The organism is Micromonospora sp. NPDC005171, from assembly GCF_040608575.1.
Classification (GTDB): Bacteria; Actinomycetota; Actinomycetes; order Mycobacteriales; family Micromonosporaceae; genus Micromonospora.
On the sequence record NZ_JBEXIM010000023.1, the window covers coordinates 1 to 55,275 of the forward strand.

Genomic DNA, 55,275 nt, shown 5'->3' on the forward strand with positions numbered 1-55,275 from the left:
CGCACGGGGTGCGGGCGGCGCCGGGACAGCTGGGGGGTTGGTCAGAAGAAGCGGCGGCGCTTGGCCTTCTGCGGACGGATCAGGTCCGCACCCTTTGTCAGCAACCGGGTCGCCCCGGAGGGACCACGCCGGGCCTCCAGGGTGTGGCTGAGCCGGCGGGCACCGGCAGCGGCCACCGGCACCGCGACCGCCATCACCGCCCACTGGGCAATGCGCTTCTGGATCATGTGGGTTCACCTCCGTCAGTGGCTTCTGACGACTCTGATACCCAGAGTGACGTGCGGGTAAGCGCGTCGGCTCAGATAATCGGGGCGACCGGGTTGGGCAGCGCGCCACCGAAGCGTCGGTCCCGCTGGGCGTACAACTCGCACGCGTACCAGAGGTGGCGACGGTCGAAGTCGGGCCAGAGCGTGTCCAGGAAGACCAATTCGGCGTACGCGGTCTGCCAGAGCAGAAAGTTGGAGATCCGCTCCTCCCCGGAGGGGCGCAGGAACAGATCCACCTCCGGGATCTCCGGGTGGTAGAGGTATTTCGCCACGGTCTTCTCGGTGACCTTCGCCGGATCCAGCCGGCCGGCCGCCACGTCCCGTGCGATCGCGGCGGCGGCGTCACCGATCTCGGCCTGCCCGCCGTAGTTGACGCAGAACTGCAGGGTCAACGTCGAGTTGTCGCGGGACATCTCCTCGGCGGTCTGCAACTCGGAGATGACGCTCTTCCACAGCCGACCGGGCCGGCCCGACCACACCACCCGTACGCCGAGGTCGACCAGCTGGTCACGGCGGCGACGGATGACGTCCCGGTTGAACCCCATCAGGAACCGGACCTCGTCGGGCGAGCGCCGCCAGTTCTCGGTGGAGAACGCGTACGCCGACAGGTACGGGATGCCCATCTCGATGGCGCCCTCGATGGTGTCGAAGAGGCTGTGCTCCCCCGCCTCGTGCCCCTTGGTGCGGGGCAGCCCTCGGTCCTTGGCCCAGCGGCCGTTGCCGTCCATCACCACCGCCACGTGCCTCGGCACCGCCTCGGTGGGCAGCGCCGGCGGCCGGGCCCCGGACGGGTGTGGCACCGGCGGGGTCGGCTCGCGCCGGCCGGCCTTCTTCGATCGGATCACTCGGTCACTCCCTGTTCGCGCCGTCCGCCCCGGCCTCGACGTCGCCACGTGGCCGGAGCACCACGGCCCCGGTGCCTTCCGGCGGCGGGGCCGTCCCGGCCGCCGAGGGACCCCGGTCGACCAGCGGCAGCGAGCGTAGCGCGCGCTCCAGGTGCCACTGAAGGTGAGCCGCGACCAGCCCACTGCACTCCCGACGTACGGCGGCGTCGGTGGCGTCGGCGATCACCCAGTCGCCGGTGGTCAGCGCGGACATCAGATCGATGGTGGCCGGCGCGGGATGGGCCGCCCCGGGTGGCCGACAATCCGGGCAGACCGCGCCGCCGGCGGGCACGGAGAACGCCCGGTGCCGCCCGGGCGTGCCGCAGACCGCGCAGGCGACCAGCGCCGGCGCCCAGCCGGCCAGGGACATCCCGCGCAGCAGGTACGCGTCGAGCACCAGGGTGGTGGCGTGCTCGCCCCGGGACAGCGCCTTCAGCGCGCCGATGGTGAGCTGGAACAGCCGCAGCGACGGCTCCCGCTCCACCGGGGTCAGCCGCTCGGCGGTCTCGGCGATCGCGCTGGCCGCCGTGTAGCGCGGATAGTCACCCAGGAACCGTTTGCCGTACAGGTCGATGCCCTCGACCTGGCTGACGGTGTGCAGTGAGCTGCCGTGGTTGCCCTTCGGGTCACCGGCGAGTTGGAGGTCGACGTGGCCGAACGGCTCCAGCCGGGCGCCGAACTTGCTGGTGGTGCGGCGGATCCCTCGGGCCACCGCGCGCAGCCGGCCGTGCCGGCGGGTGAGCAGGGTGATGATCCGGTCGGACTCGCCGAGTTTCTGCACACGCAGCACCACCGCGTCGTCGCGATAGAGCTGTCGGCGGTACCCGGCCATCGGGCCATTCTCCCTCGGGGTGTGAAATCAGGGTTGGTTCGGGGTGCAAGCGCGGTTGAACCCCGATGCGGCCGACTCGTGCGCGGCCGTAGCGTGCTGGTCATGGCACTGCAGCTGACCACCACCCCGCGCCGTCGTCGCGTCGCCGCGCCCGTCGCACTCGGGCTCGCCACCACCCTCATCGTGCTCGCCGGGTGCGACAACCTGTCGTTCCGCCGGCTCGATTACGACAACACCGAGGCGGTCCGGATCACCACGGTCCGGCTCTCCGGGGGCTCTGGCGACGTGGTGGTCCGCGGCACCGGCCCGGCATCTGAGGTACGGATCAAGCGGGTGGTGCGCTACCAGGGCGGTGAACCGGACAATGCCCGGTACGAGATCAAGGGCAGCGAGTTGGTGCTGGACACCGACTGTGGCTCGCGGTGCAGCATCTCCTACGAGGTGACGGTGCCGGAGGGTGTGGCGGTGCAGGGCGAGACCAGCTCCGGCAACGTCGAGCTGAGCCGGGTCGGCACGGTGGAGCTGCAGGTGAGCTCGGGCGACGTGCGGGTCTCCGGCGCGTCGGGCGCGGTCGGGGTGGAGGCCCGCTCCGGCAACATCGAGGTGAGCGAGGCCGCCGCGGCGGTACGGCTGCGCGCCTCGTCGGGAGACATCACCGCCCGCCGGCTGGGTGGCGATGTCGACGCCGAGGCCAGCTCGGGCAATGTCAACGTGGAGCTGGACAAGCCCGCCTCGGCCCGGGTCCACGCCTCCAGCGGTGACGTCACGCTGGTGGTGCCGGCCGGCAGCTACCGGGTCCGGTCCAACGCCGACTCCGGCGACGAGACCATCACCGTCGCCGACAACCCGGCGGCGTCCCTGGTGCTCGACGGTTCGGCCGACAGCGGCAACCTCACGATCAGCGAGCGTTGATCTCGGTGCTGGCCGCCTCCCCGGCCGTCCGCTGCGCCGGCACCACCGCTCGCCTGACGGTCGTCCCGGCACCGTCCGCCGCTTCGCCACCCGGCCGGACCGCCGGGTCGGCTGGCCGCGTCGAGCCGCCGGGGATCAGCTCCGGGTGGCGGCGGGCGGCGACGTCCTCGACCCAGCCGACGGCCAGGGTGACCAGCCCGACCAGGGCGAAGACCAGCAGCACCCGGATGGCCAGGCCCACCGGGTCCTGGTGGGACCAGCCCACCACGTCGACAAGCGGAGTGAGCGCCACCACGAACGGCATGTGCCAGAGATAGACGGTGAGCGCCCGCCGGTTGAGCATTGTCACCACCCGGTCGGCCAGTCGGCTGCGGCTCAGCCAGGCCACCCCGGCCGGCGCCCGGCCCAGCACGATCAGGATGAACGCGGCCGACCAGAGGGCGTTGCCCAGGTGGTTGTCGTTCAGGTCGTACCCGCGCGGGCCGGGATGCCCGACGATCCAGGCGCCGCCGCCCACGGCGAGGACGAGGGCCACCGGGTACAGCAGCCGGCCGGGAAGTCGGCGCAGCATCCCGGCGTGGTGGGCGAAGCCGAGCAGCCAGGCGCCGAAGTAGAGCCCGAACTCGCGCAGCACCGGCGGTGCCGGGTAGATCCCCACCTCGATCGCCACCAGCAGGAGGTACGGGGCGAGCAGGGTCGGCAGCGGGGCCCGCCGGAACAGCCAGAACGCGACAGGCGAGGCGAACACGAACCACAGGTAGTCGCGCAGGTACCAGATGACGCTCAGCGCCAGCGCGCCCCAGTGGTTGGCCGGCGGGTCGGCGACCGGGAACAGCCACAGCAACACCCGAGGGCTCACCGTCAGCCCGGTGAACAGCATGGCCGGCACGAAGACCACCGCGAGCACCCACAGCGACGGCAGCAGCCGACGCAGCCGACGCCCGACCGCCGCCGGCCCGGAGCGGGTCAGCGACGCGGCCATCAGCGACCCCGCCAGCGCGAACATCACCGACATGGCAGGGAAGACGAGGGTGAGGGTCGCCCACCCGGTGACGTGGTAGACGACAACTCGAACGATGGCCAGGGCACGGAGGAGATCGAGATACCGGTTGCGCATCAGCCTGCATCTGGGTCGGGGACGCCGGGCGTAACTCCCCTACCCTGCGCGGTGCCCGCGCGAAACGGTCACCACCCCGACCAAACGTGAGCCTTTCCACCCATCTGACCGAGGACGATCAGAGGTTCGCGAGGCATCGGCCGTGCGGCAGCGCACCGACCGCCTGCGGCTGACCGGCGCTCCGACCGCCTCCGTCGAGGTGGCCCACCACGCAGCCGGCGCCTGCCCGTACCGTGTAGACGATGGCGTTCCGGGGTGCGGGATCCGCCGGCCCGGCGGGTCGTAGGACGATGTCGGTGAAGCCGGCGGCGGTGAGCGCCCGGCTGCTGAACGTCCACGTCCGTCCGGTCATCCTTGCGGGGCGGCCCACGGCTCGAGCACGACCCGCGCGCGGTGAGTGGATCAGAAACCCAGCTTGCGCAGCTGCTTCGGGTCGCGCTGCCAGTCCTTCGCGACCCGCACGTGCAGGTCGAGGTAGACCCGACCGCCGAGCAGCTCCTCGATCTGCTTCCGGGCGGTGGTGCCGACCTCCTTGAGCCGGCTCGCCTTGTGCCCGAGCACGATGGCCTTCTGGCTGGGCCGCTCCACGTAAAGGTCGGCGTAGATCTTCATGACCTGACCCTCGGGGATCATCTCCTCCACCACCACGGCGATGGAGTGCGGCAGCTCGTCGCGGACCCCCTCCAGGGCGGCCTCCCGGATCAGCTCGGCGACGAGAACCTGCTCGGGATCGTCGGTGAGCATGTCGTCCGGGTAGAGCTGCGGCGACGGCGGCAGATATTTGGTCATCACGTCGACCAGGGTGTCCACCTGGTGCCCGGACACCGCGCTCACCGGCACGATCTCGGCGAACTCCCCCATCTGGCTCACCGCGAGCAACTGCTCCGCCAGGCGGCGCTTGTCCACCAGGTCGGTCTTGGTGACCACCGCCAGCACTGTCGCCTTCAGCTCGGCCAGCTCGCCGGTGATGAACCGGTCACCGCGCCCCACCGGCTCGTCCGCCGGGATGCACAGGCCGATCACGTCGACCTCCGTCCAGGTGGACCGGACCAGGTCGTTGAGGCGCTCGCCGAGCAGCGTACGGGGGCGGTGCAGACCCGGCGTGTCGACGAGGACCAGCTGCGACTCCGGTCGGTGCAGCACGGCCCGGATGACGTGCCGGGTGGTCTGCGGCTTGTTCGACGTGATGGCGATCTTGGTGCCGACGATGGCGTTGGTCAGCGTCGACTTGCCGGCGTTGGGTCGACCGACGAAGCAGCCGAACCCGGCCCGGTACGGTCGCGCCTGCGGATCCTGCACCGGGCTCACTCGGTCACCGTGCCGAGGACCGTGCCGTCCGGAGCGGCCAGGTGGACCGGTGCGTCCGCAGCGAGGTCGCGTACCGCCGCGTGCCCGGCACCGTCCAGCGTCGACGCCTCGGTCACCACCACCGCCGCCTCCAGCCGACTCGCCCCGGCCGCCACCGCCGAAGCGACAGCCAACTGCAACGCGGTGAGCGTCAGCGACGGCAGCGCGACACTGGCCGCCGCGTACGTCCGGCCGTCCTGGTCGCGAACCGCGGCGCCCTCCACGGCGCCGACCCGCGCGCGAGCTCCCCGGGCCAGGACGACGAGCTTGCCGTCCTCGGCGCTCAGCGCGCCCGACGCGGTGGGGGTGGGCCGGGCGGCAGGCGCGGCGGGTGTGTCAGGCATCGGCGGGTTGCCTCTCGTCGTCTCGATAGTTGTCCGTGTCGTCCCCGGGGCCGGCGTTCTCGCCACGCCCCGCGGTGTCCTGCTCGTGGCCCGGCTCCACCCGGCTGACCAGGACGGTGTCGATCCGGTTGCGCCGGCCGGTGGTGCCCTCGGCGACCAGACGGAGACCGGCGACCTCGGCCTCGGCACCCGGGATCGGCACCCGCCCCAGCGACTGGGCGAGCAGACCGCCGACCGTCTCCACCTCGTCGGTGGGTAGGTCGGTGTCGAACATCTCGCCGAGATTCTCCACCGGCAGGCGAGCGGTCACCCGCACCGAGGAGTCCCCGAGACGTTCGACGGGCGGGCGCTCGACATCGTACTCGTCGGTGATCTCACCGACGATCTCCTCCAGGATGTCCTCGATGGTGACCAGACCGCCGGTGCCGCCGTACTCGTCGACCACGATGACCAGGTGGTTGCGGGCCGCCTGCATCTCGGACAGCAGGTCGTCGACCGGCTTGGACTCCGGTACGAAGGTCGCCGGGCGCATCAGCTCGGCCACCGGCAACTGCTCGGCCCTCGGGTCCCCGCCGCGGGAACGCCGGATCAGGTCCTTGAGGTAGAGCACACCCAACACGTCGTCGACGCTCTCGCCGATCACCGGGATGCGGGAGAAGCCGGAGCGCAGGAAGAGCACGAGCGCCTGCGCGAGCGTCTTGCCCTCCTCGATCCACACCATCTCGGTACGCGGCACCATCACCTCACGGGCGATGGTGTCACCGAGCGCGAACACGGAGTGGATCATCTGGCGCTCGCCGTGCTCGACCACGCCGCGCTGCTCGGCCAGGTCGACCAGCTCCCGCAGCTCCACCTGGGTGGCGAACGGGCCCTCCCGGAAGCCGCGCCCCGGGGTGACCGCGTTGCCGATCAGGATCAGCAACGACGCGAGCGGGTTGAGTGCCCGGCCCAGCCAGCGCACCAGCGGCGCCACCGCACGGCCAACGGCGTAGGCGTGCTGCCGGCCGATGGTGCGCGGGGCGACGCCCACCACCACGAAGCTGACCACTGTCATCGCTCCGGCGGTCACCAGCGCGGCCCGCCAGCCGGCGCCGAAGCTGTCCACCGCGACGAGCGCCACCAGCGTGGTAGCGGTCAGCTCGGCGAGCAGCCGCAACAGCAGGAGCAGATTGAGGTGCCGGACGACGTCGCCGGCGACGACCTGGAGGGTACGGGCGCCGCGCACGCCGTCGCGGGCCAGCTCGGCGGCTCGGGCCGGTGAGACCGCGGCGAGGGCCGCCTCGGTCATCGCGATCAGGCCGGCCAACACCACCAGGCCGGCCGCGAAGACGATCAGCTGGAAGTCGGGAAGGCCGGCGGTGGCGCCGGCCGCGAGTAACGGAGGAGTGGACATCACTGGGTGCGGGTCGACCGCCAGCTCGCCAGCAGTCGAGCCTGGAGTGCGAACATCTCCCGCTCCTCCTCCGGCTCGGCGTGATCGTAACCGAGCAGGTGCAGCACCCCGTGCACGGTGAGCAGGTGCAACTCGTCGGCCGGCGCGTGCCCGGCGGTCGCCGCCTGTTTGGCCGCCACCTCCGGGCAGAGCACGATGTCGCCGAGCAGGGCGGGCTCGCCGCCGGCCGGTGCGGACTCACCAGGGCCGTGGTCGACGCTGCCCTCGTCCATGGGGAAGGCGAGCACGTCGGTCGGGCCGTCGCCACCCATCCAGCGGTGGTTCAGCTCGGTCATGTAGTCGATGTCGACCAGCAGCACGGAGAGCTCGGCGAGGGGGTTGACCCCCATCTCGTCGAGGGCGTGCCGGGCGACGGCGAGCACGGCGTCGGTGTCGACGTCGACACCGGACTCGTTGGCGATCTCGATGGACAACTGCTTTCCTCTGCTTTAGCGGCGGCGGCCGGCCCGGCCGCCCTGGGCGGGTCGCCCAGGCACGGCGTGAACGCCCTGCGCCTGCTGGTTCTCCCGCTCGGCGTCCCAGCGGGCGTACGCGTCGACGATCTCCCCGACCAGCTGGTGGCGGACCACGTCGGAGCTGGACAGCTGGGAGAAGTGCACGTCATCGACGTTTTCCAGGATCTCCCGAACCACCCGCAGGCCGCTGCTCGTCCCGCCGGGAAGGTCCACCTGGGTGATGTCACCGGTCACGACGATCTTGGAGTTGAAGCCGAGCCGGGTGAGGAACATCTTCATCTGCTCGGGCGTCGTGTTCTGCGCCTCGTCCAGGATGATGAACGCGTCGTTGAGCGTCCGACCCCGCATGTAGGCCAGCGGGGCGACCTCGATCGTGCCGGCGGCCATCAGCTTCGGGATCGTCTCCGGGTCGAGCATGTCGTGCAGCGCGTCGTAGAGCGGGCGCAGGTACGGGTCGATCTTCTCGTTGAGCGTGCCGGGCAGGAAGCCCAGTCGCTCGCCCGCCTCGACCGCCGGCCGGGTGAGGATGATCCGGTTGACCTGCTTGGCCTGCAACGCCTGGACGGCCTTCGCCATCGCCAGGTAGGTCTTTCCGGTGCCGGCGGGGCCGATGCCGAAGACGATGGTGTGGGTGTCGATCGCGTCGACGTACCGCTTCTGCCCGAGCGTCTTGGGGCGGATGGTGCGCCCGCGCCGGGAGAGGATGTTGAGTGTCAGGACCTCGGCGGGCCGCTCGGCGCTGCCCTGCTCGAGCATGCCGACGGTACGCCGGACGGCGTCAGTGGTCAGGGTCTCGCCTTTCTCGATGAGTTCGAGTAGCTCGCTGAAGACCCGCTCGGCGAGAGCGTTGTCCGCGGGGTCACCGGTGATGGTGATCTCGTTGCCGCGAACGTGCACGTCACTGTTGACCGAGCGTTCGACGAGTCTGAGGATCTCGTCGCCTGCGCCGAGCAGATTGACCATGATCTTCGGATCGGGCACGGTGATCCTGGTCTGCACCCGGGGCGGGCCGGGAGGTGGGGTGCCGGTCATAGGTTGGGCCGAAGGGCCCTGCGCACCTGCTCTCGATCTCGGCGCCGGCCTGCTGGCCTGGCGTGCGGACGTTACACCCATCGTATCGGTTCAACGCGGGCCGCATCGCGCCCATTTCCGCTGGCCGCGATCAACTCCCGGCCCGGAAGTCGTACCTGTCGAAGGTCTCCTGGTTCCGGGTGAACCGGTACGTCGCCCAGTGCATCCGGACCACCGCGCCGGCCTCGTCCCGGGTCAGCCGGAGCAGCTCACCGGCCTCCCGTCCGGAGACCACCCGGAACACGTCCGGTTGGTCCGCCAGCGGGGTGAAGATCGCCGGTGGTCGTCCGGCCGGGTCACCGACCCCGCGCGCCTGCAAGGCGCCGTCATGCCAGGAGAAGACGTACTCGGAGCCCTCGCCCCACCACCGGCCGAGCGCACCACGCAGGGCCGCCGGCGCGGGTGGGCCGGGTCGCCACGGCACGATCTCGGCCGGGTCCTGCTCGACCGCCGCCGCGAGCAGCCGGTGCGACAGATCGAACAGTTCGCTCGCCGTGCCGGACGAGCCGAGCACCGCGGCGCCCATCGCGCCAGGCGTGCCGTCGCCGCCACGGCGGCCGTACACCCCGGCGAGGAAACCGGGCATGGCCCCGTCGTGCCCCACGTGCACCACCCGCTCCCCCTGCGGGATCAGGATCAGCCCGAGCCCGAAGCCGGCGCCCCAGAGCGTCTCGTCGGTGGTGGTCAGCGGCCAGCGCATCTCGTCCAGGGTGCCCGGGGCGAGGACCGCGCCGGCCGGGTCCAGCGCCGCCGGGTCGGCCAGGAACGCCGCCCAGCGGGCCATGTCGGTGGCGGTGCTCCAGAGCTGGGCGGCCGGGCCGACCGCGCCGAAGTCGGTCGACGGTTCCGGGTGCGCCTCGTCGGAGTACGCGTCGACCAGGAACCCGATGGCCGCCGTCGGCCGTGGGGTCACAGTGGTGTCGCTCAGCCCCAGCGGCGTCAGGATCCGCTCGGTGAGCGCCTGCGCCCAGCTTCCGCCCCGGAGCCGGGCGACGAGTTGGCCGAGCACGGCCAGGCCCAGGTTGGAGTAGTGGAACCGACGGCCGGTCGGCAGCACCCGCTCGGCCCGGTCCAGCTCGGCGACCAGTTGGTCGTCGTCCGGCGCGCGCAGGCTGTCCCAGACGTCGCCGAACGGCTCACGTTGCAGGCCACCGGTGTGCGACAGCAACCGGCGTACGGTCAGGTCGCCGTGCGCCGGGAGGTCCAGGTGCCGGCCCACCGGGTCGTCCAGGTCCAGCAGCCCGTCGTCGCGGCACTGGAGGACCAGCACCGCGGTGAACGTCTTGGTGACCGAGCCGATCCGGAACTGGGTGCCCGGCCCCAGCGGGCTGTCGGTGCCGGTCTCGCCGACGGTGCAGCTCCAGAGCGGCCGGTCGGCCCGGTGCAGCGCCGCCGACACCGCCGGCACCCGGGCCTCGGCCTGCACCCGCCGCACCAACCGGTCCAGGTGCTCAGTGCCGCGACCGTCGGGACCGCGCTCGCTCACGCCGTCGCTGCGCTCGCTCACGCCAGGTTCCGGGCGAGCATCGGGCCGAGCGGCGCACCACCGAGCAGGTGCGCGTGCGCGTGGAACACCTCCTGCCCGCCGTACGCGCCGGTGTTGAACATCAGCCGGAAACCGTCGCCGAGCAGGCCCTCGTCCTCGGCCACGGCGGCGGACGTCGCCAGCACGTCGGCGGCCAGCGCCGGGTCGCCCTGGGCGAGCGTCGCGACGTCGGCGTAGTGCTCCTTCGGAATGACCAGGACGTGCACCGGCGCCTTCGGGTCGATGTCGCGGAAGGCGAGGGTGGTGTCGGTCTCCCGGACCACGGTGGCCGGGATCTCCCCGGCGACGATGCGGCAGAACAGGCAGTCGGATCCCATCGGGGCAGTGTAAGGACTAACGGGTCGGGGATGCTCCGGCGCAGCATGCGCCGCCGGCCCTGTTCGCACGGAAGGTACGGCTGAGGCAGGATGGCCGGCATGACGGATCGGGCGGTACTCGTGACCGGGGCCTCGCGCGGGATCGGCCGCGCGGTGGCGACGGCGTTCGCGGCCGACGGCGACCGGGTGGCCATCCACCACCGCGACTCCGCCGACGCGGCCGAGCAGCTACGCGCGCAACTGCCGGGCGCCGGGCACGTGGTGGTCCGCGCCGACCTCACCGACCCGGACGCGGTCCGGGTCATGGTGGACCGGGCCGCCGAGCTGCTCGGCGGGCTGGACGTGCTGGTCAACAACGCCGGGACGTACGGCGACCGCGACGACCCGCACCCGATCTTCGGCGCCTCGTACGACCAGTGGCAGCAGCGCTGGCAACAGGTGCTGGAGACCAACCTGACCGGCGCCGGCAACGTCATCTGGTGCGCCGCCCAGCACATGCGTGAACGCGGCGGGCGAATCGTCAACGTCTCGTCCCGGGGCGCGTTCCGCGGCGAGCCGCACCAGCCGGCGTACGGCGCCAGCAAGGCGGGGCTGAACGCGCTGGGCCAGTCCCTCGCCGTGGCGCTCGCGCCGTACGGCATCGCTGTCGCCACCGTCGCGCCGGGCTTCGTGGCGACCGACATGGTCACCGAGTACCTGCGCGGTGAGGAGGGCGCGGCGATCCGGGCGCAGAGCCCGTTCGACCGGGTGGGCAGACCGGAGGAGATCGCCGCCGCCGTGCACTGGCTGGCCTCGCCGCAGGCCGAGTGGGCCTCCGGCACGATCGTCGACCTCAACGGCGCCTCCTACCTGCGCAGCTGAGGTCGACGCCGCCGGCAGATCACCCGGCCGGGGAGGTGGTTGGCGGTTCGCGGGCGGGTAAGTCCCACCGACATGGCCGACTCCGCGCTGCTGGACCTCACCGCCGACTACCGGGTGGCCGACGGCCACGACGACGACCCTGTGCTGCTCCGCCCCGACGGCACCCCCGTCGACACCTGGCGCGAGGACTACCCGTACGACGAGCGGCTGGACCGCGACGAGTACGACCGCGACAAGCGGCTGCTCCAGATCGAGCTGCTGAAACTCCAGGACTGGATCAAGGAGTCCGGCGAGCGTCTGGTGATCCTCTTCGAGGGCCGGGACGCGGCCGGCAAGGGCGGCACCATCAAACGTTTCATGGAGCACCTCAACCCGCGTGGCGCGTCAGTGGTGGCGCTCGCCAAGCCGGACCAGCGGGAAGCCGCCCAGTGGTACTTCCAGCGGTGGTTGGCACACCTGCCGGCGGCCGGTGAGATCGTGCTGTTCGACCGTTCCTGGTACAACCGGGCCGGTGTGGAGCGGGTGATGGGCTTCTGCAGCCGCAAGGAATACCTGGAGTTCCTGCGGCAGGCCCCAGAGCTGGAACGGATGCTGGTGCGCTCGGGCATCCGGCTGGTCAAGTTCTGGTTCTCCGTCTCCCAGAACGAGCAGCGCACCCGGTTCGCGATCCGCCAGGTGGACCCGGTCCGGCAGTGGAAGCTGTCCCCGATGGACATCGCCTCGCTCGACCGGTGGGACGAGTACACCGAGGCCAAGGAGGCGATGTTCTTCTGGACCGACACGGCCGACGCGCCGTGGACGGTGGTGAAGAGCAACGACAAGAAGCGGGCCCGCCTCGAGGCGATGCGGCACGTGCTGCACCGCTTCGACTACACCGGCAAGGACCCCGAGGTGGTCGGCACACCGGACCCGCAGATCATCGGGCCGGCCGGGCTGGACCTGGGGCCGGAGGAAGAGGTGGTGCCGGTGTTTCCCCGCCCCTGAACGAGCCCGCCGCCCAGGGTCACCAACGGCCGAGGCGGGTGGCGAGCACGCTGAGGGCCGCCACCCCGGCGGTGGAGGTGCGCAGCACAGCCGGCCCGAGGCGTACGGGTCGCCCGCCGGCCTCGGCGAAGGCGGTCAGCTCGGCCGGGGCGATGCCACCCTCCGGGCCGACCACCAGCACGATCTCACCGGCGGTCGGCAGCTCGGCCGTGGTGAGCCGGTCCTCGGCCTCCTCGTGCAGCACGAACCCGGAGGCGGCACCGGCGATCCGACGGGCCACCGTGGCGGTGGACTCGTCCGGCGCGCCGGCCACCACCGGCAGCCACGGCCGGCGGGCCTGCTTGGCCGCCTCCCGGGCGGTGGCCACCCACTTCTCCCGGGCGCGTACGCCCCGGTCGCCGCGCCACTGGGTCACCGAGCGCGATGCCGCCCAGGGCACGATCTCGTCCACCCCGACCTCGGTCATCGCCTGCACGGCCAGCTCGCCCCGGTCGCCCTTGGCGATGCCCTGCACTGTCACCAGACGGGGTACCGGCGCGTCCGCGTACCCCCTTGAGGTGACGGTGACCTCCAAGCTGCCCCGGCCGACGGCAGTGACCACGGCGGCGGCCGTGCCACCCCGGCCGTCGGCGAGCAGCAGTTCCTCGCCGACGCGCAGTCGTTGCACGGTGGCGGCGTGGTGCCCCTCGGGGCCGTCCAGGGTCAGCGCGTCGCTGGCGGGCAGCGCCTCGACCAGGAACAGCGGTGCGGACACCTCAGGCGTGCCCGTTGAACGCGTCGCGCATCCGGGAGAAGAAGCCGCCCTGCTTGGATAACTCGGCGACCTCCTCACCACGGGTCTTGGCGAAGTCGCGCAGCATCTTCTCCTGGTCCGGGTCGAGCTTGGTCGGCGTCCGCACGTCGAGGTGCACGTAGAGGTCGCCTCGGCCGGTGCCGCGCAGGTGCGGCACGCCCCGGGCGCGCAGTCGCAGCGTGCTGGCGGGCTGGGTGCCGGCCTTGACGTCGACGGTCTCCTCGCTGTCCAGCGTCTTGATGGTCAGCCGGGTGCCCAGCGCCGCCGCCGTCATCGGCACGGTGACCCGGCAGTGCAGGTCGTCGCCCTTGCGGGAGTACACGTCGTGGGGGCGCTCGTGGATCTCCACGTAGAGGTCACCGGCGGTGCCGCCACCGGGGCCGACCTCGCCCTGCTGGGCCAGCCGGATCCGCATGCCGTCCTCGACGCCGGCCGGGATCTTGACGGTCAGCGAGCGGCGGGTCCGCACCCGGCCGTCGCCGGCGCAGGTGGGGCAGGGGTGCGGGATGGTGGTGCCGTAGCCCTGGCACACGGTGCACGGCCGGGCGGAGACCACCTGGCCGAGGAAGGTGCGCTGCACCGACTGCACCTCGCCCCGACCGCCGCACGCCTCGCAGGTCGCCAGGTGCGTGCCGGCCGCCGTGCCGGCGCCCGAGCAGGTGGTGCAGAGCACCGCGGTGTCGACGGTGATCGGGGCCTCGACGCCGAACGCCGTCTCGTGCAGGTCGAGTTCGAGTCGCAGGATCGCGTCGGCGCCCGGTCGGGTACGCGGCCGTGGGCCACGGGCACCACCGCCCGCACCGCCGAAGAACGCGTCCATGATGTCCTGGAAACCGACGAACGGGCCGGCGCCTCCGGGGCCGCCCGGGCCTCCGGCGCCGCCGCCACCCGGGGCGAGCGGGTCGCCACCCAGGTCGACGATCTGCCGCTTCCGGTCGTCCGAGAGGACCTCGTACGCGGCGTTGATGTCCTTGAACTTCTCCTGAGCCTCCGGGTCCGGATTGACGTCCGGGTGGAACTGGCGCGCCAGCTTGCGGTAGGCGCGCTTGATCTCGTCATCGGAGGCTTCCCGGCTCACACCGAGAATGCCGTAGTAGTCCCTGGCCACTGCGTTCCGTGTCCTCATGTTCGTCTCGCGTTGCGCCGGTCGGCGGCCGCAGCCGGCCGCATCGGCCCTGACCAATCAGTTCTGGGCCAGCAACTCGCCCACGTAGCGTGCCACGGCGCGCACCGTGGCGATGTTGCCGGGGTAGTCCATCCGGGTGGGCCCCAGCACCCCCAGGCCGCCCACGATCGTGGTGCCCGGGCCGTACCCGGTGCTGACCACCGAGGCGGCGCGCAGGTTGTCGAACTCGTTCTCGTCGCCGATCAGCACCCGGGTCGTGCTCGGCTCGGTCTCACCGATGAGCTTGAGCAGCACGACCTCCTCTTCCAGAGCTTCGAGGATCGGCCGCAGGGAGCCCTGGAAGTCGAGCAGGCCGCCCCGGGTGAGGTTCGCGGTGCCGGCCAACGCGATCCGTTCCTCGTGCCGCTCGACGAGCGTCTCCAGCAGGACTGTGGCGAGCGTGGTCATGGTCGGACGCAGCCCGGTCGGCGCCTCCTCGACCAGCGCCTGCACCAGCGGTGGCGTCTCGGACAGCCGGGCGTTGGCGAGCTTCTCGTTGATCAGTCGGCGCAGGTCGGTGACGTCGTCGGCCGGCACCGGCCCGGGCAGCTCCACGAGCCGCTGCTCCACCCGCCCGGTGTCCGCGATCATGACGAGCATCAGCCGGGTGGTGGAGATCGGCACCAGTTCCAGGTGCCGCACCGAGGAGCGGGCCAGGCTCGGGTACTGCACGACGGCGACCTGGCGGGTCAGCTGGGCGAGCAGTCGAACCGTGCGGTGCACCACGTCGTCGAGGTCGACAGCGCCGACCAGGAAGCGCTCGATGGCCCGGCGCTCGGCCGGGCTGAGCGGCTTGACCCGGGACAACCGGTCGACGAAGAGGCGGTAGCCACGGTCGGTGGGCACCCGGCCGGCACTGGTGTGCGGCTGCCGGATGTAGCCCTCCTCCTCGAGCACGGCCATGTCGTTGCGGACCGTGGCCGGGGAGACCCCGAGCTGGTGCCGTTCGACCAGCGCCTTGCTGCCGACCGGCTCCTGGGTGGAGACGTAGTCCTCGACGATGGCGCGGAGCACGGCGAGTTTCCGGTCGTCGAGACCCATCCTCCGCACCTCCTGTCGCACGTTGGCCACCGGCACCCTGGGCCGGTCGGGCCGTCCTGGCACTCGACTGTAGCGAGTGCCAGTCTACGTCGGCGGGCCCGCCGACGCGATGATCAACGGCCACCCGTCGGTGCGGCCCGCGCCACCCCGCTGGGCCGTTCGGCCCGCACTGCCCGGCGGTGTCGCTCTGGTGCGGCGTTGCCAACGGCCCCTACCGTGACATCCATGACTGAACCTCCCCGCCCTCCCGGATCGGGCGACCCCGGCAACTACCCGCCGGAGCCCACCTCCCCGGGCCCGTCCCCGTCGGCCGAGCCGCCCACCGCACCACTGTCCGGGGCTCCCGGCCCGGCCGGCTATCCCCCGGCCGGTGGCTATCCGCCGCCCACCGGTGACCAACCGCCGTCAGGTGGCTACCCTCCGGCAGGCGGCTACCCTCTGCCCGGGGGCTATCCCCCACCCGGCGGCTACCCGCCCGGCGGCTACCCGTCCGGCGGGGCCTACGGCGGCCCCGGCGGCGGCTACGCCAACAACGAGGACAAGACCTGGGCGCTTGTCGCGCACTTCGGCGGCGCCCTCGGCGCGCTGGTCAGCTTCGGTCCGCTGGGCTTCGTCGCCCCGCTCATCGCCTATCTGGCCCGCGGCCAGCAGTCGCCGACCGTCCGGGCACACGCGCTGGCCGCCCTGAACTTCCAGATCCTCTGGTCGATCATCGCGTTTGTGCTGCTCTTCGTGAGCTGGTGCCTGCTCTTCCTGCCCAGCATCGCCGTCGTGGTGATCCAGATTCTGTTCGGGATCATCGCCGGCATGAAGGCCAACGAGGGCACCCCGTACCGCTACCCGATGACAGCGAACTTCATCAAGTGACCCGGGCCGGCCGCTCTCCCGGCCGGTCCGGAGCTCCGCTGCCCTCGTCCCGGGGCAGCGGGCCACTCAGGGCAGCAGGTCGCGGACGACAGCGTCGGCGAGTAGCCGCCCGCGCAGGGTGAGCACCGCCTGGCCGGCGGCGTACTCGTCGGCGGCCAGCAGGCCGCCGGCCAGCGCCCGCTCGGCGCCGGCCCGCCCGGTGGCGTCGAGCACCGCCAGCGGGAGACCGCTGGCCAGCCGCAGCCGCAGCATCACGTCCTCCATGTGCGCCTCGTCGACGGTGAGCACCTCCCGGGCCAGGCCGGGAGACGCGCCGGCGGCCAACCGCTGGGCGTACGCCGAGGGGTGCTTCACGTTCCACCAGCGCACCCCGCCGACGTGGCTGTGCGCCCCGGGCCCCAGCCCCCACCAGTCCGCGCCGGTCCAGTAGAGCAGGTTGTGCCGGCAGCGGGCCTCCTCGGTGCGGGCCCAGTTGGAGACCTCGTACCAGGAGAGCCCGGCCGCGTCGAGCGCGGCCTCCGCGGCCAGGTAGCGGTCCGCGGCCACGTCGTCACTGGGGTACGCCAGCTCGCCGCGCTTCATCCGGGCGGCGAGCCGGGTGCCGTCCTCGACGATCAGGGCGTACGCGCTGACGTGGTCCACCCCGGCGGCGACGACCTGCTCCAGCGAGGCCGCGAAGTCCTCGGCCCGCTCCCCCGGGGTGCCGTAGATCAGGTCCAGGTTGACGTGCTCGAATCCGGCGTCGCGCGCCTCCAGGGCGGCGGCGGTGGCCCGGCCCGCGCTGTGTTTGCGGTCCAGGATCGCCAGCACCCCCGGGGAGGCGGACTGCATGCCCAGCGAGATCCGGGTGTAGCCGGCGGCCCGCAGCAGCTTCAACGATTCCGGGGTGACCGACTCGGGGTTGGCCTCGGTGGTCACCTCGGCGTCGGCGGCCATCCCCCAGGTGCTGTCGATGCCGTCGAGGATGCGGGCCAGGTCGTCGGCGGGGAGCAGGGTGGGCGTGCCGCCGCCGACGAAGACGGTGTCGACCCGGGGCGGCGGGTTGTCGCCGAGCACCCGGGCGGCGAGCGTCAGCTCGGCCAGGACGGTGTCGGCGTACCCCTCGCGGCTGGCGCCGCCGCCCAGTTCGGCAGCCGTGTAGGTGTTGAAGTCGCAGTAGCCGCAGCGGCTGGCGCAGAACGGCACGTGGACGTACACGCCGAAGCCGCGCCGACCGACCGCCGCGGTGGCGGAGGCGGGCAACGATCCGTCGACGGGGACGGTCTCACCATCTGGAAGGACGCCGGGCATGGCCACTAGTGTGCCCGGCATGACCTCTCCCGACGTCCTCGTGCGGGTCGCCACGGCCCGTGGGGTGACCACCCTCACCCTGGACAGCCCATCCAACCGCAACGCGCTCTCCACCGGCCTGATGACCCAACTGCTGGCCGGGCTGGCGGACGCGGTCGCCGACGAGGCGGTCCGGGTGATCGTGCTCGACCACACCGGCCCGGTCTTCTGCTCGGGTGCGGACCTGAAGGAGACGGCCGCGGCGTACGCCAGCGGGACCGTGCCGGCCGGCATGCTGGGTGACGTGCTCGCGGCGCTCTGGGAGTGCCCCAAGCCGGTGCTGGCCCGGGTGGCCGGTCCGGCGCGAGCCGGCGGGCTGGGCCTGATCGCCGCCGCCGACCTTGCGGTCTGCGCCGACGAGGCGACGTTCGCGTTCACCGAGGTCCGCATCGGGGTGATCCCGGCGGTGATCTCGGCGACCGTCCTGCCCCGGTTGCACCCCCGTGCCGCCGCCGAGCTGTACCTGACGGGGGACACCTTCGACGGGCGGCGGGCCGCCGAGATCGGCCTGGTCACGGCCTCGGTCCCGGCGGACGGGCTGGACGACGCGGTGCGCGGCTACTGCGACTCGCTGGTGCGCGGCGCGCCCGGGGCGCTGGCCGGCGCGAAGGAGCTGCTGCGCCGGCCGGGCACCGCCGAGCTGCGCGCCGACCTGGCCCGACTCTCCGCCCTCTCGACCGGCTATTTCCTCTCCGACGAGGGGCGTGAGGGGGTCATGGCCTTCCGGGAGAAGCGATTGAGTCGATGGGTGGCCGCGCTGGACGGTGGTTCCGCTGATCATGCCGGGTAGGCCCGGGGTATCGGCCGGTGACGAGTGGTCGCCGGGGCGCCGCCCGTGGTGGGGGCGCCCCGGTCTCCGGTCGGGTCACCAGGCGGTCGCGCCGCCGTCGACCGGGTAGTTCGCCCCGGTGATGTACGACGCCCGGTCGGAGGCGAGGAAGACCACCAGCTCGACGACCTCCTCGGGGCGCGCGAAGCGCTTGAGCAGCGTCTTGGCGGTGATCGCGTCGCGGGCCTCCTGGTTGTCACCGAGGTCGCGTTCGCTGGCCGGGGTGAGGGTGGGCCCGGGGCTGACCGCCACCGCGCGGATCCCGTGGGGCGCGCCTTCGAGCGCGAGCTGTCGCGTCATGCCGATGATGCCGGCGTTCGCGGCGGTGTGACCGACCATCGGCGGGACGTGGCCGCCGATCATCCCGGCCATCGAGGCGGCGCTGATGATGACTCCGCCACCGCGCCGGACCAGGTGCGGCCAGGCGAACTTCGACACGAAGTACGGAATGTCGAGTTCTCCGGTGATGGTGTAGCGCCAGTCCTGCACGGAGAAGTCGGGCATCGGGCCGAAGCGGAGCGCCGCGGCGTTGTTGTAGACCACGTCGAGCCCGCCGTAGGCGGCGGCAGCGTCGTCGACGAGCTTGCGTACCTGCTCGGGGTCGGTGAGGTCGACCGGCGCGATGCCGGTCATCTCGCCGCCGGCGCGGCGGACGAGTTCGACAGTCTCGTCGTTACCGGCGACCTGGAGGTCGGCCCCGACGACCTTCGCGCCCTCGCGGGCGAAGGTCAGTGCCGCGAAGCGACCAAGTCCCCCGCCGGTGCCGGTGATCAGCACGACCTTGCCATCGAGCGTTCCCATGGAACTCCTCCTCGTTCGGTGACCAACGCGTCCGGCTGTGCGGCGGTAGGTCGGATTGACATGTCAACCGACTCAAGTCCTTGACCGGTCAATCGCTTCCCGAAATGGCTTACCCGGTGACGGGCACGACAGCCCCCGCACCGAGGCGGGGTGGCGCGACGACGCGGCAGGTGAGATCGCGACCAGAGCGGGAACGTCGCCAAGCGGTACGCGGCAGCGGAGCCGGCCCCGAACCGGTCGCAGCAGCCCAGGCCGGGACCGAACCGCTCGGACGACCCGGAGGGGGCCTGCGGGGACGTACGCTTGGCAGACTGTCGATCTGGGGGTGTGGGTGCGAACTCGGGCAACCGTGGCGGGTGGAGTGGTGCTCATCCTCGTCGCCGTGATCGCGATCTGGCTCGTCGTACGGCAGGTCGGCGACAACCTCACGTTGCCGCTGATGGCACGCAAGTGCACGGTGCAGGCCGACGGACGGGTCGCGCTGGACGCCGACCAGATGGCAAACGCGGCGACCATCGCGGCGATCGGCGCGAAGCGTGGGATGCCCGAGCGGGCCGTCGTGGTCGCGCTCGCCACCGCGTACCAGGAGTCCGGGCTGCGCAACCTCGCCGACGGCGACCGCGACTCGGTCGGCCTGTTCCAGCAGCGACCGAGCCAGGGCTGGGGCACCCCGGCGCAGATCCGCGACCCGCGTTACGCGGCCAACCGGTTCTACGCGGCCCTCAAGAAGGTGCGCGGCTGGGAGAAGATGCGCGTCACCGACGCCGCCCAACGGGTGCAGCGCTCGGCGTTCCCCGAGGCGTACCAGAAGTGGGCCGACGACTCCGAGGTGCTCAGCCGCGCCCTGCTCGGCGACGCCAGCGGAGCGGTCGCCTGCACGGTGGGGCGCACCCCGGCGATGCACGGCGCGGCGGCAGCCGCCCAACTGACCCGCAACCTGGTGCTGGACTGGGGGCTGAAGGGCACCGACCCGACCGACCCGACCGGGTTGGCGGTGACTCCGGGCGACCAACGTGACGGCTGGCGGTACGCGCACTGGCTGGTGTCGCACGCCCAGGACCACGGGGTGAAGCGGGTCCGCTTCGGCGAACTGGAATGGACCGCCCGCGACGGCTCATGGGGCCGGGTGGACGGCCGGCAGAGTTCCGCCGGTCAGGTGGTGGCCGAGGTGTTCAACGAGGGTTGACCGACCCGGATCTCTTAACCGGCAGTCACCGCACAATCGGGCAACCTGCGTCAAATCGCGCTATTGGTCGCCCAGATCTCACTCTGTGCGTTTCCTCCGCTGCGTGGGGTCCCATTGCGGCCAAATACCGCACCGCGCCCTCCCCGCCGCCCGGACCACCGCGTTACGATCGGCGGCCTGTGCCAGAAAAGGTTTCACCTCATGGGGAGGGGTACGACGCGGTGTTCGATTACGGCGACCGGACCGGTTACGAACCGATCAGCGACACTGACCGCAAGGAGTTCCACGAGCAGGGCTTCCTCCTGCTGCGCAACGTCCTGACGGAGGACCACCGGGCGGCGCTGGAGGCGGCGGTCGACCGCGTCTACGCGGAGGAGCAGGCGAAGGGCACCACCAAGAAGGACGGCACCCTGCACCTGCTGGGCTTCCTGGAGCGCGACGAGCTCTTCGGTGAGCTGCTGACCCACCCGATCGCCTTCCCGTACATGTGGGGGCTGGCCGGCTGGAACATCTACACCCACCACAACCACCTGGACGTCACCCCGCCGGCCGCCGAGCCGGAGAAGCCGTACTGGGGTTGGCACCAGGACGGGTACCGGCAGAACTCCGACCCGGAGACGATGGACCCGAACCTGCCTCGGCCGATGTTCTCGCTGAAGGTCGCGTACGTGCTGTCGGATCTCTCCGAGACCGGCCGCGGCGCCACCAAGGTCATCCCGGGTAGCCACCTGAAGAACTCGCTGCCCCGGCCCGCCGACCTCACAGTGCAGAACCCCGACCCGGAGGGCACGGTGGAGATCACCGCCAACCCGGGCGACGCGTTCATCTTCGACCGCCGGCAGTGGCACTCGCGGTCGACGAACCTCTCGACCATCACCCGCAAGATGCTCTTCGTCGGCTACACCTACCGGTGGATCCGCCCGCTGGACGAGCTGCACCCCGACGTGAACGGCGAGTGGTACCGCAACCGCACCCCCGTGCAGCGCCAGCTGATCGGTGAGGGCACCCACACCGCCAACTACTGGGGCATCAACTGGGACGGGTACGTCGACGACGAGATCCCGCTGCGCAAGGAGCTCAAGGAGCGCGGTCTGCTCGACCGCAACATCCCCTGGCTGCGCTGATCCCCCGCTCGTAGGACGGCCCCCTGCCGACGCTCAGCGTTGACAGGGGGCCGTTCCACGTCCGCTCCCCCAGCGAGTGCGTTCCGGGCCACCGGTCGCTGTGGGGTCGGTAGCGTGGCGGGTGCGCAGGTCGGGGCGCGGCGCCCCCGCCCAGGGCGCGGGGTGGCACAGGAGGCAGCGCAGTGACGTCCGCCCCGCTCCCCCGGATCCTCCGCCGCCGCGGCGAGCCGGAATACCCGACGTTCCTGGAACTCTTCTTCGACCTGGTCTACATCTTCATGTTCTCCCGGCTCGCTGCCAGCCTGGCCGAGAACCTCACCGTTCGAGGCGCGGCGCAGACCGCCGTCCTGCTGCTGGCCGCCTGGTGGGTCTGGGTGCTGACCGCGTGGCTCACCGACCTGTTCAACCCCCGACTGCCGATCATCCAGGCAACCACTCTGCTGGTCATGCTCGGCACCTTGCTGATGGCGATCGCGACGCCGTACGCCTTCGGTCGGTACGGATGGCTCTTCGTCGCGGCCTACTTCGGCATTCACCTGGTCCGCGACGCCGTCCTGATCCCCGGCACCCGGGTGAACCGCCCGATCCAGGCCAGGAGCATCCGGGTGTTCTTCTGGTTCGGCATCACAGTGACGCCCTGGGTGGCCGGGGTGTTCGTGGACGGGACGGCCCGACTGGTGCTCTGGTCGCTCGCGGTGGCGGTCGACCTCGGCTCCGCCCGGGTCGGCTGGCCGACACCGGGGCTGGGGCGTACCGAGCTCGCCAGCCAGATCTTCACCGGGGTGCACCTCTCCGAGCGGCATCGGGCGATCTTCATCGTCGCGCTCGGCGAACTGATCCTGAGCACCGGCACGGGGCTGGCCGGCAGCGGGTTCACCGCCGGCGCGGTGGCCACCGGCGCGGTCGCGTTCGTGAGCGCGGTCCTGCTGTTCGCGCTCTACTTCCAGCGGGTCCAGCGGATCCTGGCCCCACCGAGCGTCGCCACCGTGGAACGGGTCCGTTCCGGCACCTCCACCTCGTACAGCCATCTGGTCATGGTGGCCGGAGTGGTGCTGATCTCGACCAGCACCTCGCTGGTCATCGACCGGCCGTTCGGCCACGCCCCGGCCGAGCTGATGATCGCCACCCTCGGCGGGCCGGTCCTGTTCCTGCTCGGCAGCGTCCTGTTCGATGCCGTGGTGACCGGCCGGACCCTGTGGTCCCGGGTGCTGGCGATCGTGGTGCTGTGTGCCCTGATGGCACCCGCCACACTCCTGCTTCCGCCCCTGGCCGCCCTGATGCTGGCGAACCTGGTCCTGCTGATCACCCTGGTCGGGGAAGGGCTGGCGGCGCGCAGCCGCCCGGTCGGGGCCGCCGCGCCATCGCGATGAAGGGCCGTCCGCGACCGCCGGAGTCACCGCAGCATCGGCGGTGCCGGCGTGCGCGTGTGTCGCCGGGTGCTCACCAGGTTCGCCGCGGCGATCAGGAGCAGCACCGTCATGGCGAGCAGGGCGACCAGCACCGGCGGCAGCAGGGGCGTGGCCGGTGCCACGCCCGCCAGCAGCACCAGCCCGGCCGACCGGGACCGCGAGATCCGCCCGAACACTGTGAAGTCGAGGACGCCCCGACCGACCAGGTACAACGCGGGTCCACCGAGGATCACCGCGGCCCACGAGGGCGGGGTTTCGCCCAACGGTCGGCCCACCACGAGCCGGCTGGTGACCGCCGCGCCGACGATTCCAGCCACCATGATCAGATGGGTTACCGCGGCGGACTGGGTGAGCAGCGCCGGGTCGGACGACCGGGCGATCGCCTCGGTCAGCAGCTCACCGGCGCGGTAGATGTAGATCCGCCACATCAACACGATGGTGGTGAACACCACGAGCAGTGCCCAGGCTCGCTCCCACGTGTACTCGCCCACGCTGAAGGTCGTTCCGGTCACGAAGATCGAGACACCGAGCGCGACGATGACGAACTGCCGGTAACGCTCGGCCACCCGCGCGCCGACCAGCGGCCAGTCGCGCGGTCGTGAGCGGCCGATCCCGGGCACCGGCCAGCCCAACGCGGCCGCGCCATACTCAACGACGACAGCGAGCGCCCAGATCGCCAACTGCCCCGAACCGCCGACGAGCGCCCCACCGATCCAGCCGATGCCCGCGACGGCCTCCCAGATCAGGATCCGGATGCTGCGACGCGGCGGTCTCCGGTGCGAGACGACCAGGATGTAGTAGGCCGCGGTACTGAGGTGGATGACCACGTACGTGGTGGCAAAGAACAGCCGGCGATCGCCGTACGCGTCGGCCGCGAGCGCGGCCAACAGCAGGCTGGCCGCCGCCACCCAGACGAACTGCCCCTGCCCGGCCGGGCGGGTCAGGTCGACGCTGTCCGCCGTCCACACGGTCAGCGCCCAGATCATCGTGAACGCGAGCAGTAGCACCAGCGTCTCGGAGAAGCCGGTCCAGGTCAGGTTGTCGGCCAGCACCGTCGCCAAGGTGACCAGCGCGAAGATGTAGACGAGGTCGAAGAAGAGCTCCAGGAACGCCGGACGCTCCAGGACCGGATCGGGTGACGCCGCCACGGCACCGCCGTCCGTCGCCATCGACATCGCGCTCCACCCGGTCCCCGCCACACACCCTCGGTGGGGACAATACGGGCAAGTCCCGCGCCGGGCCCGTCATCGGGTGTTCTTCCCGGCCGAATCCCGTCCCGACCCGGTCACCGCCACCGTGCGCCTCAGCGCCGTGAGCACGGCGGCGCACCTGGCATGCCCGTCGGTGCTCCGGACGGCGTCGCGGCGGGTGCCGTCCGCGGCCGGTCAGCCCTGGGCGGCGAGGCGTCGTCGGGCCTTGTCCCGGATCGACTCGGGCAGGTCCTCGGCGTCGAGCAGGCGCGGCAACAACTCCGGTTCCAGGCTTGTCGCCCGGAACACCTCGCCGATCGTCACCCCGTGCGCCGGCCGGTCCACCACCTCGACCGGGTCGCCCGCACCGACCTCCCCCTCGCGCAGCACCCGCAGATAGGCCCCGGGCGACGCCCGGACGGTGAACCGCTTGATCAGATCCGGTACGCCCCAGAACCCGGCGAAGGTGGTGCACGGCGTCCGGGGCTTGGTCACCTGGAGCAGGGCGGAACCGACCTGCCACTGCTCGCCGATCACCGCACCCGTGACGTCGATCGCGTAGGTGGTCAGGTTCTCGCCGAAGCCGCCGGGCGGTATGGCGCGGCCCAGTTCGGCCACCCACCAGGCGGCGTCCTCCTCCGCGTAGGCGTAGACCGCCTGGTCAGGACCACCGTGATGGGCACGCTCGCCGATGAAGTCGCCAGCCAGGCCGCCGGCGAGCACCGACACCGGGCCGTCGACCGGCCGCTTGTCGATGCCGCTGCGACCGCTCGCGTCGCCGGCCCACCCGGCCTCGGTCACGATGCCGAGGTTCACCGCTGCCACTCTGCCCGTCATGACCGCCAGCCTAGTGGCGGGCGGGGCTCAGCCCTTGACGGCGCCGGCGACCAGGCCGGAGACCATCCGCCGCTGGACCAGCAGGAAGAAGATGATGACCGGCAGTGTGAACAGGGTGGACGCGGCCATCACCGGCCCCCAGTTGGTGTCGTCCCGACCGAAGAAGAAGGTCATCGCCACCGGCAGGGTGTAGCTGCCCTGGTCGTTGATGAACGTCAACGCGAAGATGAGCTCGTTCCACGCCGTGATGAAGGAGAAGATGCTGGTGGCCACCAGGCCGGGCGCGACCAGTGGGAAGAGCACCCGGCGGAAGGTCTGGGCCCGGCTGGCCCCGTCGATCGCCGCCGCCTCCTCCAACTCCTTCGGCACCGCCGCGACGAACCCGCGCAGCATCCAGACCGCGAACGGCAGCGAGAAACCGAGGTACGTGAGGATCAGGCTGGGCAGGGTGTTGTACAGACCCAACCGCTGGATCATCAGGAACAGCGGGATGACCAACGCCTCCAGCGGGATCATCTGCACCACCAGCAGCATGATCAGGAAACTGGTCCGCAGCCGGAACCGGAACCGGGCCACCGCTGTCGCGGCGAGCAACGCCACCAGGCCGCTGAGCACCACAGTGGAGACGGCGACCAACGCGCTGTTGAGGAAGAAGTCGAAGAAGCTGACGCCGGGGATCAGGTTGCCGGTCAGGATCTCCCGGTAGTGCGCCAACGTCGGATGGGTCGGCACCGGCTGCGGAGTGGCCGAGAAGATCTCGTTGCTCGGCTTCAGCGAGGTGGAGATCATCCAGTAGACCGGGAACGCCGCGAAGAGCGCGACGAGCAGCCCGGCCGCGTTGAGGGCGACCTTCTTCACGACTCGTCCTCCTGCCTGAGCACCATCCGTACGTAGAAGCCGGTGACCACGAGGAGGATCAGCGTGAGGATCACCGCGATGGCCGCGCCGAGCCCGTACTTCGGCGGCGGAGAGAAGGCTTCGGCGTACGAGTAGATGGCGAGCATGAACGTCGGCCGGTCCTGGGTGCCGCCGGCCAGCACGAACTGCTGGGTGAAGACCTTGAAGTCCCAGATCGTGGAGAGCACGATCAGGATCCCGAACACCGGGCGCAGCAACGGGAAGGTGATCTTCCAGAAGACCCGCCACGGGCTGGCGCCATCCACCCGGGCCGCCTCGTGCAGCTCACTCGGCACGCTCTTGAGACCGGCCAGCACACTCACCGCGATGAACGGGAACGAGTGCCAGACCACCACCAGGGTGAGGATGGCGAAGAAGAGCAGCGGCGAGTTGAACCAGCCGTAGCCGGTCCAGTCGCTGCGCCCGAACAGGCTGTTCGAGAGCCCGTCCGGTAACGCGTTGAACAGCCACGTGACCAGGCCGCTCGTGTCGTCGAAGATCCATTTCCAGACGATGGTGCCGGTCAGCGCCGGCGTGGCCCAGGCGAGCATCACGCAGCTGGCCACGAACGTCGCCATCTTGCGGCCGAGCCGGTTGAGCAGCAACCCCACCAGGGTGCCGAGCACCATGGTGAGCAGCACGTTCGCCGCGGCGAACAGGACCGTGTTGCGCAGCACGGTCAGGAAGAACGGGTCGGAGAGGATGTCGGCGTAGTTGCCGAGCCCCACCCACGGCCACTCCCGATCGCCGCGCAACTGCCGGACGCTGTTCAGCCGGTAGAAGGACATCACCACCACCTGGCCGAGCGGCCAGAGCAGCAGCACCCCGATGATCAGCAGGGCGGGCAGGAGGAGCAGGTAGGGCAGGCGGTCCACCCGGCGACGCCGCCGCGCGGGGGTCTCCCGCGCGGCGGCCGTCTCCGGCACCTCGGTCAGCGTGGTCACTTGGCGTTGAGGATGCTTTCCATCTCACCGGCCGCATCGGCGGTAGCCTTCTCGACCGTCTTCTGACCCTTCATGACCGAGCTGTTCATCGCCTGGGTCACCGTCTTCGTCCGGCTGACCTCCACCCACTTCGGGGTGAGCGGCGTGAGCTTGGTGTTCTGCATGGTGGTGGCGAACGACGCCATCACCTTGTCGTTCGCGTACGCGCCACCGGAGACCAGGTCCTGGTAGACCGGGAAGAAGCCGAGGCTGCTGGCGAAGCTCTGCGCGTTCTTCTTGTTCAGCAGCACGGTCAGGTAGTCCCAGGCCAGGTCCTGCCGCTCGCTGTCCTTCCAGATCGCCACGTCCGAACCGCCCGCGAAACCGGGCGCCGCCTTGCCGTCCGGGCCGGGGATCGGGAACGTACCCCAGACCTTCTCGATCTCGGGGTTGTCCTTCTTGATGGCACCCTGCTGCCAGCTACCGGCGAAGGCCATCGCGGCCTTGCCGGTGGCGAACTGGGTACGCGCGTCGATCTCGTTCCAACCCGCCGCCGCCGGCGGGGCGACCTTGTGCACGGTCACCAGGTCGGTCCAGAACTTGACGGCCCGCTGCGCCTCCGGCGTGGTGTAGCCGGACTTCCAGGTGCCGCCCTGGTTGCTGGCGATCTCGCCGCCCGCGCCCCAGAGGAAGGAGTAGAAGGGCAGCTCGGAGTTGCCGGGCAGCGCGATGCCGTAGGTGCCCTTCTTCTTCGCCTGCACGGCCTTGGCCACCGTGACCAGCTCGTCCCAGGTCTTCGGGGGCTGCACGCCGGCCTCGGCGAACCAGTCGGTGCGGTAGTAGATCGCGCGCACACCCGCGTACCACGGCACGCCGTACTGCTTACCGTCGAGCTGCGCGTTGCGTACCAGGTCGGGCAGCAGATCCTTGCCGTCGGCCCAGCCGCCCATCCGTCCACTCACGTCGGCGAGCGCCTCCTGGGCGGCCCAACCCTGAGTCTCGGTGTTGCCCAGCTCGGTGATGTCCGGCCCCTCACCGCCGGCGAGCGCAGCCTGGAACTTCTTCGGCGCCTCCAGCCAGGGGATGTACTGCACGACCACGTCGGTGTCGGGGTGCTTCTGGCGGAACTCGGCCTCGACCCCGTCGAGGAAGGAGTTCTGCGCGTCCCCGCCCTCACCCATCATCCAGACCGTGAGCTTGCTGTCGTCAGCCGCGTCGTCGCCGGAGCCTCCACAGCCGGTCAGCACCATCGCGGCCGAGGCCACCATGGCGGTGACCGGGGCCAGCCGCTTCCACCTGTTCACGCCACTTCTCCCCTCGCGCCGCCTGGAACTAACCTTCTCCGCCGCACCCTAGTACGGAGAATTCCTTTACGACAGTGGGCGGGACCGGCCTAAGCGTGGCGACCGTACCGCAGCGGCCCGACGACCGGCACTCCAACATCCGGCCAAAGTGGGGCCTTCCAGCACGAAAGAGCGCCCGGCTCTCGGCCGGGCGCCCTTTTCCAGTCGTGCTGTCCTAGCGGTGGTGCTGTGTCTCCAGACGATGCCGGGTCGTTATCGGGTGATGCTGCGGCGGCGACCCACACCGGCCACCAGCGCGACCGCGATCGCGGCCACCACGACCTGCACCAGCAGCTCGCCCCAGTCGATACCGCTCGTCTCGGTCGCGATGCCGATGGCCCGCGCCAGGACGGTGCCCAGCAGCGCGGCGCCGACACCGATGAGCAGGTGCAGCCAGATCGGCATGTTCTGCCGGCCCGGGACGACCAGGCGGCCGAGCGCGCCGACGATGAGACCAACAACGATCGCAGTGATGATGCCCCACACGGTGAGCTCCACGGCCACCCTCCTTCAAGAATGTCTGACACACGGTGCGTGTGCTTCCTGTCGTGACCGTTAATTGCCCTACCCACCCAAAATCCAAACCGACTTTGCTCACCAAACGATCACGACTTGGCCGACAAGAACACGTACCACCGCAGCCCAACCGGGCCGCTGCACCGCCGGACCGCCGGCTCACCGGGCCGCTGCACCGCCAGGCCACCGGCTCACCGGGCCGCTCGACCGCGGGCCGCCGACGCCGCCGACGCCGCCGACGCCGCCGAGGCCATGATCAACACGAGGTCATTGAATCCGCGGTATCAAACCCACCGGGACACCGCGACTTCACCAAAGCCGAGTCGATCACCGCGATCCAGCCCGCCAGAGACGCCCGACTGCGCGGCAGAGACGTCCGACAGTGTCCCGGAGAGGCGGGCAGGACCCTGAAGACGTCCGGCCGGACAGCAAAGAGCCGCCGCACGGCAAAACACCGGCCGGCACGGCGAACACCGGCCGGCACGGCGAACACCGGCCGGACGGCGAAGACACCGGCCGGACGGCGAAGACACCGGCGGGGGCGTCGAAGACGTCGGACGGGACGCGGCGACGGCCGTCGCGGTGGGCAGAACGCCGATGGGCGCCCGACCTGTCGGTCGGGCGCCCATCGGAGGTGTCGCGGTGGTACGGGTTGGTGCTGTGGTGTTACCGGGTGACCCGGCGGCGGCCACCAACACCGGCCACCAGCGCGACCGCGATCGCGGCCACCACGACCTGCACCAGCAGCTCGCCCCAGTCGATACCGCTCGTCTCGGTCGCGATGCCGATGGCCCGCGCCAGGACGGTGCCCAGCAGCGCGGCGCCGATACCGATGAGCATGTGCAGCCAGATCGGCATGTTCTGCCGGCCCGGGACGACCAGGCGGCCGAGCGCGCCGACGATGAGACCAACAACGATCGCAGTGATGATGCCCCACACGGTGAGCTCCACGGTCGCCCTCCTTCAAAGAATGTCTGTCACACGAGGTGTGTGCTTCCTGTCGTGACGGCTAAATGCCCGACCCACCGAAAGCCCAAACCGACTCACCTCAATCAACGACGTCAGTCGTCGATGTTTTCGGAGGTGCGTCGGTTGACGGGTGAGTACGTCCACACAGGTAGGAGCACACTTCGCCGATCCGCCAGCCCCACGGCAGCGAGAAAAAATTTCCCGCACGCCACTGTCACACTCGCCGGACCCGCGCGCTCGGCCGGCAGTCAGCGGGCCCATCAGCCCCGACGGGTACAGGGTGGGCGAGGCGGATCGGGCCGAGCCACGCCATCCGGGCCCGCGCCACTCCTCGTTGCGCAAGATGTCCGAGCCCGCAGGTGACCGGGCGAGCACGAAAGGTGACCGGAAGAGCCCGCAGATGAAGGGACGAGCACGGATAGGTGACCGGACGAGCACGGATCAGCCACTACCGCGCGGTTCCAGGGCGATCAGGCACCAGGGCCCGCGAGGCAGGCGAGACGTCCGGAAACGCGACGCGCCCGGGTGCGGGTGGCACCCGGGCGCGTACGACGTCGGGAACTACTTCTTGCCGGCGGCCTTGCCGTCGCCGGAGTCGGAGGAGAGGGCGGCGATGAAGGCTTCCTGCGGCACCTCGACCCGGCCGACCATCTTCATCCGCTTCTTGCCTTCCTTCTGCTTCTCCAGCAGCTTGCGCTTTCGGCTGATGTCGCCGCCGTAGCACTTGGCGAGAACGTCCTTGCGGATCGCCCGGATAGTTTCCCGGGCGATGACCCGGCTGCCGATGGCCGCCTGGATCGGCACCTCGAACTGCTGGCGCGGGATCAGGGTGCGCAGCTTGGCGGCGATGGTGACGCCGTAGTTGTACGCCTTGTCCTTGTGCACGATGGCGCTGAATGCGTCCACCGGCTCGCCGTGCAGCAGGATGTCCACCTTCACCAGGTCGGACGCCTGCTCGCCGGAGGGCTCGTAGTCGAGCGAGGCGTAGCCCTTGGTGCGGCTCTTCAACTGGTCGAAGAAGTCGTAGATGATCTCCGCGAGGGGCAGCGTGTAGCGCAGCTCCACCCGGTCGGCGGAGAGGTAGTCCATGCCGAGCAGGGTGCCGCGCCGGCCCTGGCATAGCTCCATGACCGCGCCGACGTAGTCGTTGGGCGTCAGCACCGTGGCCCGGACGACCGGCTCGTACACCTCGGCGATCTTGCCGGTGGGGTATTCGCTCGGGTTGGTGACGACGATCTCCTCGCCGTCGTCCGTGATCGCCCGGTAGACGACGTTGGGCGCGGTGGAGATCAGGTCGAGGTTGTACTCGCGCTCCAGCCGCTCCCGGATGATCTCCAGGTGGAGCAGGCCGAGGAAGCCGCAGCGGAAGCCGAAGCCGAGCGCGCCGGAGGTCTCCGGCTCGTAGTCCAGGGCGGCGTCGTTGAGCTTGAGCTTGTCCAGCGCCTCGCGCAGGTTCGGGTAGTCGGACCCGTCGATCGGGTAGAGGCCGGAGTAGACCATCGGCTTCGGGTCCTTGTAGCCACCCAACGCCTCGGCGGCCGGCCGGCTGTTGATGGTGACCGTGTCACCGACCCGGGACTGCCGGACGTCCTTCACACCGGTGATCAGGTAGCCGACCTCGCCGACGCCGAGCGCCTCGGCCTTGACCATCTCGGGTGAGATGACGCCGATCTCCAGCAGCTCGTGCACCGCGCCGGTGGACATCATCTTGATCCGGTCGCGGGCGCTGATCCGGCCGTCGATGACCCGGACGTACGTGACGACGCCGCGGTAGACGTCGTACACCGAATCGAAGATCATCGCCCGGGCGGGCGCCTCGGCGTCGCCGACCGGTGGAATGAACTGCCTGACGATCTCGTCGAGCAGGTGCGGGACGCCCTCACCCGTCTTGCCGGAGACCCGGATGCAGTCGGCGGGGTCACCGCCGATCAGGTGGGCCAACTCCTCGGCGTACTTCTCCGGCTGCGCGGCCGGCAGGTCGATCTTGTTGAGCACCGGGATGATGCGCAGGTCGTTCTCGAGGGCCAGGTACAGGTTGGCCAGGGTCTGCGCCTCGATGCCCTGCGCGGCATCGACCAGCAGCACGGCGCCCTCGCAGGCGGCCAGCGACCGGGACACCTCGTAGGTGAAGTCCACGTGCCCCGGGGTGTCGATCATGTTGAGCACCGCGTGCTCGCCGGCCCGCTCACCCTCGCGGATGGTCCACGGCATGCGGACGGCCTGGCTCTTGATGGTGATGCCGCGCTCGCGCTCGATGTCCATCCGGTCCAGGTACTGCGCGCGCATCTGCCGCGGGTCGACCACGCCGGTGAGCTGCAACATCCGGTCGGCCAGGGTCGACTTCCCGTGGTCGATGTGGGCGATGATGCCGAAGTTCCGGATGCGACCGGGGTCGGTGGCACCAGGGGCGTTCGCGCCGGGATCGAGCTTCGGTGGCACAGCGGTCCGTTCTGGTCGGCTGACGTGAACAGGCCGGCGCGCCGCCGACCCCCTCTATGTTCCCACGCCGCCGGGGTACGCCCGCTGTGCGGGCGATGGATCGGCCCGAGGACCCCTCACTCCATCGGCGGCTCGACGAAGAGCGCGGCCAACCGGGGCAGCCGCCGACGCGCCTCGTCCTCGTCGTCGAAGTCCCAGAAGTCGTTGAGGTCCGGCGTCCGCACCGGGTCGCGGTCCGCCGGGAGTTCGGTCGCTGTGGCCTTGCGGTACGCGTCCCAGGGCACCGAGAGCATCTGCTCGGCGGAGAACTCCTCACCGCTGAGCGAGGCCGCCCGCACCTGGGGCAGTTCGGCCAGCGAGTCCGGTTCGGCGACGGCGCGGGCGAAGACGGCCCGACCCTGGGTCATCAGCCAGCCCCGGAAGTGTTCGAAGCCGTCGGCCGAGGCACCCCCGTTGATCAGGTACGCCGCACCCCACAGATCCGCCTTGTGCGAGGCGGCCAGCACCCGCGTCTGGTGTCGCGCGTACCCGATGATGTCGTCCGGGTCGCGCTCGGCGAGCAGCGCGACGGCCCGCGCGGCGACCGGGCCGGGCTCACCTCCGCCGCCAGCCCGCGCCTCGTCGATCAACTGCCAGAAGTCCTCGGTCCTCATGGCTTGGCAGTCTGGCAGTGTCGCCGTGCGTCGCGCACGTGCCCCGGGGCAGCATGGTGGGATGTCCTCTCCCCTGCTGCCGCCCGTGCCGTACCACGCGAGCGCCCTGCGCCCGTCGTGGCCGGCGTTGCCCGCGGCGCTGCGGGCCGCCGTCGCCGAACGGCTCGGCGCGCCGGTGGTCACCGCCCGGGTCGCGGGCGCGGGCTTCACCCGGGGGTTCGCCGCCGTGCTCGACACCGCCGACGGTGGTCGGGCCTTCGTCAAGGCCGCACCCGCCGCCGAGCAACCGCATCTGGTCGAGTGGTACGCCCGAGAGGCCGCGATCCTGGATCGGCTGCCGGTGGACCTGCCGGCGCCCCGCCCCCGGTGGACCCTCTCCACGGCCGGCTGGTTCGTGCTCTGCACCGACGCCGTCGACGGGCACACCCCACGCCTGCCCTGGGTGCCTGCCGAGTTGGAAGCGACCCTCGCCGGGTACGCGCAGGTCGCCGCCGCCCTGGCCGACCCGCCGGCCGAGCTGACTACCCTCGGTCTGCCGCGCCTGGCCGACCTGGCCCGGTCGGACATCCTCTGGTGGGAGGAGGTCGCCGCCGGCCGCGAGCCGATCCCAGCACTGCCCGCGCCGCTTCGAGGCCGGCTGCCCGAGCTGGTGGAGTTGGAGTCCCTCCTTCCCCGGTACGCCGCCGGGGCGACCGGCCTGATCCACGGGGACCTGCGGGTCGACAACGTGCTGATCGACTCGGACGGCCGCGCCTGGTTCTGCGACTGGACCTGGGTCTGCTCCGGGCCGGCCTGGTTCGACCTGGCCGGGCTGCTGCTCACCGCGTACGCCAGCGGGCTGGACGCGGACCGGCTCTTCGCCGCGCACCCGGCCACCGCCGGCGCGCCCCCGGACGCGTTGGACGCGACCCTGGCCGCGTTGGCCGGCTACTACCTCACCGGCGCCGCGGCGGCACCGCCGACGGCATCGCCGCACCTGCCAGCCCACCAGCGCTGGAGCGGCGAGCAGTCGCTCGACTGGCTGGCCCGCCGCCAGGGCTGGTGCTAACCATCACCCCGGCGGTCCGGTGCCCGGCGGTCCGGGCGGCGGGCGGTGGTCCGCCTTTGGTGATCGACTCGGGTTCCTTGATAGCGCGGTGTCAACTCGCTGCGGATACCCCGGTTTCCGTGCAGGCGAGTGGATCACTGCCGGTGGCGCCGCGACCCGTGGAGCGGCGTTTGGCAGAGCCGTTTTGGCTCGTCCCGGGCAACCTGGTAACCTGGCTCTTCGCGCAGCGATGACGCATGTTCGTCATCACGCGCAATAAGCTGACCAACCCGAGCTATCAAGACGAGGCTGTCGCGTGGCGAACATCAAGTCCCAGATCAAGCGCAACCGGCAGAACGAGAAGGCCCGGCTGCGCAACAAGTCGGTCAAGTCGTCGCTGAAGACCGCCGTCCGGAAGTTCCACGAGGCTGCCGAGGCCGGTGACGTCGAGAAGGCGACCGCGCTCATGCTCGACGCTTCGCGCAAGCTGGACAAGGCCGTCAGCAAGGGCGTGATCCACTCCAACCAGGCCGCGAACCGCAAGTCCGCGATCGCGAAGCGCGTGGTGTCACTCTCCGCCTGACGACTTCACCGTCAGACTGATTCGGAAAACCCCGGGCCCCCGGCCCGGGGTTTCCGTGTGTCCAGAGGTCGGCCATACACGGGCTGGATCACCACCGCCGTCGCCACCGGGCTGCCAGTCATCAGCACCTTCGCCCGGCACCTCACCGCAGACCTCGACGCGGTCATCGCCGGACTCACCCTGCAATGGAATTCCGGGCCCGTCGAAGGCAACGTCAACCGGATCAAGATACTCAAGCGGCAAATGTACGGCCGCGCTAACTTCGACCTGCTCAGGCCGGTGGCCAGTTCCGTAGTGCGGCGTCGGCTACTTGTTGCAGTTCCTCGCAGGTCGCGCCGCCGGCTGCCTGGACAGCGACGCCGTTCGCGATCGTCATGACGTAGCGGGCGATTTTTTCCGGATCGGCGTCGGAAGGCAGGTCGCCCTCTGCGACGGCCTGCCGGAACCGGTCGCGCAGCAGCCCTTGACCGCCGGCACGCCATGCGGCGAGGACGTCGCGGGCGACCCGCCCGGTCTCGCCGGTGGCCAGCGCGCCCTGGACGCCGAGGCAACCGGCGGGGAGTCCGGGCAGGGTGTTGGCGCGGGCGGAGCCAGCGAGGAAGGCCATGGCGACCTCGCGGGCGGTGGGTGCCCGTAGTGCATCGGCGACGTAGGCGCCGGGACCCAGTTCGTAGCGCTGCAGCGCCTTGCGGAACAGGTCCTCCTTGTTGCCGTAGGCCGCGTACAGGCTTTTGCGAGAGATGCCCATGGCCTCGGTCAGGTCGGTGAGGCTGGCCCCCTCGTAGCCCTGCGCCCAGAAGACCGCCATCGCCTTCTCAAGCGCCGCCTCGGCGTCGAACTCCCGCGGGCGGCCGATCGGTGACGTGCACACTCCCACACTCTACCACTTTGGCACCGACCGGTGCAGAACTGCTATCCTCGAATTCTGCACCGATCGGTGCAGAATTTTTTCCCAGTTGGGAGCCGCATGCTGCGGCACAGAGGAAGAGGAAGAGGAACACGATGACTGAGAGTGGTCTGCGCGACTGGTACATGCGCTACGCCGAGGCGCTCAACAACCACGAGTTCGACCGGATGGGCGAGTTCATCAATGACGAGGTGGTGCTCGGCGGCCACCCCGGTAAGCGCGAGGACGTCGTCACGGTCCTGAAGGGCATCGCCGACGCCGTCCCGGACATCCACTGGGAGGTCGACGAACTGCTCTTCGACCGCGACGGCATCGCCGTCCGAGCCATCAACACCGGCACCCCCGTGAAGGAATGGCTCGGCGTTCCGCCGTCCGGCGCCTCGTTCAAGATCGTCGAATACGCCATCTACCAGGTCAGCGACGGCCGGTTCTCGCATATGACGAACTTGCACGACTCGGCCGAGATGCTCCGGCAGCTGACTGCCTGACCGACGGGGCTCCAGCTGATCCGCGAGCCACAAAGCCCAACAGCCAGCTGGAGTACCCGCGCGGGTCTACGAGCGGGTGAGAGGGATGCACCCTCGATGAAGCCAAGGACCAACCTCGTCAAGCAGTAGATCACCACAAACGACACGTGGGGGCGCCGACGTCGGCGCCCCCACTTGATCTAATTCAAGATCACGCCTAGCGCCAACTTAGTTCCGGTCCTTAAGCTCCAGCGCTTTCAAGGACGCCGAACAATCTGGTGGTGTCGCAAATCGAGGACACGAGTTCCGCTGACGATCCTGCGGCACCGAGACTGACGTCCAGCCGGCGCCCAGAAGCGCGGAGGGCAGTCACGGAGCCGTCTTGGCTCCCTAAAATGGGCCAGAACCCGGCGCGCTCAGTCTGACGGGTTGGCCCGCCGGGGCGGTGGCACCGGGTCGGCGGCGATCACCACGCCGGGCACGCTGTGTGAGACCCACTCCACCCGGGCTCGGCCGACCACCGGTTCCATCTGCCGACGAAACCGGTCCCGTTCCTGCTCGGGCACGAGCGCGGCGGAGCGGACCACTATCGCGGCCACCATGTCGTTGAGTTTGACCATGACCGCCACCACCACCGGCAGCACCAGCACCGCCCACCAGCTGACCAACTCGGCGAGGGCGAGCAGCACCGCCAGGGCGATGGCACCCTCGAAGAAGAGGAAGCACAGCACGCCGCCGGGGTTGACGAACCGTAGGCCGAGGAGCCGGGCGTAGAGCGGCCGGTAACGCTCCTCGTCCACGCGGACGGTGGCCCACGCTGGGCGGTTCGTCCCCGTCACCTGGCGCTGCCCTGCCGGGCCGCCGCGACCGAGAAGACCGCACGCTCCAGGGCGTACGCCCGGTCGTCGGAGCCGCCCTTGACGGCCGCGTTGCACTCGGCGGCCACCTGCATGGCCCGGACCAGGCCCTCCGGCGTCCAGCCCCGTCCCTGCCGCTGCGCCCGCTCGATCTTCCAGGCGGGCATTCCGAGGCTGCTGGCGAGCTGGTACGGGCTACCCCGCCCGGCCGACGCCACCCGGGCCACCGTACGCACCCCGTCGGCCAGGGCGTCGGCGATGGGCACCGGGTCGACCCCGACGTGCAGGGCCCAACGCAGTGCCTCAAGCGCCGCCGGCACGTCGCCGACCATTGTGGCGTCCGCCACGGTGAAGCCGGTCACCTCGACCCGGCCCCGGTAGTAACGGGAGACCGTCTCGGCGCTGATCCGCCCGTCTGTGTCGGCGATCAGCTGGGAACAGGCTGCGGCCAGCTCGCGCAGGTCGTTGCCGACCGCGGCGATGAGCGCCTCGGCGGCGTCGTCGGTGCACTTTCCGCCGGCCCGGCGGATCTCGTCGCGGACGAAGGCCACCCGGTCGCGGTGCCCCTTGAGCTTGGCGGCCGGGATCACCGTCGCGCCGGCCGCCCGCAGACCGTCGGCGAACGCCTTGCCCTTGGCACCCCCCAGGTGCAGCACCAGCAGCTGGACCTCCGGGTCGGGATTCTTCGCGTACGCCAACAGCGCGGCGACCAGGTCCTTGCGGGCGTCCTGGCCGGAACGCAGGATCAGCAGCCGGCGCCCGCCGAACAGGGAGGGGCTGAGCATCTCGGCGATCTCGCCGACGGTGAGCGCGCTGGCCTGGTATTCGCGGACGTCCACCTCGGGGTCGACACCGCGAACCTTCGCGACAGCTTCGGTGACCGCGCGCGTGGCGAGCAGTTCCTCGTCACCGAGGACGAGCAGAATGGGGGCGAGGCTGGCGGGGGTCACGTCGCCCATATTCGCACGGCCTGCGGCGGGATCGTGCCTGCTCATTCGCTGCTTGATCGGCGCAGCCCGCACACAGCGCAAATCCAGACATCTATCTCAATTCCCCTTCTAATCCGCAAGTCGCCCCGATAGTCGAAACTCCGCCTCCTTGATCCACACCGGATCAAGGGAACCGCGGAGGGCAGCCGTGCGCGACTCAGGGCTGCCGGCCGGCGGGCACACCTCGGCGGGCTACCGCCAGACCGTCGCCCGTTCGGATCGCCGCCACATCGCCGTCCGTGTCGGTACGCAGCACCCGCACGCCGCCCCTGCCCAGTTGGGCGAGCAGACTCGGACTCGGGTGCCCGTAGGTGTTGCCGGTGCCCACCGGCACGAGCGCCACCGCCGGCCGGACCGCGTCGAGGAAGCCCGGGTCCTGATACGCCGACCCGTGATGCGCAAGCTTCAACACGTCCGCCCATAACTGGCCGGGCGCCGCCCGGGCAACCATCGCGTGCTGCTCCTCGGTCTCCGCGTCCCCGGCCAGCAGGATCCGCACCCCGGCCACCGTGGCGAGCAGCACCAACGAGTTGTTGTTCGGGTCGGACCTGGTCCCGGTCAGCGGGTACGGCGGGCCGAGCACCAGCAGGTCGACCCCGCCCACGGGGTGGCGAGCGCCGGCCACGGTGGTCAGCAGCGCGGCCCGCCCGCCGGTGGCTGCCGCCCGAACCAGGTCCCGGCCGCTCTCCGGGTCCGTCGACGACGGCGTCAGGACTGCACCCACCCGCCTCCCCCGGAACACTCCGGCCACCCCGCCCACGTGGTCCGCGTGGAAGTGGCTGATCACCAGCAGGGGCACCTCCCGTACGCCGAGCCGACGTAGGCAACCGTCCACCGCGCCCGGTTCCGGCCCGGTGTCCACCACCACGGCCCGGCCGGGGTCGACCGGGAGCACCAGGGCGTCGCCCTGGCCCACCGCGCAGGCCACCACCACCCACCCGGCGGGCGGCCAGCCGGCGGCTACCAGCCGAACCGGCAGGGCACCCAGCACGGAGGCAACCCCCACCACCGCCACCAGCCGGCGTACGAGTGGTCGGCGCACCGCGATCAGCAGCGCGACGGTCAGCCCGGTCAGCAGCAGGGCACCGGGGACCCCGCCCGGCCACGGCAGGGTGCCACCCGGCAGTCCAGCACCCTGTCGGGCGATGACCACCAGCCACCAGGCCGGCCAGCTCGCCAGCCACGCGACGAACTCGGCACCGGCCGGCCAGATCGGCGACACCATGGCCGCCAGCACGCCCAGCACTGTCGCTGGCGCGATGGCTGGCACCGCCAGCAGGTTCGCTGGCACCGCCACCAGGCTCACCGTGCCGGAGATCCCGGCGACGACCGGACCGCAGGCCAGTTGGGCGGCCGCCGGCACTGCCAACGCCTCGGCCAGCCCAGGTGGGACGCCTCGCCGACGCAACCCGTCCCGCCAGCGCGGCGCGAGCAGCAGCAGGCCACCGGTGGCCAGCACGGAGAGGGCGAACCCGGGATCCCCGGCCAGCTCGGGGTCGACGAGGACCAGCACCGTCACGGCGGCGGCCAGCGCGGGCAGTGCCGCCCGAGGTCGACCGGCGGCGAGCGCGGCGAGCGCGATCGCTCCCATCGTGGCGGCCCGTACGACGCTCGGCGACGGGCGGACCAGGATGACGAACCCCACCAGCGCCACCCCACACAGCGCGGCGGCGAGCCACGGACCGGCGCGCGACCAACGGGCCAGCAACAGCACCGCGCCCACCACGATCGCCACGTTGGAGCCGGAGACCGCGTTGAGATGGGTCATCCCGGTGGCCTGGAAGTCCTCCTCGACGGCGGGTGGCAGTCGGCTGGTGTCGCCCACCACCAGACCGGGCAGCAGCCCACCGCGGTCGTCGGGGAGGGGCGCGCAGGCCCGTTGCAGGCCGGCACGCAGTGCCCCGGCGGCGCGCTGCGCCCAGGACGGCGCGCCGTGCCGCTGCGGCGGATCGTTGGTGCTGAGCACCGCCGCGGTGAGGTCGCCGCCGCGCGGAACGCCGAGCCGGCCGTCGACGGTGAGGCGCTGCCCGGGCAGCAGGCCCCGCCATGCCGGGTCGGTCGCCAGGACGAGCAGGCGCACCGACGCGTGGATCCGTCGACCATCCGGGCCGGTGAACCGGACCAGCTCGGTGGACACCAGCACCATGCCCGGCCGCCCGGCGCTCCGGATCGGACGCGGGTCGTCCCGGACGACCAGGTCGGCGGTGATCGGAGCGCGTTGTTCGGCGAGGGCACGGATCGCCGGCGCGTCGCGAACGGCGAGCCGGGCGGCGGTGGCCGCGCCACCGCAGACCACTCCGAGGCCGACCGCCACGGCCACCCACCCGTAGCGCCGCACCACGGCTCTGGGACGGCCGAGGCGGCCGAGCAGATGCACGGCGCCAATTGCCGTCAGACCGGCCGCCGTGCCGGCCACCAGCAGCATGGCGCGGCTGCCGAGATGCAGCCCGGCAAGCGCGGTGAGCCACGCCGCCACGGCGAGCCCAGCCAGTCGCAGATCCGGCGGCGGGGACGGCGACTGGCTGGCCCGCGGTGGGGCGGCGGCGACGGCGGACCCGCTCACACCGTCACCAGATCCTTGAGCTGCTCGTAACGGGCATCGCCGATCCCGTCGACCTGGCGTAGGTCGCCAACGGACTTGAACCCACCGTGCTGATCTCGATGAGCGAGGATCCGTTGGGCGAGCACCGGGCCGACCCCGGGCAGCGCGTCGAGCTGCGCCAGTGTCGCGGTGTTGAGGTTCAGCGGCCCGACGGCAGGTCCCGCATCGCCCGCCGCAGGCCCGGCCGCACCGCCCGGCACCGGCGGTGGCGTCACCCCGACCACGATCAGCTCGCCGTCGGTGACCTTGCGGGCGGGGTTGAGCAGCGCCACGTCGACCCCCGGGAGCGCGCCGCCGGCCGCCTGCACCGCGTCGGCAAGCCGGGACCCGGCCGGCAGGCGTACCAAACCGGGTTTTCGGACCTTTCCCGCGACCGCCACCACCACCTCGCCGGAGCCGGACACGGTGGGGTCAGCAAGGGGCACGGCCGACGCGGTCTCGCTGACCAGCGGGGCGACCGGCTCCGACCGCGGCCGGGCCTGCCAGGCCCAACCTGCCGCACCCACGACCACCACCACGGCGACCACCGCCAACGCCCGCACACCGCGCCGCCCGGGGTCGAACGCCCCTGGGCCGGGCAACCGTGGCTCCGGTGGGACCGTGAGGCCGTCCGATGCCGGCTCCGCGACCAACGCGGCGGCCCGGGGCAGCACGTCCGCGGGCTGCGCGCCGACCAGGGAGGACGGGGGTACGCCCGCGTGCGGAGCCTCCGGCCGGGGCGGCGGTGCGACAGCCGCCTCCGTCAGCCGGCGCAGGCGCTGGCGTACCTCTGTCTCCTCGTCGTGCGACACAGCGCGACGCTATGGCGGCGGCCGGGACGGTGGGAGATGACGGCACTGTCCTGTGGACAACCATCGCCACTGTGGACAACGCCCTGATCATGGCCCGATCTGGTAAACGACAGCCCATGTCGACGCGGGGCCTGGGCAGCCGGTCTGGTTGCCGGCACCCACGTCGAGCGGACCACCCTCACCTGCAGGGGAAGTCACTCCTCCATCGCCGCGCTCGCCCGTACCGAACCCGACGGACGCCGAATCCCCTACGCCCGGGCGAGAGCGGCCCCGCGGCCCACGAGGCTCAGCAGCGAAGCTGCTGGCCGGTGGGGCAACCGCGCCCGACCGGCCGACGGGCCTGCTACAGGTACGGCCGGGTGATGATCTCGATCGCGTGGCCGGCCGGGTCGAAGAAGTAGAAGCCCCGCCCACCGTGCTCGGTGTTGGTCTCCCCCTCGCGCTTCAACTGCGGGTCGGCCCAGTACGTGATGCCACGCCCCTCGACGAACGCCAGGCATCGCGCGAACAACTCGTCGTCGACGAGGAACGCGTAGTGCTGCATCTGGATGTCCACCGGCGGCTCGGCGAACTGGAGCAGCACACCCTCGTCCAGCCGGACGTTGGCGAACGGCCCCCACGACGGCGCCTCCGGCAGCTCGAACAACTCCCGGTAGAACGCGGCCGAGGCGCTCTTGTCCTTGCTGGCGATGATGGTGTGGTTGAACGTGACTGTCATCCGTACCGTCTTCTTTCCCGGTCGATCCGAAGACCCGACCGGAGGCCCAGCGTTCACCCAGCCACGCAGATGACGAAGCCCCGGGGGCACCGACGCCCCGGATCCCGCACGAGAGACGCGCACATCACGTCGATCTCGGCGTGGTGGCTGAAGTAGCCAGAACCTCCGGGGGTAGGCCCATCTGGGGCGCGCACGGAGGCTAACACAGCGGCGCGGGCAGGATCATTCACCGTTTCTGGAGCATGACCGAGGCGACTTCTGCCATGACCACCAACGCCCAATCGAGTTGTCGGCACTCGCTGTGTCCTCGGCACTCCAGGCACCCGCCCGCCCGCCACGGCTGGTCGAGCGCCCGGGTCCAGTGAGCATCCAGCACCCGCTTGGCCATGAACAGTTCGGTCGCCGTGGACACGGGTTCATCGATTGGCATGTTCGGCGCCTCCGCGCGATCCGAAGTAGCCCGCCCTGGGGGCCGAAGCCTCGCGATGCGCTCCCTCAGGGCGGGCAGACCGGATACCTCAGGAGTGCTGAAGTCCAGGAGCACCCGGCCACTGTCTCACTGTATCCACTGTCTCAGTGTAGTCAAGTTCTCACTATCTCCACTTTGCTGCGTTGTCGCCTTGTCTCGATCACGCCCGGACTGGAAACATGATCTCCGCTGAAGTCCGGGAGAGCCGCTCATGCCGACGAGACCACCGCACTACCGCCGTGTGGCGGACGACATCGAGCAGAAGATCCGCTCAGGCGAATACTCGCCTGGCCAACAACTGCCGTCGGTGTCCGAGATCGGCGAGCTCTACAACGTGGCACGCTCCACGGCCTATCGAGCCGTCAAGGAACTGCACGAGCGGAACCTAATCTACGGTCAGCAGGGGCAGGGCGTCTTCGTCGCCGACAGCTAGCGTCGATGGCGACACCCGCGCCCTACGTATGGTCAGCGAGCCTCCGGGTCGAGGCCGAGCACCGCTCGTCCCCCGTCGACCGGCAGGATCACCCCGTTGACGAAGCTCGCCGCCGGTGACAGCAGGTACGCGACGGCCTCGGCCACCTCCTCGGCCCGCCCGATGCGGCCCACCGGGTGCAGCCGATTCAGCTCGGCGTCGATCCACTGGGCCTGGGTGGGCTCCTGCGCGGCCAGGAATTCGGCGTGCCGCTCGGTGGCGATCGAGCCGAGCGCGACCGCGTTCGCGCGGATGCCGTGTTTGCCGTACTCGACGGCCAACGCCCGGGTCAGCCCCTCCACGGCGGCCTTCGCCGTCGCGTACGGCAGGGCACCGGACACCGGCCGGCGGGCCTGGTGCGACGAGACGTTGACGATCGCGCCGCCGGCGGCGCGGGCCAGGAAGCGCCGGACGGCGACCGCGGCGCCCACCACGGCGGGGCGCAGGTTCAAGCCGATCAGTTCCAGCACCGTGTCGGCCGACGCGGAGTGCAGTGCGGCATCGCGGAACACCGCTGCGTTGTTCACCCAGCCGGTCAGCGGCGCGGCGCGTTCGGCCAGTTCGGCGGCGCGTTCGGCCACCTGCTCGTCGGCGGCGTCGCCGATCACCGCGACGAGCCGGTCGGCGGCCGGATGGCCGGCCAACCAGTCGACCGCGTCGGCGTCGCGTTCCAGCACGACGATGGTGGCGCCGGTGGCCAGCAGTCGTTCCACCACGGCCCGGCCGACACCGCGTCCGCCCCCGGTCACCACGCACGACGTGGGCAGGACTCAGCCCTCCGGTCGGCGGTGGACGACCACGCAGGCCAGGCCCGGCCCTGCGTGCGCGGCGACGACGGCACCCGCCTCGGAGACGTACGTGTCGTGCAGCCGGTCACCGAACCGCTCGGTCAGCGCGGCGCGCAACGCCTCGGCCCGTTGCGGCGCCGCCAGGTGGTGCACCCCGAGGTCCACGTCGTCGTCGCCGGCTGCCTCGACGGCCAGGTCCACGAGACGTGCCACTCCCCGGCTGGCGGTGCGGACCTTCTCGCGGAGCACGATCGCACCGTCCGGCATATGCATGATCGGCTTGACGGACAGCGCGGTGCCGACCAGCGCCTCGGCCGCGTTGATCCGGCCGCCCCGGCGGAGGAACTCCAGCGTGTCGACGTAGAACCAGACTGTGGTGCGGGCAATGGCGGTGAGCGCCGCGTCGCGTACACCGGGAAGGTCGGCGCCGGCCTCGGCGGCGGTGGCGGCGGCGATGGCCGGAAAGCCCAGGCCCATGCCCGCCGAGCGGCTGTCCACGACCTCGACCCGGCCGTCCAGGTCGGCGGCGGCGAGCCGGGCGGCCTCGACCGTGCCGGACAGCGCGGCGGAGAGGTGCACCGAGACGATCCCGTCGGCGCCGGCGTCGAGCAGTCGGCGGTACGTCCGGGCGAACTGCTCGGGTGCCGGGCGGGAGGTGGTCGCTGTGACCCGGCGGGCGCTCAGTGCCAGGGTCGCGTCGGCGGGCTGGGTCTCCACCCCCTCCAGCCCTTCCGCGCCGTTGAGCACGACTGTCAACGGCACGACGGTGAGCCGGTGCGCCTGCACCAGCTCGGGCGGAAGGTAGGCGGTGGAGTCGATGACAACCGCGACGGGCATGCCCGGCACGCTAGCCGATCGCGGCCGTGAACGCCGAGGCGCGAGTGCTCAGACCGCGTCGACGGCGACCGGTGCGGTGATCAGGCCGACGTTGTGGGCCCGCAACTGCCACCCGCGGACGTCGTCGTGGCGCAGTTCGGTCCAGTGGCAGTTGGCCAGCGAACCGACGGTGCGCAGCACGGCAGCGTCCCAGCCGAGCAGGTGACCGATGCCCTGCCGGGAGCCGCCACCGTGAGTGGCGATCACCACGGTGCCGCCCGGGGCCGCGTCGGCTGCCTCCTGTAGCGCGGCGCCGACCCGCTCGCCGAGGTCGTGCAGGGGCTCCAGATCCGCACCCGGGTCGGGGTCTCCGGCCCGCCAGCGCGCGTACTCCGCGGGGAAGCGTTCGGCGACCTCGGTGAGGTGCAGACCCTGCCACTGGCCGAAGTGCCGCTCGCGCAGCCGGGCGTCGGTGCGGACCGGCAGGCCGGTCAGCGCGGCGAGCGCGGCGGCGGTCTCCGCGGCGCGGCTCAGGTCGCTGGCCACGATGGCGTCGGGCCGAAGCGCCGCGAGCAGCGGGGCGGCGGCGCGGGCCTGGTCGCGGCCAATCTCGTTGAGGGGCACGTCGGTCTGCCCCTGGACGCGGTTCGCGGCGTTCCAGTCGGTGTTGCCGTGCCGCCAGACGATCAGTCGGGTCATTCGGCGGCGGCGGACCCGCTGGCGTCGGCCTCGACCAGGTCGCGATCGACGAACGGGATGGTGGGGCAGTCCTTCCAGAGGCGGTCGAGCCCGTAGAACTCGCGCTCCTCGGTGTGCTGGACGTGCACCACGATGTCGACGTAGTCGAGCAGCACCCAGCGGCCACCACGCTCGCCCTCGCGCCGCACCGGCTTCGCCTTCTCCGGCAGCTCGAGCAGGCTCTCCTCGATGGCGTCGACGATGGCCAGCACCTGACGCTCGTTGGGGGCAGCGGCGAGCACGAACGCGTCGGTGATGGCGAGCTGGTCGCCGACGTCGATGATCGTGATGTCCTGCGCCTTCTTGTCGGCGGCGGCCTGCGCGGCCGCGATAGCCAGCTCGTGAGCGCGTTCGGAAACTGTCACCGTTCTCCTTCGATCAAGCGTGCGATCCTCCAAGCGTCTCATACCCGGCGGCACCCCGATCGCGCAGTTCTGCTCGGTTAACTGCACGAATGTGGGCATAACGGGTGCGCTCAGCGCTGATAGAGGCTCCGCTTGGCGATGTACTGCACCACACCGTCGGGCACCAGGTACCAGACCGGCTCGCCTCTGGCGACCCGAGCACGACAGTCGGTCGACGAAATGGACATCGCGGGCACCTGGATCAGGCTGACGGTATCCGCCGGAAGGTGCTTGTCACTCAGCGGGAAACCGGGCCGGGTCACGCCGATGAAGTGGGCCAGCTCGAAGATCTCGTCCAGATCCTTCCAGGACAGGATGCGTTGCAGGGCGTCCGCGCCGGTGATGAAGAACAACTGCACCTTCGGGCCGTACTCGGCCTGCAGGTCACGCAGCGTGTCGACCGTGTAGGTCGGCCCGCTACGGTCGATGTCGACCCGGCTGACCTGGAAGCGCGGGTTGGAGGCGGTGGCGATCACGGTCATCAGGTATCGGTCCTCGGCCGGGCTGACCGGCTCGTCGGCCTTCTGCCACGGCTGCCCGGTGGGAACGAAGACCACCTCGTCCAGGCCGAACCGGTCCGCCACCTCGCTGGCCGCCACGAGGTGCCCGTGGTGGATCGGGTCGAAGGTGCCACCCATGATCCCGATCCGCCGGATATCTTCCTCCACCCAATGATCGTAGGCCGAGCGTCGTGGCGGACCGTCCCGGCCCGGCACCGCCGTGCGCGGGCATCGGAGGACGTGGTGCGACAGGGGTCGCGGCAGCCCTGCACGGCGGCGTATATTCGTCTACGAGTAACCGTCGACGAGCGAGGGGAATCATCGTGGCGAAGCGGCGCAAGGTCGGCAATCTGCTGGCGCTGGCCGTGCTGGCCGCCCTGGTCCAGCGGCCGATGCACCCGTACGAGATCGCCACCGCACTACGTGCCTGGGGCAAGGACCAGGACATGGAGTTCAAGTGGGGGTCCTTCTACACGGTGATCGGCAACCTGGACAAACACCACCTGATCGAGGCGGTGGAGAGTGTGCGCGAGGGCCGACGCCCGGAACGCACCGTCTACCGGATCACCGACGCGGGGCGGGCCGAGCTGGTCGACTGGGCCCGCGAGCTGGTCTCCACCCCGATGGCGGAGCACCCACGCTTCCGGGCCGGGTTGTCAGTGCTCGCCGCGCTGCATCCCGACGAGGCCACCGAGCTGCTGCGGCAACGGCTCGATCTCCTGGAGGCCGCGCTCCGCCAGGACCGCGACGCGCTGGACGGGCACCTGCGGGAGATCCCGCGGCTGTTCCTCGTGGAGTCGGAGTACGACCTCGCCATGCGGGACGCGGAGGCGGCCTGGCTGCGGGCACTGCTCGCCGAGCTGACCTCGGGCAGCTACCCCGGGTTGGACACCTGGCGGACGTTCCACGAGACCGGCGAGATGCCGGCCGAGCTGACCGAGTTGGCCGCGAGAGGCAGCACCCCGGAGGCCAACCCCGACACCCCGACCACCAACCCCCCGGAGGCCAGCCCCGACAGCAGGAGCCGGAGAGCCGACACCACCGGCTGAAGAACGGCCCCGGCGAGGTGCGCCAACACCTCACCGGGGCCCTGACCCCGAACCGACGCCTGGGAAGGCACCCGGCCCGAAGCGGCAACCACGAGGATAACCGGGCTCCCTCCCAGGTCCGCGTGCCCGCGCACCGGCCGCACCAGGTCCGCGCGCCCGCGCATCAACGACCACCCACCCAGGGAGAGAGCATGACCACGGTACGAACCGCGATCGTCATCGGCGGTGGCATCGCCGGGCCGGTGACAGCGCTCGCGCTGCGCCGCGCCGGCATCACCGCAACCGTCTACGAGGCGTACCCGACAACGGCCAGCGGCATCGGCGGCACCCTCGCCCTCGCGCCCAACGGCGTGGCGGCTCTGCGTACTGTCGGCGCCCACGAGGCGGTGACGGCGATCGCCACACCGATCGGCCGCAGCGCTCTGGCCGTCGGCCGCCGCCGCATCGAGATGCCCACGCTGACCGGGGTGCCGCCGCTGCACGTGGTGCATCGGGCCGAGCTTTACCAGGTGCTGCACGACCAGGCATTCGCTGAGGGCGTGCCGTTTGCGTACGGCAAGCGGCTGGTCGGCGCCGAGCAGACCGACGACTGCGTGATCGCCCGCTTCGAGGACGGCAGCACCGCGACAGCCGACATCCTCGTCGGCGCGGACGGGATCCGCTCCACGGTCCGGGGTCTCATCGACCCGGCCGCGCCCGGTCCCCGGTTCACCGGACTGCTCGGCGTCGAGGCGGTCGCCCGACACGAGGTGGACGCCGAGCCGGGCACTATGACGTTCGCGTTCGGGCGACGCGGCTACTACCTGTACTGGCCGGAGCCGGGCGGCGGCACCCGGTGGGGGGCCAACCTGCCGCAGCAGCGGCCGATGAGCCTCGTCGAGGCCCAGGCGGTGCCGGCGGAGCAGTGGATGGACACGCTGCGCGCCACCTACGGCGACGACGACCCGGGCCGGGATCTGGTAGCGACAAGCAACGCCGACGACCTGCAGGTGGTCGGGTCGTTGCAGATCATGCCGCCCGTGCCGCACTGGTATCGGGGCCGGATGGTGCTGGTCGGCGACGCGGCGCACGCGCCGTCGAACAGTTCGGGGCAGGGCGCGTCGTTGGCCATCGAGAGCGCGGTGCAGCTCGCCCGCTGCCTGCGTGACCTGCCGGACGTCCAGGCGGCGTTCGCCGCGTACGTGCGGCTGCGTCGTACCCGGGTGGAGAAGGTCGCGGCCCGGGCGGCCCGGATCAACCATGCGAAGGCTCCCGGTGCGGTCGCGCGGACGCTGATGCCGTTGCTGATGCCGCTGATGGTCCGCACGGTGCTGGACCCGGAGAAGACCATCGCCGACGAGCAGCGCTACGTCATCGACTGGGACGCGCCGGTCACGGCGGAGCCCGCCCTGCGCTGAGCGGTGGGCCGCGCGGGGTGGCCGGCCAGCCACCCCGCGCCAGCAACCCGCGGCGGATGGTCGGCGCTCAAGCCGACGCGGCGGCCACCGCCGTCCGGGCGACCAGCGCGCGGCGCAGGTCGTCGTCGGCGTCGGTCACCACCCGGCGCAGCCCGGGAGTCAGATCGTCGCGGGCCAGCAGCGCCGCGGCCGCCTCCCGGGTGGGCTGCGCCACGGCGTAGCGGGGGAACGCCAGGGCCGCCACCCGGTCGGCCGTCCAGGGGGTACGCCGGTGCGCGGCAGCCGGCATCTCCGCGAAGTACCGATCCACGTACGCGGTGGTCAGGTCGGCCTGTTCGGGCTGCCAGAACCCCTCGGTGATCGCCTCCAGCAGCCGACCGGACAGCTCGGTGCCCCGCACGATGATCTCCCAGGTCGCCTGCTTCGCCATTGGATCGGGCAGGGCGGCCCGGCAGTGGGCGGCCCGTTCCGCGCCCGCGGAGCTGTTGTCGGCGGCGGCCTCGATGGCGATCTCCGCCTCGCCGGCGGCGCCCAGCACCACCAGGCGACGCAGCACCGCCCAGCGCAGCTCCGCGTCGACCTTCAGACCGGCCGGCACGTCCCGGCCGGCGAGCCAACCGACCAGCAGATCGGCGTCGGTGGTCGCGGCGATCCAGCCCCGGGCGGCGGCGAGCTGCAACGACTCCCCGGCCGGCGCGCCGTCGAGCAGCCGCTGGCACGCCCCTGCGACCCTGGCCAGCGCCGTGGAGCGGGTCAGCGGGTCGAGGTAGCGGTCGACCAGGGACCGGCTGAGCGTCAGCACGTCCTCCGCGATGATCACCTCGGTCTCGGTGGGCAGCGCGGCGGCCACCAGATCGACCAGGCCGGTGACCGGCCGCTCGCCGTCGGTTGCCGCGTCCAGGGCCTCGCGCCAGAGCACCGCCCTCGCCAGCGGGTCGGTCAGAGCGGGCAGCACCTGCTCGACGGCGTCCGCCGACGCCGGGTCGAGACGTACCTTCGCGAAGGTGAGGTCACCGTCGTTGAGCAGCAACAGCCGGGCCGCCGGCTCGCCGGTCAGCGCACCGAGCACCGTCCGGCCTCCGTCGGTGTTCGGGTCGATGTCGACCTCGTCGCGCCGCCCGGTGCCGTCGGTCGAGTAGCGGCCCACGCCGATCCGGTGTGGGCGCAGCACCGGGTACGACTCGGGCGCGGTCTGCACCACGGCGACCTCGGTGTAGCGGCCGTCGGCGTCGACGGCGACCTCGGCACGCAGCGTGTTGACCTGCGGTCGGCGCAACCACAGCTCGGCCCAGTCGGACAGGTCCCGCCCGCTGCTGGCGGAGAGGCTGGCCAGCAGGTCGGCGAGGGTGGCGTTGCCGAAGCGGTGTGCGGCGAAGTGCGCGTTCAGACCGGCGAGGAACGCCTCGTCGCCGAGCCACGCGACCAGCTGCCGCAGCACGCTGGCCCCCTTGGCGTACGAGATGCCGTCGAAGTTGAGCAGGCCCTCCTCGGCGTCGGCCACCTCCTGCGGAGCGATCGGGTGGGTGGAGGGCCGCTGGTCGGCGGCGTACCCCCAGGCCTTGCGACGCATGGCGAAGGTGGTCCATGCCTGATCGAATCGCGTCGCCTCGGCGGTGACCCGGGTGCCCAGGTATTCCGCGAAGGACTCGTTCAACCACAGGTCGTCCCACCAGCGCATGGTGACCAGGTCACCGAACCACATGTGGGCCATCTCGTGGGCGATGGTGCCGGCCCGCTGCTCGCGCTGGGTGTCGGTGACCGCCGAACGGAACACGTAGTCGTCGCGGAAGGTGACCAGGCCCGGGTTCTCCATCGCGCCGCCGTTGAACTCGGGCACGAACGCCTGGTCGTACTTGCCGAACGGGTAGCGCTCGGTGAAGAGCTGGTGGAACCGGTCCAGGCACTGCCGGGTGATGGTGAAGATTTCCTCGGCGTCGGCGTCCAGGTGCTCGGCGAGCGACCGGCGGCAGTAGATGCCCAGCGGTATGCCGTCGTGCTCGGCCCGCCGGACGTGGTACGGCCCGGCGATCAGCGAGAAGAAGTACGTGGCCAGGGGCGCGCTCGCCGCGAACTCCCAGCGCCCGGGGGCCGGGTTGGCGGCCAGCTCGGCGTTACCGGCGACGATCCACTGCGGCGGCGCGGTGACCGAGAGGGTGACCGGGGCCTTGAGGTCGGGCTGGTCGAAGGCGGCGAAGATGCGCGGCGCGTTGTCGAGGAAGGACTCGGCGTAGAGGTAGGTCTCGCCGTCGGCCGGGTCGACGAAGCGGTGCATCCCCTCCCCCGTCTTGGAGTACGCCATCTCGGCCTCGACGAGGAGCGTGTTCTCCACGGCCAGGTCGTCGAGAGGGAGCCGGTTGTCGGTGAGCACTGCGGGATCGAGGTCGCGGTCGTTGAGGCGTACACCCAGCAGTGTGGCGGGCTTGACCTCGGCGAAGGTCGCGGCGCCGGCGGTGGCCCGGAACCGGATCTCGACGCGGGAGCGGAACACGTCACCGTCGCCGGTCAGGTCGAGGTCCACCTGATAGGACTCGACAGTAATCGCCGCGCCACGCGCGGTCGCCTCTACACGGGTCAGGCTCGGCATCCGCTTATCCTGCCCGATGGGGATCGGCACCCGGTCACCACACGACCCTCGGCACTGGAGGAAAGAACCATGGCGCAGCACCCCAAGGGCGACTTCGACCTCTCTCGGGCGGTCTGGCAGCGGGCCGAGGGGGACACCTCCGACAGCGCCGTTGAGGTCGCCTTCGTCGACGACCTGATCGGGATGCGCAACTCGGCCGAGCCGGACGGGCCGGTGCTGGTCTTCACCCAGGCCGAGTGGGACGCCTTCGTGGCCGGTGCGCAGGACGGTGAGTTCGACCTGGACTGATCGTGCCGACCGACCCGTCGGTGGTGGATCGCCGTGCCGTTGCCCATGATCGGGACACCGGCACGGTCAGCCCGACGGGCTGGCCGACACCCTCTCGGATCGACCACCCGGGGCTGGTGGTCAGTCATCGCCGGGGCCGTCGCCGTCGCCCCAGCCGAGGCCACCGGGGCCCTGGGCGTGGTGGAAACCCGGATGGTCCGCCACGTCGACGCACCGCTCTCCGTCCGGGCCGACCGCGCCGCAGAACAGCCGCTCGGCCCGCTGCCAGGCGTCCGCGGGTGACAGGGCCGCCGCCCCGAGTGCCACCTCCGAGCGGAGCAGGCTCAGCGCCTCGGCGTAGGCCACGGCCAGCTCCCGCGCCTCGGCCGGGCCTGGCGCGGTGAAGCCCAGGTGCACTGTGAAGAACCTGTGCGGACGGGTGGGCCGCCGCGGCGGCCCGATCAGTGACCGTCCGTCGCGGCCTTGGCCGAGTGCTCCGGCCGCTCGCCGCTGCCGCCAGTGCGGCGATCTGTTGTCGCGCATCCGCCCTCCCCGTGCTCGTCCCACCAGCAGCAAACCAGGTTTCGCCGCCCCTGGGAGGGGCCAGCCGCTCGGGATTCAGCGGCGGCGGCGGGGGTAAGCGCCGTGGTCCACGGCGACCAGCCATACCAGCGCATGAGGAGACCCGATGGCGACCATGCCGGCCGACCGCAGCCCGGACAGCACCCTCGCGCTGCTCCGCGCGGGTTACCGATTCATCGGCGAGCGCTGCGAGCGGTACGGCGGCGACGTCTTCAAGACCCGGATCCTGCTCGCCCCGACCATCTGCCTGCGCGGCCGGCCGGCGGCGGAGCTGTTCTATGACAACGACCGCTTCCAACGCGCGACCGCTATGCCGCTGCGCGTGCAGCGGACCCTGACCGGTAGGGGTGGGGTGCAGGGGCTGGACGGTCCGGAGCACTCCGACCGCAAGGCCATGCTCATGTCGATCATGACGCCGGCGGCGATCCAGCGGCTCGGTCAGCTCTTCGACGACGAGTGGCGGACCCAGGTCACCGCCTGGGAGGCCGCCGGTCCGGTGTCGCTCTACGACGAGCTGGGTCGTCTGCTGACCCGGGTGGTCCACGCCTGGGCCGGGGTGCCGCTGCCCGCGTCGCAGGTCGAACGGCGCACCGTCGAACTGCACGCCATGATCGAGGGTCCGGCGGCGCTGGGACCCCGGCACTGGCGGGGACGGGTCGCCCGGTACCGCGCCGAACACCTGCTCGCCGAGCTCATCGAACGGACCCGGGTCGGTTTCGCGCCGGCGCCGGCTGGCAGCGCCCTGGCCGTGATCGCCGAACACCGGGACGAGCGCGGCAACCTCCTCCCCCGGCGGATCGCGGCGGTGGAACTGCTCAACGTGCTGCGCCCGGTGGTCGCCGTGGACCAGTACATGACCTTCGCCGCCCTCGCCCTGCACGACCATCCGGCCTGGCGGGAACGGGTCCGTGACGACGACGAGGCGACCGGGCACTTCGTCCAGGAGGTACGCCGCTCCTACCCGTTCTTTCCGATCGCGGCGGCCCGGGTCCGGCGGTCCTTCGACTGGCACGGCCACCACTTTCCGAAGGGCTGGCGGGTGCTGCTCGACCTCTACGGCACCAATCACCATCCGACGACCTGGCCGCAACCGGAGCTGTTTCGCCCGGAGCGGTTCGCCGGCCGCCGGCTGGACCCGTTCGAGCTGATCCCGCAGGGCGGCGGCGACCACTGGGCCGGGCACCGCTGCGCCGGCGAGTGGATCACCATCGACCTGATGAAGCGCGCGGTCACCAACCTGACCGCCGCCATGCGCTACGACGTTCCCGTCCAGAACCTGGCCCTGGACCTGCACCGGATGCCCGCGCTGCCGCCCCTGGGCCTGACCCTCACCAACGTCCGCCGCGTGCCTGACCTCCGCCCCGCCTGACCCCGCCCCGCCGACCTCGGTGACCGGCGGGGCGGGTGCGTCCCAGCTCGTCACGGATGCAGAACGCTGCGCAGACAGCCGTCTTCCTTCTTCTCGAACAGCTCGTACCCGTGGACGCCCTGGTCCAGCGAGAGCTGGTGGGTGGCCAGATAGCCGGGCTCGATCTCGCCGGCGGCGAGCCGGTCGAGCAGCATCGGGATGTAGCGCTGCGCGTGCATCTGCCCCATCCGCAACACCAGGGCCTTGTTCATGGCCGCGCCGAGCGGGAACTTGTCGACCAGACCGGCGTACACACCGACGATGCTCACCGTGCCGCCCTTCCGGCAGGCCATGATCGCCTGGCGGACCGAGGTCGGGCGGTCGGTCTGCAACCGCGCCGCCTGCTTCACCCGGTCGTACGCGTAGGTCGGTCCGACGTCGTGCGACTCCATCCCGACGGCCTCGATGCAGGCGTCCGGCCCCCGCCCGGCGGTCAGCTCACGCAGCGCCTCCAGCACGTCGGTCTCCGCATAGTTGATCGTCTCGACCCCGATCCGTTCGGTGGCGGTGGCGAGCCGCTCCGGAAACCGGTCGATCATGATGACCCGCTCGGCGCCCAGGAGCTGCGCCGAACGGGCCGCCATCTGACCGACTCCACCGGCACCCCAGACGGCCACCACCTCGCCACCGGTGAGCCCGCAGAAGTCCGCCGCCATCCACCCGGTGGGCATCGCGTCGGAGGCGAACACCACCGAGTCGTCCGGCACCCCGTCGGGTACGGCGAAGGCGCCGATGTCGCCGAACGGCACCCGGATGTACTCGGCGTGTGATCCCGAGTAGCCACCGGCGGCGTGCGAGTAGCCCAGGATGCCGGCCGGCGAGTGCCCCCACAGCTTCTCGGTGAACACCGGTTGCGGATTGGAGTTGTCGCAGAGCGAGTACTGCTCGGTCCGGCAGTACCAACAGCCACCGCAGGCGACCACCGACCCCACCACCACCCGGTCGCCGACCCGGTGCCGGCGTACGCCGGTGCCGGTCTCCACCACCTCGCCCATGAACTCGTGGCCGAGGATGTCCCCCTCCCGCATCGCCGGCAGGTACCCGTTGATCAGGTGCAGGTCGGATCCGCAGACGCTGCTGGCCCGGACCCGGACGATGATGTCCCCCTCGGCGCGGATCTGGGGCTCCGGCACGTCCCGGACCGCCAACTTGCCGACGCCTTCCCAGCAGAGCGCCCTCACGCCCGTCCTCCCGTCATCAACCTCTCCCGCACCTTGTCGGTCGCCTTCTCCTGGGCAGGGCTGCGGCCGGACGGGTCGTCCCGGGTGTCCACCACCTGGCCACACTCGATCAGCGCCTTCACCCGCCGCAGCGCGTCCCGCAGCGCCAGGTCCGGCTCGTCGCCGCCGACCAGGCCGGCCAACCGACGCACCCGGCCGGAGCGGTAGCGCAGCTCGGCCCGGATCTCGGTGCCCCGCCCCTGGGGGGCTTCGGCCAGCTCGATCCGCCCCAGCTGCGGCATCGGACCGTCCTCGACCCGCCACCGCAGGGTGCCCGCCCCCTCGACGGTGATCTCGGCCTGCCACTGCGTCTCACCGCCGGCCCGGTCGCGGGCCACGCACCGCCAACGCCGCTCGTCGAGCTGCTGCAACGTGGCCCACCCGGCCAGCGCGCGGTCCAGCCGTTCGCGATCGGTCCAGAAGCCGACCACCTCGTCCCGGGACCGGTCCACGGTCACCCCGCGACGCACCACGTACCAGCCGTCCTCCCGCTCAGGCTGACGTCGACGCCGGCGCCGCGCCACCGCCCGCCCGACACCGACCGCCGTCGCCGCGGTGACGCCGAGCAGCGCCCACCTGGTTCCGTTGTTGGTCATCACGCTCTCTCCTCCACCCGGACAACCGGGCATGGACAGCTCTTACGGGCAGCGCTACCCGGGGTCCGGCAGTCGAAACGGCGCGCTGTTTGATCGACGAAAATGCGGGCAGATGCTGCTCGACACCGACCGCGACCTGTCCGCCACGGAGTTGTCATGTCCTCGTTCAGCCCAACCGGTGACGCCCGGCGCTCCACGCGTCGGTGGGACGTCGAACACCAGGGCGCCGGCACGCCACCGGCCCGCCTGCCGATGACGTACGTGCTGCCGCTGCGCTGGCACACCGACACGGGCCTGGCCGAGTTGACCGACTACCTGCGGTGGCTCGGTGACCGGGTCGAGGT

At 71.3% G+C, this 55,275-nt stretch carries 59 protein-coding genes and 1 pseudogene (1 of these 60 only partly in view); 18 read left to right on the top strand and 42 right to left on the bottom strand.

All coding sequences use genetic code 11. From position 1 onward, the window contains the following. Positions 1–41: 41 nt before the first annotated feature. From ABZU74_RS23245 to recO, 3 genes are all read right to left on the bottom strand, one after another. Positions 42–227 (bottom strand): hypothetical protein, encoded by a 186-nt coding sequence (locus ABZU74_RS23245; RefSeq protein WP_355427473.1) that lies wholly within the window; start codon positions 225–227, stop codon positions 42–44. A gap of 71 nt (positions 228–298) precedes the next feature. Next, on the bottom strand, positions 299–1,111 hold the full coding sequence (locus tag ABZU74_RS23250; protein WP_355427476.1) for an isoprenyl transferase: 813 nt from the start codon (positions 1,109–1,111) through the stop codon (positions 299–301). 4 nt (positions 1,112–1,115) lie between these two features. Further along, the gene (recO, locus tag ABZU74_RS23255) at positions 1,116–1,982 is read right to left on the bottom strand and encodes a DNA repair protein RecO (protein WP_355427479.1); all 867 of its coding nucleotides are present in this window, start codon (positions 1,980–1,982) and stop codon (positions 1,116–1,118) included. 102 nt (positions 1,983–2,084) lie between these two features. On the opposite strand from recO, the gene ABZU74_RS23260 reads away from it, so the two are divergent. Further along, positions 2,085–2,894 (top strand): DUF4097 family beta strand repeat-containing protein, encoded by an 810-nt coding sequence (locus ABZU74_RS23260; protein ID WP_355427482.1) that lies wholly within the window; start codon positions 2,085–2,087, stop codon positions 2,892–2,894. Here ABZU74_RS23260 and ABZU74_RS23265 read toward each other — a convergent pair. From ABZU74_RS23265 to ABZU74_RS23305, 9 genes are all read right to left on the bottom strand, one after another. Further along, positions 2,881–4,011 carry an acyltransferase gene (locus ABZU74_RS23265; RefSeq protein WP_355427485.1) on the bottom strand — a complete coding sequence of 377 codons (1,131 nt, stop codon included), beginning with the start codon at positions 4,009–4,011 and terminating at the stop codon, positions 2,881–2,883. The two genes, ABZU74_RS23260 and ABZU74_RS23265, sit on opposite strands and share 14 nt — an antisense overlap. 118 nt (positions 4,012–4,129) lie before the next feature. Continuing rightward, positions 4,130–4,363 carry a hypothetical protein gene (locus ABZU74_RS23270; RefSeq protein WP_355427487.1) on the bottom strand — a complete coding sequence of 78 codons (234 nt, stop codon included), beginning with the start codon at positions 4,361–4,363 and terminating at the stop codon, positions 4,130–4,132. A gap of 50 nt (positions 4,364–4,413) precedes the next feature. After that, positions 4,414–5,319 carry a GTPase Era gene (gene era, locus ABZU74_RS23275; protein WP_355427490.1) on the bottom strand — a complete coding sequence of 302 codons (906 nt, stop codon included), beginning with the start codon at positions 5,317–5,319 and terminating at the stop codon, positions 4,414–4,416. Further along, positions 5,316–5,702, bottom strand: coding sequence for a cytidine deaminase (locus ABZU74_RS23280; protein ID WP_355427493.1), 387 nt, complete (start codon positions 5,700–5,702; stop codon positions 5,316–5,318). Before ABZU74_RS23280 ends, era begins: the two co-directional genes overlap by 4 nt. Further along, a complete protein-coding gene (locus ABZU74_RS23285; protein WP_355427686.1) occupies positions 5,695–7,119 on the bottom strand; it encodes a hemolysin family protein in 1,425 nt (474 codons plus the stop codon). The genes ABZU74_RS23280 and ABZU74_RS23285 overlap by 8 nt, the downstream gene beginning before the upstream one ends. After that, positions 7,095–7,568 (bottom strand): rRNA maturation RNase YbeY, encoded by a 474-nt coding sequence (ybeY, locus tag ABZU74_RS23290; protein ID WP_030491788.1) that lies wholly within the window; start codon positions 7,566–7,568, stop codon positions 7,095–7,097. Before ybeY ends, ABZU74_RS23285 begins: the two co-directional genes overlap by 25 nt. Before the next feature lie 15 nt (positions 7,569–7,583). After that, positions 7,584–8,642 (bottom strand): PhoH family protein, encoded by a 1,059-nt coding sequence (locus tag ABZU74_RS23295; RefSeq protein ID WP_355427496.1) that lies wholly within the window; start codon positions 8,640–8,642, stop codon positions 7,584–7,586. A gap of 130 nt (positions 8,643–8,772) precedes the next feature. Next, entirely contained in the window at positions 8,773–10,167 is a 1,395-nt protein-coding gene (locus ABZU74_RS23300; protein WP_355427689.1) for a serine hydrolase domain-containing protein, read from the bottom strand. 17 nt (positions 10,168–10,184) lie between these two features. Next, complete coding sequence (locus tag ABZU74_RS23305) at positions 10,185–10,544, bottom strand: histidine triad nucleotide-binding protein (protein WP_196919275.1); 360 nt, start codon at positions 10,542–10,544, stop codon at positions 10,185–10,187. Positions 10,545–10,643: 99 nt separating this feature from the next. Here ABZU74_RS23305 and ABZU74_RS23310 point away from each other — a divergent pair, with 99 nt between their 5' ends. Next, positions 10,644–11,405 carry an SDR family oxidoreductase gene (locus ABZU74_RS23310; protein WP_355427499.1) on the top strand — a complete coding sequence of 254 codons (762 nt, stop codon included), beginning with the start codon at positions 10,644–10,646 and terminating at the stop codon, positions 11,403–11,405. Between the two features lie 72 nt (positions 11,406–11,477). Continuing rightward, positions 11,478–12,389 (top strand): polyphosphate kinase 2, encoded by a 912-nt coding sequence (gene ppk2 / locus ABZU74_RS23315; protein WP_355427502.1) that lies wholly within the window; start codon positions 11,478–11,480, stop codon positions 12,387–12,389. A gap of 19 nt (positions 12,390–12,408) precedes the next feature. Here the strand turns inward: ppk2 and ABZU74_RS23320 are convergent, their stop codons facing one another. The 3 genes from ABZU74_RS23320 to hrcA form a co-directional block, all read right to left on the bottom strand. Continuing rightward, positions 12,409–13,143 carry a 16S rRNA (uracil(1498)-N(3))-methyltransferase gene (locus ABZU74_RS23320; RefSeq protein ID WP_355427505.1) on the bottom strand — a complete coding sequence of 245 codons (735 nt, stop codon included), beginning with the start codon at positions 13,141–13,143 and terminating at the stop codon, positions 12,409–12,411. Position 13,144: 1 nt separating this feature from the next. Next, a complete protein-coding gene (dnaJ, locus tag ABZU74_RS23325) occupies positions 13,145–14,290 on the bottom strand; it encodes a molecular chaperone DnaJ (RefSeq protein ID WP_181518639.1) in 1,146 nt (381 codons plus the stop codon). A gap of 75 nt (positions 14,291–14,365) precedes the next feature. Then, positions 14,366–15,388 carry a heat-inducible transcriptional repressor HrcA gene (gene hrcA / locus ABZU74_RS23330; protein WP_091409786.1) on the bottom strand — a complete coding sequence of 341 codons (1,023 nt, stop codon included), beginning with the start codon at positions 15,386–15,388 and terminating at the stop codon, positions 14,366–14,368. A gap of 225 nt (positions 15,389–15,613) precedes the next feature. Here hrcA and ABZU74_RS23335 point away from each other — a divergent pair, with 225 nt between their 5' ends. Then, complete coding sequence (locus tag ABZU74_RS23335) at positions 15,614–16,255, top strand: DUF4870 domain-containing protein (RefSeq protein ID WP_355427508.1); 642 nt, start codon at positions 15,614–15,616, stop codon at positions 16,253–16,255. A 66-nt stretch (positions 16,256–16,321) separates the two neighbouring features. Here the strand turns inward: ABZU74_RS23335 and hemW are convergent, their stop codons facing one another. Beyond that, positions 16,322–17,545, bottom strand: a complete 1,224-nt coding sequence (gene hemW / locus ABZU74_RS23340; RefSeq protein WP_355427692.1) for a radical SAM family heme chaperone HemW — start codon at positions 17,543–17,545, stop codon at positions 16,322–16,324. A 19-nt stretch (positions 17,546–17,564) separates the two neighbouring features. On the opposite strand from hemW, the gene ABZU74_RS23345 reads away from it, so the two are divergent. Further along, the gene (locus ABZU74_RS23345) at positions 17,565–18,374 is read left to right on the top strand and encodes an enoyl-CoA hydratase-related protein (protein ID WP_355427511.1); all 810 of its coding nucleotides are present in this window, start codon (positions 17,565–17,567) and stop codon (positions 18,372–18,374) included. 75 nt (positions 18,375–18,449) lie between these two features. Here the strand turns inward: ABZU74_RS23345 and ABZU74_RS23350 are convergent, their stop codons facing one another. Next, the gene (locus tag ABZU74_RS23350) at positions 18,450–19,214 is read right to left on the bottom strand and encodes an SDR family NAD(P)-dependent oxidoreductase (RefSeq protein ID WP_355427514.1); all 765 of its coding nucleotides are present in this window, start codon (positions 19,212–19,214) and stop codon (positions 18,450–18,452) included. 325 nt (positions 19,215–19,539) lie between these two features. On the opposite strand from ABZU74_RS23350, the gene ABZU74_RS23355 reads away from it, so the two are divergent. The 3 genes from ABZU74_RS23355 (at position 19,540) to ABZU74_RS23365 (ending at position 22,894) form a co-directional block, all read left to right on the top strand. Continuing rightward, on the top strand, positions 19,540–20,400 hold the full coding sequence (locus ABZU74_RS23355; protein ID WP_355427517.1) for a hypothetical protein: 861 nt from the start codon (positions 19,540–19,542) through the stop codon (positions 20,398–20,400). Positions 20,401–20,621: 221 nt separating this feature from the next. After that, positions 20,622–21,524 carry a phytanoyl-CoA dioxygenase family protein gene (locus ABZU74_RS23360; RefSeq protein ID WP_091409805.1) on the top strand — a complete coding sequence of 301 codons (903 nt, stop codon included), beginning with the start codon at positions 20,622–20,624 and terminating at the stop codon, positions 21,522–21,524. 182 nt (positions 21,525–21,706) lie between these two features. Beyond that, the gene (locus ABZU74_RS23365) at positions 21,707–22,894 is read left to right on the top strand and encodes a low temperature requirement protein A (RefSeq protein ID WP_355427520.1); all 1,188 of its coding nucleotides are present in this window, start codon (positions 21,707–21,709) and stop codon (positions 22,892–22,894) included. Positions 22,895–22,917: 23 nt separating this feature from the next. Here the strand turns inward: ABZU74_RS23365 and ABZU74_RS23370 are convergent, their stop codons facing one another. The 9 genes from ABZU74_RS23370 to ABZU74_RS23410 form a co-directional block, all read right to left on the bottom strand. Continuing rightward, the gene (locus ABZU74_RS23370) at positions 22,918–24,108 is read right to left on the bottom strand and encodes a low temperature requirement protein A (RefSeq protein ID WP_355427523.1); all 1,191 of its coding nucleotides are present in this window, start codon (positions 24,106–24,108) and stop codon (positions 22,918–22,920) included. Positions 24,109–24,318: 210 nt separating this feature from the next. Continuing rightward, positions 24,319–24,960 (bottom strand): MOSC domain-containing protein, encoded by a 642-nt coding sequence (locus tag ABZU74_RS23375; protein WP_355427525.1) that lies wholly within the window; start codon positions 24,958–24,960, stop codon positions 24,319–24,321. A 27-nt stretch (positions 24,961–24,987) separates the two neighbouring features. Continuing rightward, positions 24,988–25,818 carry a carbohydrate ABC transporter permease gene (locus ABZU74_RS23380; RefSeq protein ID WP_355427528.1) on the bottom strand — a complete coding sequence of 277 codons (831 nt, stop codon included), beginning with the start codon at positions 25,816–25,818 and terminating at the stop codon, positions 24,988–24,990. Further along, positions 25,815–26,801, bottom strand: a complete 987-nt coding sequence (locus ABZU74_RS23385; RefSeq protein ID WP_355427531.1) for a sugar ABC transporter permease — start codon at positions 26,799–26,801, stop codon at positions 25,815–25,817. Before ABZU74_RS23385 ends, ABZU74_RS23380 begins: the two co-directional genes overlap by 4 nt. Then, complete coding sequence (locus ABZU74_RS23390) at positions 26,798–28,084, bottom strand: sugar ABC transporter substrate-binding protein (protein WP_355427534.1); 1,287 nt, start codon at positions 28,082–28,084, stop codon at positions 26,798–26,800. The genes ABZU74_RS23385 and ABZU74_RS23390 overlap by 4 nt, the downstream gene beginning before the upstream one ends. Positions 28,085–28,336: 252 nt before the next feature. Continuing rightward, on the bottom strand, positions 28,337–28,621 hold the full coding sequence (locus tag ABZU74_RS23395) for a GlsB/YeaQ/YmgE family stress response membrane protein (protein WP_355427537.1): 285 nt from the start codon (positions 28,619–28,621) through the stop codon (positions 28,337–28,339). Between the two features lie 684 nt (positions 28,622–29,305). Beyond that, positions 29,306–29,590 (bottom strand): GlsB/YeaQ/YmgE family stress response membrane protein, encoded by a 285-nt coding sequence (locus ABZU74_RS23400; RefSeq protein ID WP_355427540.1) that lies wholly within the window; start codon positions 29,588–29,590, stop codon positions 29,306–29,308. A gap of 579 nt (positions 29,591–30,169) precedes the next feature. Beyond that, the gene (gene lepA / locus ABZU74_RS23405; protein ID WP_355427543.1) at positions 30,170–32,047 is read right to left on the bottom strand and encodes a translation elongation factor 4; all 1,878 of its coding nucleotides are present in this window, start codon (positions 32,045–32,047) and stop codon (positions 30,170–30,172) included. A 116-nt stretch (positions 32,048–32,163) separates the two neighbouring features. Then, positions 32,164–32,700, bottom strand: coding sequence for a DUF4240 domain-containing protein (locus ABZU74_RS23410; RefSeq protein ID WP_355427545.1), 537 nt, complete (start codon positions 32,698–32,700; stop codon positions 32,164–32,166). Between the two features lie 61 nt (positions 32,701–32,761). Between ABZU74_RS23410 and ABZU74_RS23415 the strand changes: the two genes are divergently transcribed. From ABZU74_RS23415 to ABZU74_RS23425, 3 genes and pseudogenes are all read left to right on the top strand, one after another. Then, positions 32,762–33,748, top strand: coding sequence for a phosphotransferase (locus tag ABZU74_RS23415; RefSeq protein WP_355427548.1), 987 nt, complete (start codon positions 32,762–32,764; stop codon positions 33,746–33,748). 295 nt (positions 33,749–34,043) lie between these two features. Continuing rightward, a complete protein-coding gene (rpsT, locus tag ABZU74_RS23420; protein WP_030491765.1) occupies positions 34,044–34,310 on the top strand; it encodes a 30S ribosomal protein S20 in 267 nt (88 codons plus the stop codon). A 129-nt stretch (positions 34,311–34,439) separates the two neighbouring features. Then, positions 34,440–34,586, top strand: a pseudogene (locus ABZU74_RS23425) (hypothetical protein); the annotation flags it as partial. On the opposite strand, the gene ABZU74_RS23430 reads toward ABZU74_RS23425, so the two are convergent. Beyond that, positions 34,582–35,181 carry a TetR/AcrR family transcriptional regulator gene (locus tag ABZU74_RS23430; protein ID WP_355427551.1) on the bottom strand — a complete coding sequence of 200 codons (600 nt, stop codon included), beginning with the start codon at positions 35,179–35,181 and terminating at the stop codon, positions 34,582–34,584. The pseudogene ABZU74_RS23425 and the gene ABZU74_RS23430 sit on opposite strands and share 5 nt — an antisense overlap. A 131-nt stretch (positions 35,182–35,312) precedes the next feature. Between ABZU74_RS23430 and ABZU74_RS23435 the strand changes: the two genes are divergently transcribed. Continuing rightward, on the top strand, positions 35,313–35,705 hold the full coding sequence (locus tag ABZU74_RS23435; protein ID WP_355427554.1) for an ester cyclase: 393 nt from the start codon (positions 35,313–35,315) through the stop codon (positions 35,703–35,705). Positions 35,706–36,100: 395 nt separating this feature from the next. On the opposite strand, the gene ABZU74_RS23440 is transcribed toward ABZU74_RS23435, so the two are convergent. The 6 genes from ABZU74_RS23440 to ABZU74_RS23465 all read right to left on the bottom strand — a co-directional run bounded on the left by ABZU74_RS23440 (position 36,101) and on the right by ABZU74_RS23465 (position 42,071). After that, complete coding sequence (locus ABZU74_RS23440; protein WP_355427557.1) at positions 36,101–36,523, bottom strand: hypothetical protein; 423 nt, start codon at positions 36,521–36,523, stop codon at positions 36,101–36,103. Beyond that, complete coding sequence (gene holA / locus ABZU74_RS23445) at positions 36,520–37,500, bottom strand: DNA polymerase III subunit delta (protein ID WP_355427560.1); 981 nt, start codon at positions 37,498–37,500, stop codon at positions 36,520–36,522. Before holA ends, ABZU74_RS23440 begins: the two co-directional genes overlap by 4 nt. A gap of 187 nt (positions 37,501–37,687) precedes the next feature. After that, positions 37,688–40,093, bottom strand: a complete 2,406-nt coding sequence (locus ABZU74_RS23450; RefSeq protein ID WP_355427563.1) for a ComEC/Rec2 family competence protein — start codon at positions 40,091–40,093, stop codon at positions 37,688–37,690. Then, positions 40,090–40,923, bottom strand: a complete 834-nt coding sequence (locus ABZU74_RS23455) for a helix-hairpin-helix domain-containing protein (RefSeq protein ID WP_355427566.1) — start codon at positions 40,921–40,923, stop codon at positions 40,090–40,092. The genes ABZU74_RS23450 and ABZU74_RS23455 overlap by 4 nt, the downstream gene beginning before the upstream one ends. A 343-nt stretch (positions 40,924–41,266) precedes the next feature. Beyond that, positions 41,267–41,641: a VOC family protein gene (locus ABZU74_RS23460; protein WP_355427569.1), complete on the bottom strand. Its 375-nt coding sequence runs from the start codon at positions 41,639–41,641 to the stop codon at positions 41,267–41,269. Between the two features lie 226 nt (positions 41,642–41,867). Then, complete coding sequence (locus ABZU74_RS23465) at positions 41,868–42,071, bottom strand: hypothetical protein (protein ID WP_355427572.1); 204 nt, start codon at positions 42,069–42,071, stop codon at positions 41,868–41,870. Positions 42,072–42,321: 250 nt separating this feature from the next. On the opposite strand from ABZU74_RS23465, the gene ABZU74_RS23470 reads away from it, so the two are divergent. Further along, a complete protein-coding gene (locus ABZU74_RS23470; protein WP_091409860.1) occupies positions 42,322–42,543 on the top strand; it encodes a GntR family transcriptional regulator in 222 nt (73 codons plus the stop codon). A 32-nt stretch (positions 42,544–42,575) separates the two neighbouring features. Here ABZU74_RS23470 and ABZU74_RS23475 read toward each other — a convergent pair whose 3' ends face one another. The 5 genes from ABZU74_RS23475 to nadD form a co-directional block, all read right to left on the bottom strand. After that, positions 42,576–43,334, bottom strand: coding sequence for an SDR family oxidoreductase (locus ABZU74_RS23475; protein WP_355427575.1), 759 nt, complete (start codon positions 43,332–43,334; stop codon positions 42,576–42,578). Positions 43,335–43,352: 18 nt separating this feature from the next. Beyond that, positions 43,353–44,207 (bottom strand): DegV family protein, encoded by an 855-nt coding sequence (locus tag ABZU74_RS23480; RefSeq protein WP_355427578.1) that lies wholly within the window; start codon positions 44,205–44,207, stop codon positions 43,353–43,355. A 48-nt stretch (positions 44,208–44,255) separates the two neighbouring features. After that, positions 44,256–44,885: a histidine phosphatase family protein gene (locus tag ABZU74_RS23485; RefSeq protein WP_355427580.1), complete on the bottom strand. Its 630-nt coding sequence runs from the start codon at positions 44,883–44,885 to the stop codon at positions 44,256–44,258. Continuing rightward, positions 44,882–45,289 carry a ribosome silencing factor gene (rsfS, locus tag ABZU74_RS23490; RefSeq protein WP_030336526.1) on the bottom strand — a complete coding sequence of 136 codons (408 nt, stop codon included), beginning with the start codon at positions 45,287–45,289 and terminating at the stop codon, positions 44,882–44,884. The genes ABZU74_RS23485 and rsfS overlap by 4 nt, the downstream gene beginning before the upstream one ends. A 110-nt stretch (positions 45,290–45,399) precedes the next feature. Then, on the bottom strand, positions 45,400–45,996 hold the full coding sequence (nadD, locus tag ABZU74_RS23495; RefSeq protein ID WP_030336528.1) for a nicotinate-nucleotide adenylyltransferase: 597 nt from the start codon (positions 45,994–45,996) through the stop codon (positions 45,400–45,402). A 155-nt stretch (positions 45,997–46,151) separates the two neighbouring features. On the opposite strand from nadD, the gene ABZU74_RS23500 reads away from it, so the two are divergent. Next, the gene (locus tag ABZU74_RS23500) at positions 46,152–46,877 is read left to right on the top strand and encodes a PadR family transcriptional regulator (RefSeq protein ID WP_355427583.1); all 726 of its coding nucleotides are present in this window, start codon (positions 46,152–46,154) and stop codon (positions 46,875–46,877) included. Positions 46,878–47,068: 191 nt separating this feature from the next. Continuing rightward, entirely contained in the window at positions 47,069–48,274 is a 1,206-nt protein-coding gene (locus tag ABZU74_RS23505; RefSeq protein ID WP_355427586.1) for an NAD(P)/FAD-dependent oxidoreductase, read from the top strand. Positions 48,275–48,341: 67 nt separating this feature from the next. Here the strand turns inward: ABZU74_RS23505 and pepN are convergent, their stop codons facing one another. Then, positions 48,342–50,858 carry an aminopeptidase N gene (gene pepN, locus ABZU74_RS23510; RefSeq protein WP_355427589.1) on the bottom strand — a complete coding sequence of 839 codons (2,517 nt, stop codon included), beginning with the start codon at positions 50,856–50,858 and terminating at the stop codon, positions 48,342–48,344. Positions 50,859–50,927: 69 nt separating this feature from the next. On the opposite strand from pepN, the gene ABZU74_RS23515 reads away from it, so the two are divergent. Further along, positions 50,928–51,146, top strand: coding sequence for a DUF397 domain-containing protein (locus ABZU74_RS23515; protein ID WP_030336536.1), 219 nt, complete (start codon positions 50,928–50,930; stop codon positions 51,144–51,146). A gap of 120 nt (positions 51,147–51,266) precedes the next feature. Here the strand turns inward: ABZU74_RS23515 and ABZU74_RS23520 are convergent, their stop codons facing one another. After that, positions 51,267–51,668: a hypothetical protein gene (locus ABZU74_RS23520; protein WP_355427592.1), complete on the bottom strand. Its 402-nt coding sequence runs from the start codon at positions 51,666–51,668 to the stop codon at positions 51,267–51,269. Positions 51,669–51,813: 145 nt separating this feature from the next. Here ABZU74_RS23520 and ABZU74_RS23525 point away from each other — a divergent pair, with 145 nt between their 5' ends. Further along, positions 51,814–53,076, top strand: coding sequence for a cytochrome P450 (locus tag ABZU74_RS23525; RefSeq protein WP_355427595.1), 1,263 nt, complete (start codon positions 51,814–51,816; stop codon positions 53,074–53,076). Between the two features lie 50 nt (positions 53,077–53,126). Here the strand turns inward: ABZU74_RS23525 and ABZU74_RS23530 are convergent, their stop codons facing one another. Further along, positions 53,127–54,296 carry a zinc-dependent alcohol dehydrogenase gene (locus tag ABZU74_RS23530; RefSeq protein ID WP_355427598.1) on the bottom strand — a complete coding sequence of 390 codons (1,170 nt, stop codon included), beginning with the start codon at positions 54,294–54,296 and terminating at the stop codon, positions 53,127–53,129. Then, positions 54,293–54,931, bottom strand: coding sequence for a cyclase (locus tag ABZU74_RS23535; protein WP_355427601.1), 639 nt, complete (start codon positions 54,929–54,931; stop codon positions 54,293–54,295). Before ABZU74_RS23535 ends, ABZU74_RS23530 begins: the two co-directional genes overlap by 4 nt. A gap of 156 nt (positions 54,932–55,087) precedes the next feature. Here ABZU74_RS23535 and ABZU74_RS23540 point away from each other — a divergent pair, with 156 nt between their 5' ends. Next, positions 55,088–55,275: the start of a glycosyltransferase family 2 protein gene (locus ABZU74_RS23540; protein WP_355427604.1), read on the top strand. It continues 889 nt past the right edge of the window; 188 of the gene's 1,077 nt are visible here — the first part of the coding sequence; its start codon is at positions 55,088–55,090; the stop codon falls past the right edge of the window.

What these genes read in the sequence shown, in the direction of transcription:
- recO (WP_355427479.1), bottom strand. Translation starts at nt 1,982, where the DNA reads ATGGCCGGGTACCGCCGACAGCTCTATCGCGACGACGCGGTGGTGCTG.
- hrcA (WP_091409786.1), bottom strand. Translation starts at nt 15,388, where the DNA reads ATGGGTCTCGACGACCGGAAACTCGCCGTGCTCCGCGCCATCGTCGAG.
- ABZU74_RS23480 (WP_355427578.1), bottom strand. Translation starts at nt 44,207, where the DNA reads ATGCCCGTCGCGGTTGTCATCGACTCCACCGCCTACCTTCCGCCCGAG.
- ABZU74_RS23345 (WP_355427511.1), top strand. Translation starts at nt 17,565, where the DNA reads ATGACCTCTCCCGACGTCCTCGTGCGGGTCGCCACGGCCCGTGGGGTG.
- ABZU74_RS23270 (WP_355427487.1), bottom strand. Translation starts at nt 4,363, where the DNA reads ATGACCGGACGGACGTGGACGTTCAGCAGCCGGGCGCTCACCGCCGCC.
- ABZU74_RS23460 (WP_355427569.1), bottom strand. Translation starts at nt 41,641, where the DNA reads ATGACAGTCACGTTCAACCACACCATCATCGCCAGCAAGGACAAGAGC.
- ABZU74_RS23280 (WP_355427493.1), bottom strand. Translation starts at nt 5,702, where the DNA reads ATGCCTGACACACCCGCCGCGCCTGCCGCCCGGCCCACCCCCACCGCG.
- ABZU74_RS23535 (WP_355427601.1), bottom strand. Translation starts at nt 54,931, where the DNA reads ATGACCAACAACGGAACCAGGTGGGCGCTGCTCGGCGTCACCGCGGCG.
- pepN (WP_355427589.1), bottom strand. Translation starts at nt 50,858, where the DNA reads ATGCCGAGCCTGACCCGTGTAGAGGCGACCGCGCGTGGCGCGGCGATT.
- ppk2 (WP_355427502.1), top strand. Translation starts at nt 11,478, where the DNA reads ATGGCCGACTCCGCGCTGCTGGACCTCACCGCCGACTACCGGGTGGCC.
- ABZU74_RS23375 (WP_355427525.1), bottom strand. Translation starts at nt 24,960, where the DNA reads ATGACGGGCAGAGTGGCAGCGGTGAACCTCGGCATCGTGACCGAGGCC.
- ABZU74_RS23525 (WP_355427595.1), top strand. Translation starts at nt 51,814, where the DNA reads ATGGCGACCATGCCGGCCGACCGCAGCCCGGACAGCACCCTCGCGCTG.
- ABZU74_RS23415 (WP_355427548.1), top strand. Translation starts at nt 32,762, where the DNA reads ATGTCCTCTCCCCTGCTGCCGCCCGTGCCGTACCACGCGAGCGCCCTG.
- ABZU74_RS23335 (WP_355427508.1), top strand. Translation starts at nt 15,614, where the DNA reads ATGACTGAACCTCCCCGCCCTCCCGGATCGGGCGACCCCGGCAACTAC.
- ABZU74_RS23465 (WP_355427572.1), bottom strand. Translation starts at nt 42,071, where the DNA reads ATGCCAATCGATGAACCCGTGTCCACGGCGACCGAACTGTTCATGGCC.
- ABZU74_RS23485 (WP_355427580.1), bottom strand. Translation starts at nt 44,885, where the DNA reads ATGACCCGACTGATCGTCTGGCGGCACGGCAACACCGACTGGAACGCC.
- holA (WP_355427560.1), bottom strand. Translation starts at nt 37,500, where the DNA reads ATGGGCGACGTGACCCCCGCCAGCCTCGCCCCCATTCTGCTCGTCCTC.
- ABZU74_RS23410 (WP_355427545.1), bottom strand. Translation starts at nt 32,700, where the DNA reads ATGAGGACCGAGGACTTCTGGCAGTTGATCGACGAGGCGCGGGCTGGC.
- ABZU74_RS23515 (WP_030336536.1), top strand. Translation starts at nt 50,928, where the DNA reads ATGGCGCAGCACCCCAAGGGCGACTTCGACCTCTCTCGGGCGGTCTGG.
- ABZU74_RS23435 (WP_355427554.1), top strand. Translation starts at nt 35,313, where the DNA reads ATGACTGAGAGTGGTCTGCGCGACTGGTACATGCGCTACGCCGAGGCG.
- ABZU74_RS23350 (WP_355427514.1), bottom strand. Translation starts at nt 19,214, where the DNA reads ATGGGAACGCTCGATGGCAAGGTCGTGCTGATCACCGGCACCGGCGGG.
- ABZU74_RS23305 (WP_196919275.1), bottom strand. Translation starts at nt 10,544, where the DNA reads ATGGGATCCGACTGCCTGTTCTGCCGCATCGTCGCCGGGGAGATCCCG.
- ABZU74_RS23245 (WP_355427473.1), bottom strand. Translation starts at nt 227, where the DNA reads ATGATCCAGAAGCGCATTGCCCAGTGGGCGGTGATGGCGGTCGCGGTG.
- ABZU74_RS23370 (WP_355427523.1), bottom strand. Translation starts at nt 24,108, where the DNA reads ATGTCGATGGCGACGGACGGCGGTGCCGTGGCGGCGTCACCCGATCCG.
- ABZU74_RS23310 (WP_355427499.1), top strand. Translation starts at nt 10,644, where the DNA reads ATGACGGATCGGGCGGTACTCGTGACCGGGGCCTCGCGCGGGATCGGC.
- hemW (WP_355427692.1), bottom strand. Translation starts at nt 17,545, where the DNA reads ATGCCCGGCGTCCTTCCAGATGGTGAGACCGTCCCCGTCGACGGATCG.
- ABZU74_RS23505 (WP_355427586.1), top strand. Translation starts at nt 47,069, where the DNA reads ATGACCACGGTACGAACCGCGATCGTCATCGGCGGTGGCATCGCCGGG.
- ABZU74_RS23265 (WP_355427485.1), bottom strand. Translation starts at nt 4,011, where the DNA reads ATGCGCAACCGGTATCTCGATCTCCTCCGTGCCCTGGCCATCGTTCGA.
- ABZU74_RS23295 (WP_355427496.1), bottom strand. Translation starts at nt 8,642, where the DNA reads ATGACCGGCACCCCACCTCCCGGCCCGCCCCGGGTGCAGACCAGGATC.
- ABZU74_RS23470 (WP_091409860.1), top strand. Translation starts at nt 42,322, where the DNA reads ATGCCGACGAGACCACCGCACTACCGCCGTGTGGCGGACGACATCGAG.
- ABZU74_RS23260 (WP_355427482.1), top strand. Translation starts at nt 2,085, where the DNA reads ATGGCACTGCAGCTGACCACCACCCCGCGCCGTCGTCGCGTCGCCGCG.
- ABZU74_RS23520 (WP_355427592.1), bottom strand. Translation starts at nt 51,668, where the DNA reads ATGCGCGACAACAGATCGCCGCACTGGCGGCAGCGGCGAGCGGCCGGA.